The organism is Bacillus sp. NMTD17, assembly GCF_002998735.1.
GTDB lineage: Bacteria > Bacillota > Bacilli > Bacillales > Bacillaceae > Bacillus.
In genome coordinates, this window is the sequence record NZ_PVRH01000001.1 from 1 (window position 1) to 57,671 (window position 57,671).

Below are 57,671 nucleotides of genomic sequence, written 5' to 3' on the forward strand. Positions count from 1 at the left end.
AGGTTACCCACGTGTTACTCACCCGTCCGCCGCTAACATCCGGGAGCAAGCTCCCTTCTGTCCGCTCGACTTGCATGTATTAGGCACGCCGCCAGCGTTCGTCCTGAGCCAGGATCAAACTCTCCGAAAAAGTACAAAACCGAAGTTTTGTTTTTCGTCAGCGTTTGACTGACTACCTATGATGTATCATAGGATTTTTTTATAAAAACTCGAATTAACAGGTACGTTTTGTCTTGTTTAGTTTTCAAAGAACTTGTGTGCCACTCTCTTAAAGCGACCACTTAAATATATCATGTATCTCTATCAACAGTCAACATTTTTCTTAAAAAACATTTTGTTTTTTAAGAAGTTTTTACTAAGAATGAGATAAAAAATAGAGCCTCTTTTTGCTCCTTTGAAAGGTTAACACATATCTATGAAAAAAGCATTATAAATTTCAAAAAAAATGATGTTTTTTCAAAAAAAAATAAAGCCGGTGAAGAACCGGCTTCATTTTACTCAGGTTGCTCTTGATCTGACTCTATATTTTCTACGTTCTCTTCACTAATCTCTTCATCGTCTTCTTGTGATTGTTCAACTAATGCCACTGTAGCGACATGTTCCTCATCACCGAGGCGGATTAGGCGGACACCTTGAGTGACTCGACCTGTTGTCGAAATATCAGAAACGGCCATACGAATGATTACACCGCTTCCTGTAATAATCATCAAGTCTTCTTCTGCTTCAGCATTAGTTGCCTTCACTGTGACAAGCGGACCATTGTTATCAGTGATTTTGCACGTTTTAAGACCTTTACCTCCACGACTTTGAACACGGTATTCTTTTTCAGGGGTTAGTTTGCCATATCCTTTTTCAGTTACAATCAATACGTTTGCATCTGGCTCAAGGATTTCCATACCCACGACAATGTCATCTTCGGAAAGTGTGATACCTTTCACTCCAGCTGCCGTACGTCCCATTTCACGAACATCTGTCTCGTCAAAACGGATCAGCATCCCCTTTTTCGTTCCAATGATGATTTGTTTTTCTCCATTGGTTAAACGAACAGCCATCAGTTCATCTTCGTCACGAAGGCTGAGTGCAATAAGACCGTTGTTTCGAATGTTAGCAAACTGAGACAATGTCGTCCGTTTTGATACACCGTGTCTTGTTGTAAAGAAGAGATACGAATTTTCATCAAATTCGCTTACTGGAATAATGGCGTTAATCCATTCTCCCTTTTCTACTTCAAGAAGGTTAATGATCGGAATCCCTTTCGCTGTCCGTCCGAATTCAGGAATCTCATACCCTTTCGCACGATAAACCTTCCCTTTATTAGAGAAGAAAAGAATCGTATCGTGGGTCGATGTTGAAATCAACTGTTCAACGAAATCATCTTCGTTGGTTCCCATTCCTTGGACACCTTTACCGCCTCTTTTTTGACTGCGGTATGTTGATGCAGGGAGACGCTTGATATAACCATTATGCGTCAGCGTAATCACGATGTTCTCAACAGGAATCAAATCTTCGTCTTCAATTGTTTCAATACCCGCTGTCACAATTTCAGTCCGACGCGTATCATTGAAGCGTTCTTTAATTTCTGTTAATTCTTCTCTAATGATTTCAAGTACTTTCTCATTGTCTGCTAAAATGGCTTTTAATTCAGCAATCAAATCAACAAGTCCTTTATATTCATCTTCTATCTTTTCTCGTTCTAGGCCAGTCAAACGCTGAAGTCGCATATCAAGAATGGCCTGTGCCTGTTTTTCAGACAAGCTATAGTTTTCCATCAAACCATTTCTAGCAATTTCCGCAGTTTGAGAGCCTCTAATTAAAGCAATGACTTCATCTAAGTGATCAAGTGCAATTCTGAGGCCTTCTAAAATGTGTGCTCTTGCTTCTGCTTTACGCAGCTCATACGCCGTTCTTCTGCGAATGATCACTTTTTGATGCTCTAGATAATACTCAAGACATTGTTTGAGGGACAAGACTTTCGGCTGTCCATCAACAAGTGCTAATAAGTTGATACCAAATGACGTTTGAAGTGTCGTTTGTTTATAAAGATTGTTTAATAGAACATGGACGTTTGCGTCTCTTCGCAGTTCAATGACAATACGCATACCATTACGATCTGATTCATCACGCAAATCTGTAATGCCATCAATCTTTTTATCACGCACAAGATCAGCAATTTTTTCAATCAAACGGGCTTTGTTGACTTGGTACGGGATCTCATTGATAACAATGCGCTGTTTACCGCTAGATGTTTCCTCAATATTCGATTTTGCTCTTAATGTAATAGAGCCGCGCCCTGTTTCATACGCCTTTCGAATACCACTTCGGCCAATGATTTGACCTGCTGTTGGGAAATCTGGCCCTGGGATGATATCCATAAGCTCCTGTGTTGTCATTTCCGGGTTTTGACTGATGGCCAATACCCCGTCAATCACTTCACCTAATTGGTGCGGCGGAATATTGGTCGCCATTCCTACAGCAATTCCTGTCGCTCCGTTGACCAATAAGTTCGGGAATCTTGCAGGCATCACCATTGGCTCTCTTTCACTGCCGTCATAGTTATCTTGATAATCAATGGTGTCCTTTGTGATATCACGGAGGATTTCCATAGAAATCTTCGATAGACGCGCCTCGGTATAACGCATCGCCGCTGCTCCGTCTCCATCGACTGAACCAAAGTTTCCATGACCATCAACTAACATATAACGATAGTTGAAGTCTTGCGCCATACGAACCATTGCTTCGTATACAGCGCTGTCACCGTGAGGGTGATACTTACCGATAACTTCCCCAACGATACGTGCAGATTTCTTAAATGGTTTATCACTTGTCATACCTAGGTCATTCATCGCATACAAAATTCTTCGATGCACGGGCTTTAATCCGTCTCGCACATCTGGTAATGCACGCGACACAATCACACTCATTGCATAATCTAAAAAGGACGTACGCATTTCTTGACTAATATTCACTTCGCGTACATTTGGTGTATGTTGTTCACTCACTATAAGAACCTCCCTTTACGTATCACATGAAATAAATTATGTGGGAGTAAAATATGTATTTATCTTCACAAGACTATTCTCCATTATATCAATAATCTCGTCTTTATACACATTTATTTACTAGAAAATCAACGAAAACACGGAAAAACAGGACATTGGTTATACGCCCCTATTTCTTGAAAAACAACCTTATTCCAAACAAGAAATAAGGTTGTTCTCAGTAGGGATCTATCTAAATATCGAGGTTTTTCACGTATTGCGCGTTTTCTTCGATAAAGTTTCTTCTCGGCTCTACTTTATCTCCCATGAGCATTTCAAATGTCTCATCAGCATCGATCGCATCCTCAAGTGTGACTTGAAGAAGTGTTCTCGCATCAGGATCCATTGTTGTTTCCCAAAGCTGAGTAGCATTCATCTCTCCAAGACCTTTATAACGCTGAAGTCCAGGTTTTGGTGTTTGAGGAAGTGATTTTAACAGCTCATCTAGCTGTTTGTCGTTATACACGTACTCAACACGTTTTCCTTGCTGCACTTTATATAAAGGCGGCTGTGCAATATACACATAACCGTTTTCAATAATTTCACGCATGTAGCGATAGAAGAATGTTAAAAGCAGCGTTCGAATGTGCGCTCCATCCACATCGGCATCCGTCATGATCACAACTTTGTGATAGCGAGCTTTCTCTAAAGTGAAGTCTTCTCCGATTCCAGTTCCTAATGCTGTAATCATTGAACGAACCTCGTTGTTCGATAGAATTTTATCTAGTCGCGCTTTTTCAACGTTTAGGATCTTCCCTCTTAACGGTAAGATCGCTTGGAAGTGACGATCACGGCCTTGTTTAGCAGATCCGCCCGCAGAATCTCCCTCTACGATATAGAGTTCAGAGATGGAAGGGTCTTTAGAAGAACAGTCCGCCAGTTTCCCCGGTAAGCTGGAGACTTCCAGTGCACTTTTACGTCTTGTCAGCTCACGTGCCTTTTTGGCAGCCATTCTCGCACGAGCTGCCATCACACCTTTCTCCACAATTTTCTTTGCAGCATCAGGATTCTCTAAGAGGAATTTCTCAAGTGCTTCAGAGAAAAGGGAGTCGGTAATGGTTCTTGCTTCTGAGTTCCCAAGCTTTGTCTTCGTTTGTCCTTCGAATTGAGGATCTGGATGTTTGATGGAGATAATGGCTGTTAAGCCTTCTCGCACATCTTCACCGCTCAAATTCGAGTCTCCATCTTTGAATACGCCATTTTTACGAGCATAATCATTGATAACACGCGTCAAACCTGTTTTAAAGCCTGCTTCGTGCGTTCCGCCTTCATACGTGTTGATATTGTTGGCGAAGGAATAGATGTTGCTTGAATAGGAATCGTTATATTGTAATGCCACTTCAATCGTGATTCCGTCTTTTTCACCTTCGATGTAAACGGGTTCTTCATGAACGACTTCTTTTGAGCGATTTAAATGTTCTACATAGCTCTTAATACCGCCTTCATAGCAGTATTCATTTCGTCGTTCTTTACCTTCACGTAAATCTTCAATAATGATGTTTACACCTTTTGTTAAGAAAGCTAACTCACGTACACGGTTGGCAAGTGTGTCGTAATCAAATTCAATGGTTTCAGTAAAAATTTCTGGATCTGGCACAAAATGAGTGGTTGTCCCTGTAACATCTGTTTCACCAATGATCTCTAAATCTCCAGCTGGAACACCGCGTTTGAATTGTTGATAATGAATTTTCCCGTCACGATATACGGTCACGTCTAAGGTCGTAGATAACGCATTAACAACAGATGCCCCTACGCCATGCAGACCGCCAGATACTTTATAACCGCTGCCGTCAAATTTACCGCCAGCGTGAAGAACAGTCATAATGACCTCTACAGCAGGACGTCCCATTTTCTCATGAATCCCAACCGGAATCCCGCGGCCATTATCTTTCACTGTAATGCTATTATCCTTTTCAATTTGCACCGTAATATCTGTGCAATATCCAGCTAAAGCCTCATCAATACTGTTGTCGACAATTTCCCATACAAGATGGTGAAGTCCTTTTGCACTGGTTGACCCGATGTACATTCCTGGACGTTTTCTAACAGCTTCTAGTCCTTCGAGCACCTGTATCTGATTTTCATCATAACTATTATGTTGCTGTTCCATTGCCACGTACATTCACCTACACTTTTCTTAAACGATATATTTATATGAATTGAGCTTTTAGACTTCAATTTCAATCACAAATGAAGCACGTTTTTTGAGCGTGCTTGAGGAAAGAGGAGAGTAATAAACAGATTCAGTTGTGACGACGATGGATTTGGGTGTTCCTTGTGATAACGAAATGATTTGTTCTTCTTGTTTTTGGAGAAACTCTTCTACAACAGAAGACGACCTCATTTTGTAATCAACAATTGCGACAATCTCTCGTGTAGAAACAACACAATCATCACCTAAATGAATATACAAGACTCACACCTCATTTATCAGTCAATTACTTTTCCACTGGCTACTCTGAAAATTTCCGCTTCTTTCAAGGTGGCGTGATCGATGCCTTCAACACTTGTTGTGGTGACGAAGGTCTGTACACGTCCCTGAATGGTATGGAGCAAATGAGACTGTCTGTAATCATCAAGTTCAGATAAAACATCATCGAGTAGAAGAATGGGATATTCTCCGATTTCTTCATGTATCAGGTCGATTTCTGCCAGCTTTAGTGAAAGAGCTGTTGTTCTTTGCTGCCCTTGAGAGCCATATGTCTGAACATCCCGACCATTCACAAAGAAAAGAAGGTCATCTCTGTGAGGTCCCCACAGTGTCACTCCTCGGTCTATTTCTCTGTCTCTTAGTTTCTGAAACGATTCTTCATAGCTATTCTTTATTTTCGACAAGTCTGACGCTTCTGATACCTCTATCGAAGTCTGGTATTGGAGCGTGAGTGTTTCTAGCTCTCTAGAAATGCCAAAATGCAACGGCTGCGCCCATTTCTCGAGCTGTTTCGTAAAAGTCAGTCGTCTTTTGACAACTTTCGCTGCCGCATCAATCAACTGCTCTGTTAAAACCTCCAGCATCGCTTGATCCGTTTGCTTTCTTGTCTGCAATTGTTTCAAGTAATGATTCCGCTGAGAGAGGATTTTTTGATAGAGCGATAAATCATGCAAGTAGACAGCCGAAACTTGTCCAATCTCCATATCGAGGAATCTTCTGCGGATTTGCGGGCTGCCCTTCACAAGACTTAAGTCCTCTGGTGCAAACATGATGGTGTTTAACGCACCAACATAATGACTGAGCTTCTGTTGTTCAATGTGATTGACCTTGCCCTTTTTCCCTTTTTTTGAGATCACGAGCTGCATTGGGAGTGGACCATTTTTTTTGATGACTCTACCTTCTATTTTAGCATAGTCTTGGTCCCATCGGATAAGTTCTTTATCATTTGACGTACGATGCGACTTTGCCATCGACAATACATAGATCGCTTCCATCAAGTTCGTTTTACCTTGGGCATTCTCACCGATCATGACATTCACCTTGTTGTCGAATTGAAGCTCAGTGTGTTCATAGTTTCGGTATGAAGTTAACGCCAGACTTTGAATGTACATGTATTGTCACCCGTTTCTAATTCACAACTTGAAATGTGCCATAACCTTCTATCTCGACAACATCTCCTGGGTATAGTTTGCGTCCCCGTCTATTATCTGGCTCTTGATTAATGAACACCTCATGTTCACTTAAAAACCATTTCGCCATTCCGCCAGATTGGATGACTTCGGCTAATTTCAAAAACTGCCCTAATGTAATCATTTCTTTCTCAATGGTTATAAGATTAGGCATTATATCGACCTCTTTCAATATCACTAATATCTAATTGTACTAAAAAACAAGACAAGAAGGAAAGGGGGAAAGCGAACTAGGATGAAAGAAAGCATGGTAAACGAGAAGAAAAGCTGCTGTGTGAGTGCACAGCAGCTATTTTAGATTGGATTAATATGTTCTGACTGGGAGAATCAACTGCAAGATTGAATCATCATTTGGCGTGCGCAACAGGAACGGTCTCATGGCACCAGTGAAGCTTACATGAATTTCTGTTCCCTCTAATACTTTTAACGCATCCAGCATATATTTTGGACTGAAGGAGATTTTGAGGTCCTCCCCTTTAATGTCATCTGCTTGAACCGTTTCGACTACTTTACCGATTTCAGGTGAATTAGAAGAAATCTCAAGGCTTTGTTCAGGATCAGCCGACAGCTTTACGACATTATTGCGGCCTTCTCTTGCCAAAAGTGATGCACGGTCAATGGCTTGAAGGAATTCCTTCGTGTTGACCACGACATCCGTTTTACTTTCCTGCGGGATCAGGCGAGCTGTATCTGGATAATTACCATCCAGCAATCTTGAGAAGAATAACACGTTTTGTGCTTTAAAGAGAACTTGCGTTTCTGTAATCACGATGCTCACAAGATCTTGTCCGTCATCAAGGATTCTACTTAGCTCTGTTAAACTCTTCCCTGGAATTACAACATTGTATGAGCTTTCCTCGTCAATATCCAACTTCGCTTTTCTTAAAGCAAGACGGTGGCTATCCGTCGCCGTGCATATTAATTCACCTTTCTCTACCTTCCAGTTTACACCTGTCAAGATAGGTCGTGTTTCTGAGGTGGACACTGCAAAAACGGTTTGACGAATTAAGTTTTTAAGCAAATCTGTCGGGACTTGAAATGCATGATGCTCTTCAATTTGCGGCAGATGCGGATATTCCTCAGCATCTAAGCCGTTTAAGTTAAATTCCGCTGAACCAGAACGGATGATCGTGAGGTGATTTTGTTCTACTTCAATTTCGACAGTAGCCATTGGCAGTTTCTTCACAATTTCACTAAAGAAGCGGGCCTGAAGCACAATACTCCCTGGACGGTCAATCGTGATTACTTCTAAATCTCCATCTCTTTGAGGAATAAAGGATTCAATTGAGATATCAGAGTCGCTTCCTGTGAGAGAAACCCCCTCATCAGATGCAACAATTTTAATCCCTGTCAAAATAGGTATCGTTGTTCTAGAGGATACGGCCTTTAATACATCTTGGACACTTTCGACAAGACGATCTTTTTGAATCGTGAATTTCATAGTGGTCCTCCTAAATTTTCTTAATGACATGTATATATATTTTATTAATAAAAATCGTAGAAGTAATAGTAGGGCTTGTGAATATGTGGATAAGTCGGTAAAAAGAAAGGAAAGACAGCCTATCCACATGTGGACAGACTGTGTATGACTATGCTCTAGTTATTCACATTTTCCCGTACTTATTATATCAGCTTGGTTATTTTAATTGTTCTTTGATTTCTTTCACATGCTGCTGAAGCTGTTCATCCTCAACCATTAATTTCGAAATCTTCTCATGAGCATGAATGACAGTCGTATGATCACGACCTCCAAATTCTTCTCCTATTTTAGGCAGAGAGGAATCGGTCATTTCTCTAGAGAGATACATGGCAATTTGTCTTGGATAAGCAACTGACTTCGTACGTTTCTTCGCTTTGAAATCCTCTAAGCGAATATTAAATTGCTGCCCTACAATTCTTTGAATATCTTTAATTGTAATGACTCTTGGCTTCGATGAAGGAATGATGTCCTTTAGGGCCTCAGCTGCTAGATCCGCATTGATGTCTTTATTAATTAAAGAAGAGTAAGCAACGACACGAATCAAAGCACCCTCCAGTTCACGAATGTTGCTGTCGATTTGATTGGCAATATAAAGCATGACTTCATTCGGAATGTCTAAGCCTTCTGCTTTTGCCTTTTTTCGCAAAATGGCAATACGTGTTTCTAAATCTGGCGGGGTAATGTCTGTGATTAAGCCCCATTCGAATCGAGAGCGTAATCTGTCTTCAAGTGTCGGAATTTCTTTCGGCGGCCGGTCACTAGAAATGACGATTTGCTTACTTTCTTCGTGAAGTGTGTTGAATGTATGGAAAAACTCTTCTTGTGTTTGTTCTTTTCCTGCTAAAAATTGAATATCATCTATCAAAAGCACATCTACATTCCGATAGCGATTACGGAAATCGACAGCTTTGTTGTCTCGGATTGAGTTGATAAATTCATTTGTAAATTTTTCAGATGATAGATAGACCACTTTGGCTGATGGATTATGGTCGATGACATAATGACCAATCGCATGCATCAAGTGAGTCTTTCCTAAACCAACGCCCCCATAAATAAAGAGCGGGTTATATGCTTTTGCCGGTGCTTCCGCAACTGCAAGTGAAGCGGCATGCGCAAATCGGTTGCCTGAACCAATAACAAAAGTATCAAATGTATATTTTGGATTCAGCATATTTTGTGGAATATCAACGGCCTCTTCTTTAGACATTTTTTTAATTGGAGACTTTGGCATGGCTTCTACTTCATCCTGATTTTGAGGAATAATAAATTTAATGCTGAGCTCTTCACCTGTCAGTTCGTAGATGGTATCAGCAATTAAGTGGAGATATCTTGATTCCAGCCAGTCTCTAGCAAATTCATTAGGTGCCGTAATTGTAAGCGTATCGCCTTGAAGAGAATGGGCTTTTGTCGATTTCATCCATGTCTCAAAACTGGGTTTGCTCAACTTTGTCTCTATTTTTTGAAGTGCTTTATTCCACAGATCCAAAATATTTTCCATAAGGCTTCTCCCCCCTCCTTTTCTTTATAAAATGACCAATATCAAACTGTTATAGAACACGAAAAAGAGCAAATGGTCATCACCATTCGTGCACATACGTTGTTGAAAACAAATAATATAGTAGAAAAACGTCTTTTCGACAAATTACACAGTCTGTGGATAAATAATTCAACAGCCTGTGTAATATCTTTCCACAGCTTATCCACAATTTGTGGATAACGCAAATAGGTCAGATAAGTAATTAAGAGTTAAAACACAAATATAATATCAAAATAAACAAGATGGTGCAATGGGTGTCACAAACTTATCCACACACTTTACATCCTGTTGAAAAATAATTATCCACATCGGTTATTTGTGTGAAAAAAATGTCGATAATGGATGTGGATAGTCTAAATATGCCGGAAAAATATCCACACCCTTGTTTTGCAGGCCTTTTAGGAGGAAAAAAGAATAAAATGCTGGAAACTGAAAAAGAAGGTTTCTTCGTTTGATAAATTATGTTATGCTTATAAGGTTGATAATAAGAGTTTTATCATTGATATTGACAATCGATGGGTTACACAAATATAATGAGTTAGACTGTCTTAAACAGCTATTCCTCAGGGAGGTGTCATAAATGAAAAGAACGTTTCAACCAAATAACCGTAAGCGTAGTAAAGTTCATGGCTTCCGCAGCCGTATGAGTTCTAAAAACGGACGTCTAGTTTTAAAGCGACGCCGCAGCAAAGGTAGAAAAAAATTATCAGCTTAGGCCACTGAATAATGTCAGTGGTCTTTTTTACATAAAATCGTAAATGAACTGTCAGTTTTTATCGGAGTGGAAGAAAACATGAAGAAGCGAAACAGGCTAAAAAAAAATGAAGAGTTTCAAAAAGTGTTCAGAAAAGGTCAATCAATGGCGAATCGTCAATTCGTTATTTACCAGCTGGATCAACCAAATCAAGATGAACTGCGTTTGGGATTGTCTGTCAGTAAGAAGATTGGTAATGCAGTGATGAGAAATCGAATTAAACGACTGATCCGCCAGGTGTTTTTAGAGGAAGGTCATAAGTTAAAGCAAGAAAAAGACTACATTGTCATTGCAAGAAAACCAGCAAGTGAATTGACCTTTGAAGAAACAAAGAAGTCTCTCCAACATTTATTTAGAAAATCCGCTGTTTATCAACAACAACCTAAAAAGTCTTCGTAATAGAAACTTTCGTTGAATCAATTTTTAAAAGCGCTTCCTTCATCTAGTGAATTAAAATGAAACCACCACTTTGTAATGAAAAAATGTTACCATACTGATTAGGTGAGTCACTTTCGTAATCAATTCCAACTTAAATAAAGTTTGAAGTAATGGGAGGAATCTTGTTGAAAAGGCGATTATTACTAATATTTAGCTTGATTGGCGTGTTGGTTCTATTGGCAGGATGTACACAAATCAATGAACCAATCACATCAGATAGTAAGGGATTCTGGAATTCTTATATTGTTTACCCGCTATCTCAATTAATCACGTACATGGCAAATTTGACTGGTGAAAACTACGGGGTTGCGATCATTATTGTGACACTGTTAATCCGCTTGCTCATTTTACCATTAATGATTAAGCAGTTAAGAAGTACAAAAGCAATGCAAGCATTGCAGCCTGAATTGAAAAAGCTTCGTGAAAAATATAGCTCTAAAGACCAAAAAACTCAGCAGCAGCTTCAGCAGGAAACAATGGCCCTTTTCCAAAAAAATGGCGTCAATCCATTAGCTGGATGTTTCCCGATTTTAATTCAGATGCCAATCCTAATTGGTTTTTATCATGCGATTATGAGAACAGCAGAAATTAAAAAGCATACATTCTTATGGTTTGACTTAGGCAGTCCAGATCCATTGTTCCTATTACCGATCATTGCGGGGGTAGCTACTTTCATTCAGCAAAAACTGATGATGGCTGGAAATCCTTCGGACAACCCTCAAATGGCTATCATGCTATGGGTTATGCCGATTATGATCATTGTATTTGCCATTAGTTTCCCAGCAGCACTTTCATTGTACTGGGTTGTAGGTAACATTTTCATGATCATCCAAACATTAGTGATTAAAACTCCTCAAGTAAAATTGGATACAAAAGAAAAAGCTGGCGGGAATAAAAAATGAAGGAAATAACTGCTGTCGGTCGCACAATCGAAGAAGCAGTAGATTCCGGACTTAAACAAATTCAGCTTCTAAAAGAAGAAGTAGATATCACAATAGTTGATGAAGGAAATAAAGGTTTCTTAGGATTATTTGGCAAAAGACAAGCTGTAGTCAAGTTGATAGAAAAGAGAAATGCTCTTAAATTAGCTACACAGTATTTAGATAATATTGTTAAATCAATTGATCCTAAAGCGAAGATTGTTTCCAAAAAGGAACCGAAAAAGATTTCTTTCCACATTGATGGAGATAAAACGTCATTAATGATTGGAAAAAGAGGACAAACTTTGTACTCTTTAGAAACATTGGTACAGTTAGTGTTTAATCGCTATTCTGATCAGTATCATCATATTACCATTGATATTGGAGATTATAGGAAAAAGCGACAAGAAGCACTTGAACAATATGCCATCAAGACAGCAAACAGAGTTTTAAAAACGAAGAGAAAGGTTCATTTAGAACCAATGCCTTCTAATGAACGAAAAGTAATTCATGATACGATCGCCGCATTTTCTAAAGAACTTGCAACGGCATCGGAAGATACAGGCAGCAAGCGTCATGTTGTGGTGCTGTATAAAAAATAACAGAAAGGCTAGAATTCAGCAAAGCTGGATTTTAGTCTTTTTTTATTGAAAAATTGTCTTTCTATAGAAGATTCATCCTTTATTTCTAAAAAATTAGTGTGTGATATGAGTGGAAAACGCCATTTTTACAAGTAAGCAAAGGGATCAGGGCGTTTAAATTTATTGGATTTCGGTGTAAGATGTGAAGGTAAGTTTAGAACGTCGTTATTCACATGTGGATATGTTAAGTGTTAAAATAGATAGGATGCAAAGCTGTGGATAATTAGATATGGGATACTTTCACTTCGCTTTCATTTATGGTATCTTTAAATTTTGGATTAAGCGTTTTTAATATAGAGATGGACAACGTCCATTTAATAGATAAAAGACTGTCTATTAAGTAGAGAAAGAGGTGATTGAGTGATGGATACAATTGCAGCCATTTCTACACCGATGGGTGAAGGAGCAATTGCGATTATTCGTTTAAGTGGGCCTGATGCGGTACAGATCGCTGATCGGATGTATAAAGGGCCTAAGGAGAAAAAACTTGTATCAGTGGATTCCCATACAATTCATTATGGTCATATTGTGGATTCAAGTACTGATCAAGTAATAGAAGAGGTCATGGTGTCAGTACTTCGAGCGCCAAAAACATTTACGAGAGAAGACGTTATTGAGATTAACTGCCATGGCGGAATTGTAACGGTCAATAAAGTATTGCAGCTTGCTTTAAGAGAAGGAGCAAGATTAGCGGAGCCAGGTGAGTTCACAAAACGTGCTTTCTTAAATGGAAGAATAGATCTTTCGCAAGCAGAGGCTGTCATGGACTTGATTCGGGCAAAGACTGATCGTGCGATGAACGTAGCAATCACTCAAATGGAGGGACGTCTCTCCGGTTTGGTTCAGCGACTGCGCGGCGAGATCCTAGAAACACTGGCGCATATTGAAGTCAATATTGACTACCCTGAGTATGACGATGTTGAAGAAATGACACATCGCGTCTTAGTGGAAAAAGCGACATCGGTCAAAAAAGAAATTGAGTCGCTGCTCTCGACTTCTCAGCAAGGGAAAATCCTTCGAGAGGGCTTATCCACTGTGATTATAGGAAGGCCGAATGTTGGAAAGTCTTCCTTGCTGAATAGCCTTGTACAGGAAACAAAGGCGATTGTCACAGATATTCCTGGAACTACCAGAGATGTCATTGAGGAATATGTGAATGTAAGAGGTGTACCTCTTCGTCTAGTCGATACTGCGGGTATACGTGAGACTGAGGACATTGTTGAGCGTATAGGGGTTGAACGATCTAGACAGGTCTTAAAAGAAGCTGACCTGATTTTACTTGTGCTCAATTATAGCGAAGAATTATCAGAAGAAGATATGAAGCTTTTTGAGGCTGTCTCAGGTATGGATATCATCGTGATTGTGAATAAGACAGACCTTGAGCCTAAGCTTGATGTAGAAAAGGTCAAGCAGTTAGCGAAGGATCGTCCGGTCGTCACCACATCATTATTACAAGAAAAGGGCATTGATGAGCTTGAAATGGCGATTCAATCACTGTTCTTCACTGGATCAATTGAAAGTGGAGATTTAACGTATGTAAGTAATACAAGGCATATTGCCCTCCTTCAGGCAGCAAAACAATCAATTGAGGATGCTCTTGAAGGCATTGAAATGGACGTACCGATCGACATTGTTCAAATAGATTTAACACGCTGCTGGGAACAGCTCGGTGAAATTATAGGAGATGCTGTTCATGAAAGCTTGATTGATCAGCTATTCTCTCAATTCTGTTTAGGAAAGTAAAGGGAGGAACATAAGAAATGGGTTATGAAGCTGGCAATTATGACGTAATCGTCGTGGGTGCCGGTCATGCTGGGGTTGAGGCTGCTCTTGCTTCTGCAAGACAGGGCGCTAAAACACTTGTATTGACTATCAACCTCGATATGGTTGCTTTTATGCCATGTAATCCGTCCGTAGGCGGTCCTGCAAAAGGGATTGTCGTTAGAGAAATTGATGCACTGGGCGGAGAAATGGCACGAAATATAGATAAGACGCATATTCAAATGCGCATGCTGAATACGGGGAAAGGACCTGCTGTCCGTGCGTTAAGAGCGCAAGCAGATAAGTTCCAATATCAGCATGAAATGAAAAAAACAATGGAAAATGAACCGAACCTGACAATGCTTCAAGGTATGGTGGATCATTTAATTGTAGAAGATGATGAATGTAAAGGTGTCGTTACCCAAACAGGAGCAAACTATCGTGCGAAGTCTGTTGTATTAACGACTGGGACTTTCTTAAAAGGCCGCATTATTTTAGGGGATCTATCGTATTCAAGTGGTCCTAATAACCAGCAGCCATCAATCAAATTATCGGATCACCTAGCAGAGTTAGGATTCGATTTGGTTCGCTTTAAAACAGGAACACCTCCTCGAGTGAATAGTCACTCGATTGACTATAGTAAAACAGAAATTCAACCAGGTGATGATGTTCCGCGGGCGTTCTCCTATGAAACGGTTGAATATATTACAGACCAACTGCCATGCTGGTTAACATATACGAGTTTAGAAACACATCAAATTATTGATGAGAATCTTCACCGTTCTCCAATGTATTCAGGTATGATTAAAGGAACTGGTCCTAGATACTGCCCTTCCATTGAAGATAAAGTGGTTCGTTTCAATGACAAACCGAGACATCAAATTTTCTTAGAGCCAGAAGGTCGTAATACGCAGGAAGTGTATGTTCAAGGATTGTCTACAAGTCTTCCAGAGGATGTACAGCAGCGCATGCTTTCCACCATCCCAGGGCTCGAAAATGTACAAATGATGAGAGCGGGTTATGCCATTGAGTATGATGCAATTGTGCCTACTCAGTTGTGGCCTACACTTGAGACGAAGAAAATTTCTGGATTATATACAGCGGGCCAAATTAATGGTACATCTGGCTATGAGGAAGCAGCAGGTCAAGGAATTATGGCAGGTATTAATGCAGGAAGAAAAGCATTGGGTAAAGAAGAAGTCATTTTAAGCCGATCTGATGCATATATCGGTGTTCTCATTGATGACCTTGTCACAAAGGGAACAAATGAACCTTACCGTCTTTTGACATCCCGTGCAGAGTATCGTTTGCTTCTTCGTCATGACAATGCGGATTTAAGATTAACTGAACTTGGCTATCATATTGGATTAATTTCTCAAGAAAGATTCCAGACATTCCAGCAGAAAAAAGAAGCCATTGAAGCAGAGAAAAAACGTTTATATTCTGTCATCATCAAACCTACAGCAGAGACACAAGAATTTATTCGTTCACTTGGTGGAAGTGAGCTGAAGGACGGTATTCGTGCAAGTGATTTGATGAAGCGTCCAGAAATGAACTATGAATCTGTTGTGACGTTAGCTCCTGCTGAAACACCACTTCCTTCTGATGTGTGTGAGCAGGTAGAGATTCAAATTAAATACGAAGGATATATTGAAAAGTCACTCCAACAAGTTGAAAAGCTGAAAAAGATGGAGAACAAAAAGATTCCTGATCGTATTGATTATGATGCCATCAAAGGGATTGCAACTGAAGCGAAACAAAAGCTGAAAGAAGTCCGACCGCTTTCTGTTGCACAGGCTTCTCGTATTTCAGGCGTTAACCCTGCTGATATTTCTATCCTTTTAGTATATTTAGAGCAGGGACGTATTGCGAAGATAGCAGAATAGAAAGGATGTCGGCATGAACATTGAACAATTTACAGCAGCACTAGAGGAGAAAGGGATGACTCTTTCTCCTGTGCAGCTTGAACAATTTGAAACTTACTTCCGCATGCTTGTAGAATGGAACGAGAAAATGAATTTAACGTCCATTACTGAAAAGGAAGAAGTGTATTTAAAGCATTTTTATGATTCAATTTCAGCAGCATTTTTTATTGATTTTCACAAAGTGACGACGATTTGCGATATTGGAGCTGGTGCTGGTTTCCCAAGCATTCCTCTTAAAATTTGCTTCCCTCATCTACATGTAACCATTGTTGATTCTCTTCAGAAACGAATTACGTTTCTCAATGAGTTAGCAAAAGGGTTAAACTTACAAGATACTACTTTTTATCATGATCGTGCGGAGACGTTTGGACAACGTAAGGAAAAGCGTGAAAGCTATGATCTTGTCACTGCTAGAGCGGTTGCGCGTTTATCCGTCTTGAGCGAACTATGTCTGCCCCTTGTAAAAAAGGAAGGATTGTTTGTTGCATTAAAAGCATCTGCCGCTGATGAAGAAATGCAAGCAGGGAAAAAAGCTGTTACTGTCCTCGGAGGAGAGGTTGTTGAAAAGCATTCCTTTGTTCTTCCTTTAGAAGAAAGCGAACGGAACATCATTGTCATTGAAAAGAAAAAGCAAACACCAAAAAAATATCCTAGAAAACCAGGAACACCTAATAAATCACCAATAGAAGGTTGATCATGTAAAAGGTCGGTTTTTCTTCAATATTTAAGATTTTACAGAAGGAAAAAACATGAGAAAATAGAATTATAAAAAGGTAGTTTTTAAAGGTGGTGTAGGTTCATGAAGCATTCACTCTCACGCTTCTTCGGGCTTGGTGACAAAGAACATCCTGAGCGTGAAACCGAAATAGAGGCAGAGATTGCTGAGCATGATACATTAAAGGAAGAGATACAGGAGCTCCCGGTCGACACAATTATGCCAAACCGTTTTCAGCCACGCACCATTTTTTCAGAAGAAAAGATACATGAGCTGGCCACGACGATTCATACCCATGGCATTATCCAACCTATTGTTGTCAGACCAACAGAAGAAGAAGGTAAATATGAACTGATCGCCGGCGAAAGACGTTGGAGAGCGGTACAGACTCTTCAATGGGAGAAAATCCCCGCTATTATAAAAGACTTTACTGATACGGAAACGGCATCTGTGGCATTGATTGAAAATTTGCAAAGGGAAGAGCTGTCTGCTATTGAAGAGGCTCATGCTTATGCACGTCTTTTAGAGCTTCATGATTTAACACAGGAGGCGCTTGCTCAGCGTTTAGGCAAGGGACAATCAACTGTTGCAAACAAATTAAGACTTTTAAAGTTGCCTGAAGAGGTACAACAGGCCATTTTAGAGAAAAAAATCTCTGAAAGGCATGCACGTTCACTTGTACCCCTAAAGCTTCCAGAATTACAAATCGCGCTATTGCAGGAAATCATCGAAAAGCAGCTGAATGTAAAACAGACTGAAGAGCGTGTAGTGAAAATGCTTGAACAAAAAACAGATCGCAAACCGAAGCCAAAACGTAAGGCGTTTAGTCGTGATACACGAATTGCGATGAATACCATTCGTCAGTCTCTCCATATGGTAGAAGACAGCGGGCTTAAAATAAATACCGAGGAAGAAGAGTTTGAGGAATATATCCAATTAACGATTCGGATTCCTAAATAGAAAAAAGCTGATGAGAGCCACTCGTCAGCTTTTTTTATTGGTTCCACATTATATTTACTTATTATTCATAAATTGGTAAAATGTGATTTTCATAGAAGAAAGGAGGTGACATGACTCGATGAAAATGAAAAAGACGACATTTGTTATTATTTGTTATTTACTATTTTCTTTTTCTCTTTTTACAAATGAAACAACCATATTTGCTGTGAATTCGCCAACGGCTCCTGCAGAAGAAAGCCCGCTGGCCAAAAAAGAACTGAACGTTCTGAAGAAACAAGGTGTTGTTTCTAAGGAGGTCACTTTACAGCAATTAAATCATGAGCATGAGTCTAAGGACGACACAATTGACTTGATTTCAGCTGAGGATGATTTGAAGGATTATGGCTTACAACAAAACAAGCAGGATGAGTTGGTAACGGATGAAAAGCCGCACACCATCAAGCACCTTTTAGGAAAGCCGTATCCTGGTACCGATATTATGCCTAAAAAAGGAGATATATTGGTGACAAGTACTGATGCTTTGAAGGGTATCGTTGGACATGCAGGTATCGTCATTAATGAGAAAAGCTTTGCTTCTATTCCAGGGTTTCGACAGCATCCTCAGCTTGATTCCATTCTTAACTGGTTTCGCTATAATGCCAATACAAAGGTAATTCGGATTAATCAAGAGGAAACAGCAGACCTGGCAGGGGAATGGGCGCACGATTATGTGAAAACTCATCCAAAGGCTCGATACTCCATCACCCTGTCAATTCAATCACTGGACCCGACTTATTGTTCAAAGATTGTGTGGCAGGCCTATGCCAAAACAGGTGACGCTTTGGGACATGCGACATATACCATTAAAACCCCCTACGGATTCTTAAAAAAGAGAAGCTATCATACAGTGACTCCTAAAGTCATTGTGAACGAAGGCCGTAAAATTGGTGGATTACATTTTTGACATGTGCCCCTCACTTTTGATGAAAGTGAGGGTTTTTTATGCTTGTCTTTTCCACCAAAAAGATATATCGATATATTTTTTAATCCGTTTTGGTTCGTCCTTTCATGTACGAAAATAGACATTTGCTGACGAATATATAATGGAGAAACAAAAAAAGCAAACGTTTCATACTTTTTTTGATAGAATAGGAAGTATGAATAAAATGAGAAACTTGTTAAGTTGAAAGTGGGTGACATCGTGGGGAAAATCATAGCGATTACCAACCAGAAGGGCGGCGTCGGGAAGACGACAACTTCTGTTAATTTGAGTGCGTGTTTAGCATACATAGGTAAACGAGTGTTGTTAGTTGATATTGATCCGCAGGGCAATGCCACGAGTGGTATTGGGATTGAGAAGGCCGACGTAGAGAAATGTGTGTATGATATCTTAGTTGATGATGCAGATGTCCTTGATGTGATTAAGACGACAGAGGTCGAAAATCTTGATGTCATTCCTGCGACGATACAGCTTGCAGGGGCTGAAATAGAGCTTGTGCCTACGATTTCACGTGAAGTGAGATTGAAGAGAGCACTTGAATCTGTTAAGCAAAATTATGATTATATGATTATTGACTGCCCGCCATCACTCGGATTACTGACGATTAATGCGTTAACAGCATCCGATTCCGTTTTAATCCCGGTACAGTGTGAATATTATGCGCTTGAAGGATTGAGCCAATTGTTAAACACAGTTCGTCTCGTGCAGAAACATTTAAATACTGATCTTGCCATTGAAGGTGTCTTGCTGACAATGCTTGATGCACGAACAAATCTTGGGATTCAGGTCATCGAAGAAGTGAAGAAATACTTTAGAGATAAAGTCTATCAGACCGTGATTCCGCGAAATGTGAGACTGAGTGAAGCGCCTAGTCATGGGAAGCCGATTATCTTGTATGATCCACGTTCAAGAGGTGCAGATGTCTATTTAGACTTAGCAAAGGAAGTGGATGCGAATGGCTAAAGGTCTTGGAAAGGGTATTAATGCACTATTTAACCATGTAGACTCAAATGAAGAAACGGTCGAAGAAATCAAATTAAAGGATTTGCGTCCGAACCCTTATCAGCCAAGGAAAACGTTTGATGATGATGCATTGTCTGATCTCAAAGAATCAATTCAGCAGCACGGTGTTTTACAGCCGATCATTGTCCGTAAATCGATTAAAGGATATGACATTGTAGCAGGAGAGCGCCGTTTTCGTGCAGCGCAACAAGCTGGTCTGACAACAATTCCTGCGATCGTTAGAGAATTCTCAGAAACGCTGATGAGAGAGATTGCCCTTTTAGAAAACCTGCAGCGCGAGGATTTATCTCCATTAGAAGAAGCGGAAGCCTATGCTTCCTTGCTAGATCATCTAAGTGTGACGCAAGAGGAATTAGCGAAGCGATTAGGGAAGAGCAGACCGCATATTGCGAACCATCTCCGTCTTTTGACTTTACCGGATGAAGTACAAAAGCTGATTGCAGATGGAACATTATCGATGGGACATGGAAGAACATTGCTTAGCTTGAAAAACAAAAATAAGCTAGCGCCATTGGTAAAGAAAATCGTGGATGAGGGGTTAAACGTACGCCAGGTTGAGAAACTTGTTCAGCAGTTAAACGAAAATGTTCCACGTGAAACAAAGAAAAAAGAAGCACCAAAGGATCGAGTGTTGAAAGAAAGAGAGTCTTTCTTACAAAACTACTTTGGCACTTCAGTGACGATCAAGAAACAGAAGAAAAAAGGAAAAATTGAGATTGAATTTCTCTCCAACGAAGATTTAGAAAGAATCCTCGAATTGCTTTCTACGAGAGAATCATCAGAGTGACCATCTTGATACGAGATGGTCTTTTTTATATTCTCCCAGTGATATTTTGAATAGGAGCGAAAAGAGACCGGTTTTTTTCTCTTGTCCAATCCATTTGATCAATGTGAGATAGACTTTCAGAAAGTGTATTGGCCATAGACATGACAAGATGAAGACGTGTGTTTTGGAGAACGAAGTATTCCATAAAACCGCTCACATTGACGATTCCATTAATATGAATATCTCCTACCTCTGGCAGCTCCTTTTGTACACCCGCCCCAGGCTTTAACGGGCCATCTCCAATTTGGAAGGAGCCTACACTTTTCACTCTTCCTAAACAGGCATCAATCGCTACAATAAACGGATGTTTATGAGCTTGTTCAATTTCAGCGAGCTTTTCTTTTAAATTGACCGCATGAACTGGGTCAGAGAGCGTTCCATATACATGAAGCTTTTTCAAATCAAGACCTGAAAGTTTTGTACCAACAAGTGGACCTAGAGAGTCGCCTGTTGAGCGGTCTGTTCCAATACAAACGATGGCAACGGGTCTTTTTCCTGCTTTCTGAAGATGCGAGAATAAAATACTTTTAAGCTGTTGAATGGCGTTTGTATCCGTATGGGACACGTATTCTTTCACCCTATTTCTAAAAAAAAGACCGTTCTTGCTATTCATAGGTCTCACTTCCTTGTCATAGTAGTTAGTAACAGTATACGGAAACAAGCTTAATTCTATACCTATGAGGTGATGATTGTGTGGAAGGCTGGTTCAAGGTGGACGCTTTTAATTTTAGGAAGCTTAATAGGAGCGGGGTATGCTTCCGGCCAAGAAATTTGGCAGTTTTTTGGCATTGATAGCGGACTAGCCATTCTATTGTTTACATTGATGTTCATGCTGTCTACCTATGTGGTGTTGAAAATCAGTTATGAGGTACGTGCCGATCACTTTGTGCCAGTGCTAGAGCGGCTTGTCGGTCCATGGCTGGCTAAAGTGTATGACGTTTTAATTGTCCTTTATTTATTCACGACAACGACAGTCATGATTGCCGGTGGCGGGGTGACACTCGAGATGTATCATGTGCCATTTTGGATTGGCATCGGTGCATTTTGTCTGTTTTCATTTATGATTTTTTTCTGGGATGTGAAAGGGCTCTTATCTGTGAATGCTTTCATTATACCAATTTTGGTGGCGGGGCTCATCTATGCGTTTGTTTTTTATTATATGAACCATGATCATATGTGGCGGATTGATTTTGGGCAGCAGTACAATTGGCCTGCCAGCATTGTCTTTGCTTCTTTGAATATATTATCTGTTGTCGCAGTATTGTCTTCGGTTGGGAAAGAAATGAAGGGGCTTGGAGAGGCCAAAGTGGCGAGTATATTAAGCGGCCTGATTTTTGGGGTCATCTCGTACGTGTATAACGAAATACTGGTTGATATTTCTGGGAGCCTATCAGCAGAAGGCATTCCTTTGTTTACAGTATTAGAAGGAGCGCCGACATCATTGTTTGTGTTTATGACCGTTGTCCTTTGTCTAGCTATTTATACGACGACAGCGGCAGGTTTATTTGGTTTATCCAGCCGGATGCTCTCTTTTGTACCATTGCCTCGCTGGCTGGTTGTGCTGGTGATGCTTCTTTTGATGGCGCCTTTAACATCTCTTGGGTTTGCCGATTTGATTGCTTTCTTGTATCCGATATATAGTTTGCTGAATCTTTATTTGCTTGTCTGTTTAATGCTATATCCGATTTTAAGTAAAAAGATATTTTCCCGCTCTAAAAATTATATTGATAAAATAAAATAAGCACCTCTCTTTGTCAGAGCGGTGTTTATTTTATCCGAATAGAATCAATGGCGTCTTTGATATCATCATAGACTGGCATTTGCTTGAGACGCTGAAGTCGTTCCTCTAATTCTGAAATGGCTTGTCCCTTTAAATGCTGGGAGATGTGTTGTTTGACAATGGTCGTTTGGTTGATCATATCTTCGGTTTTAGACAATTGATACTCCAAGTGCACGCGAGTGTTTGCTAATTCGTCATGAAGCCGCATTTTGAGCAGCCGTTTTAGATCCTTTCGCTGTCCTTCTCTGCGTATGGCCTGAATTGCGGCCATTTCTTCGGGGGACTGCGTCTGTGTTTGCGGTGCCGATTGATTTTCAAATACAGACATGGAGCGGCGGGCACTCACATTTTGCAAGAAACGCTGGGCGTCACTAGGAGGTTTATTTTGATTGATCATGCGATGACTCCTTTCTTAATGAATACCCATTTGCATCGCAAGGCGTCTATCTGCCTTGGCGTAGTCATCACCCATTGTGTACATATGTCTTGAAAGGGTAGAAAGTTCTTGTTCGTAATCTCTCAGGGTGTACAAGGCATTCAGCTGTTTTTCGTGTGAATAAAAGGAGGAATGATGTTGTTCCATCCTCACTTCCTCTACTAGTGCTTCCACATCACTAGGACTTAGTAAATCATAGTGACCAAAGCCGACGAGTCCTTTGAGCTCCTGTTTTACATGCTGGACGGCGTCTTTTACACTTTCATCGATCCCATCGATTTTCTCAAATATAGTGTGTACTTCATGTTCAATCACGCTTTGGAGATCGTAGGATGAATTTTTCAGTAAATGGGATTTTATGATAATTTCAAGGCCGCTTTGTGCATATGCACGTCCAGAATGGATTTCTTGCAACAGCATGGCTGTAAAACTTGTATTATGATCAAGCTGTTCATCTAAAATACGGGCAGACCCATCTGTGTGGAATGAATACCCATTTACTTTGTAACTCCCAGAAATAAGAGCTAAAAAAGCATTTGTATCAAAGGATTCGTTCCATTCTATATTCATAGACGCAAAAGCTGATTTTAAAAAGGTATCAATTTCTCTTTTCTTGTATTTAACGGGTTCTTGGACGGCGTCTTGCTGCCGTGGCGGTACAGTATACTTGACTTGACCAACCCCATGATCATGACGATTGAGTAAACCTACATAATGACTAGGTTGAATATATTCAGTCAATATCCGTGTGTATTGACCTTGCTGCGCTTTCTGCTGAATCGCAGGCGACAGACTGCTCCATATATTTGGGCTATCAAAGGTGACGGCTTTTTTGACAGCTGGCTGTTCTGTTGCAACATAAGCACAAACAGCACCGGCAAGGGCTTGTCCAGTGAGATAGATACCTGCATTTGGATGCTGCTGACAGACTTGCTCTATGTATTCCTTTCCTTTAAAAAAGACATGATCTTGATTGCCATCAAGGGACTTCCTTTCAATGGGATAGGCATAATCCGTTTTAAGCAATGACTGTGCCGCGGTGTGTACATCTTGTGGCGAGGTCACCGGCATTTGATTTGGCTGCGGACAGTGAAAAGCGACGATGAACTCGTCTGATTGTTCCGGCTGCATCGTTAAACCATATAATTGATGATCGACCTTGAGAAAATCATGGACAGTGAGCGTTTGCTGACCTATTTCTATCGTATGGTGCTGCTGGTAATTGTCTATGTTTCCAGCATGATCGGATATGATTTTATATTCTTTATCAGTTAATCTATCCTTTCGATTGACCATCGTACCTGCTCCCTCACATAACATTTATGCAGATATCATAAATCAAAAAATATGGAAAAACCACAGCGTTCTACCAATAAAAACCTTTTGACCTACAGTGTTTGTGACAATATTGAAAAAAAGCGGAGTTTAAGTAACTATTGGTCACAAATAAAATGATCTAAAAGAAGGGTTTTTTCTATAAAAAAGAATAGGATGAATGATTGAAAGAGGTTCTTTGTTTTGTACATTGCTCTTCATCGCCGTTTTTTTGTACAATAGATTCAATGAAGTGAGCAAGAGAGGTGAAGGCTGATGGCAGACAAAGCGTTTGGGTTACATGATGTCGTTGAAATGAAGAAACCCCATCCATGTGGTGTCAATCGGTGGAAAGTTATTCGATTGGGCATGGATATTCGCATTAAATGTGAAGGCTGCGGGCACAGCGTGATGATCCCAAGAAGAGACTTTGAACGAAAAATGAAGAAAATTCTCGTCAAGCATGAGGAGCCAACTGCTTAAGTAGGCCTCATGCTTTTTTGATGAAATTCGTCTTTTGTATAGAAGAAGCAGGTGTGAATTCGCGTTTTAAAGCACTGATTTATCCTTTTTGGCAATGTTTCTTCTATTGATAATGCATAACGGTTAGCTTGTCTTTTCATGTAAACCTACTTATAATTGCTCTAGGTTCATATTACGCAGTATAACGAGCACGTTTGATATAGAGGAGATGAAAGAATGGCTTTAACAGCTGGTATTGTTGGCTTACCTAACGTCGGGAAGTCAACGCTATTTAATGCAATTACACAGGCTGGAGCGGAGTCTGCTAACTATCCGTTTTGTACCATTGATCCAAACGTCGGAATTGTAGAAGTTCCAGACGAGCGTTTGCAAAAACTAACAGAATTGGTGCAGCCGAAAAAGACAGTTCCGACTGCTTTTGAATTCACTGATATTGCCGGTATTGTCAAAGGGGCTTCTAAAGGTGAAGGTTTAGGAAATAAATTCCTTTCTCACATTCGTCAAGTAGATGCGATCTGTCACGTGGTGAGAGCTTTTGCAGATGATAACATCACACACGTATCAGGTAAGGTTGACCCTGTGTCAGATATCGAAACCATTAATTTAGAATTAATTTTGGCTGATTTAGAAACAGTTGAAAAGCGTTTGGCTCGTGTGAGTAAGCTTGCAAAACAAAAGGATAAGGAAGCGGTAGCTGAATTTGATATTTTGTCGAAGCTAATGGACGCATTTGAAGCTGGGAAATCGGCAAGATCTGTAGAATTTACAGATGAGCAGCAGAAGCTTGTGAAACAGCTTCATTTACTCACATCTAAACCAGTTCTTTATGTAGCAAATGTGAGTGAGGATGAAGTAGCGGATCATGACGGTAACGAATATGTGCAGCAAATCCGTGAGTTTGCTTCTGGTGAAAATGCTGAAGTCATCGTCGTTTGTGCGAAGATCGAGTCTGAAATTGCAGAGCTTGAAGGAGAAGAGAAGCAGATGTTCCTTGAAGAGCTTGGCATCAAAGAGTCAGGTCTAGATCAGCTGATTCAAGCATCTTATTCACTTCTTGGTTTAGCTACTTATTTCACAGCAGGTGAGCAGGAAGTACGCGCTTGGACGTTTAAAAAAGGAATGAAGGCACCGGAATGTGCTGGAATCATTCATACGGACTTTGAACGTGGGTTTATTCGTGCTGAAACGGTTGCATATGAAGATTTACTTGCTGGTGGAAGCATGTCTGCTGCAAAAGAGGCTGGAAAAGTCCGTCTAGAAGGTAAAGAATATGTAGTGAAAGATGGAGACGTCATTCATTTCCGTTTTAATGTATAGGTTCTTGTCATAGGCCAAGAGATTTGTTATAATATACAATTGTGAGTAATATAATTTATTGCTCCTTGCCCGTTTAGGGCCGCTTAGACCAAAAGGAGGTGCAATCAGATGAGAAAGTACGAAGTTATGTACATCATCCGCCCAACAGTTGACGATGAGGCTAAAAAAGCAGTTATCGAGCGTTTCAATAACGTGTTAACTTCTAACGGTGCGGAGATCACTGGAACAAAGGATTGGGGTAAACGTCGTCTTGCATACGAAATCAACGATTTCCGTGAAGGCTTCTACCAAATCGTAAACGTTCAATCTGACGCTGCAGCAGTTCAAGAATTTGACCGCTTAGCTAAGATCAGTGACGATATCATTCGCCACATTGTTGTTAAAGAAGAAGTATAAATCATTGAAATATATATTTAAAGGTGGTCTTTCAATATGCTAAACCGTGTTGTATTGGTCGGAAGACTAACAAAAGACCCTGAGCTTCGCTACACGCCTAATGGTGCGGCTGTAGCCACGTTTACTCTAGCTGTGAATCGTACGTTTACGAATCAATCTGGAGAGCGTGAAGCCGATTTCATTAACTGTGTTACTTGGAGAAGACAAGCCGAGAACGTGGCTAATTTCTTGAAAAAAGGAAGTCTTGCCGGTGTAGACGGTCGTTTGCAGACAAGAAACTATGAAAATCAGCAAGGACAGCGTGTCTTCGTGACAGAGGTTCAAGCTGAAAGTGTTCAATTTCTTGAGCCTAAGAGCGGCGGTGCTGGTTCAGGTGGATACAGCGGCGGTGGCAATAGCGGAGGCCAGTATTATGGCGGTAGCCAAAACGATCAGAATCCATTCGGAAATGAACCAAATCAAAATCCATATGGCAATCAGAGCAACCAACAAAATCGTAATCAGGGAAATAGCTTCAATGATGACCCATTTGCGAATGATGGTAAACCGATTGACATCTCCGATGATGATTTGCCATTCTAATTGATCTGAAAAATTGACTAAAGGAAAGGTGTGAAAACAAATGGCAGGTGGACGCAGAGGCGGTCGTGCGAAACGTCGTAAGGTATGTTTCTTTACTTCTAACGGTATCACGCACATCGATTACAAAGATGTTGATCTTCTTAGAAAGTTTGTTTCTGAGCGTGGTAAAATTTTACCTCGTCGTGTAACAGGAACTAGCGCTAAGTATCAACGTAAATTGACATTAGCGATTAAAAAATCACGTCAAATGGCATTACTTCCATACGTTACTGGTGAGTAAGTCGTTGACTTAAAAGCGGAGAGCCTCGAGCTCTTCGCTTTTTTTATTTGTTTCACTAAGAATCTCATCCGAATTGGCTAGAGCTGTTTTTGGCGGGCATCCTAGGGGAAGCATGTAAAAGAGAGAGAAAGTGACAGTTTGTTCTATACAAATACGGGGTCAATCTGTCATATTGATAGTCTAGAAAATAATTGCAGTCAGGGCGTGGGAAGATGATTGAATTTAAGAAGGTATCGATGCAATTTTCTGATGAGCGCTATGCCGTTCAATCGGTTGATTTAGAGATTCAGAAAGGTGAATTTTTTGTATTTATTGGACCTAGTGGAAGCGGGAAAACGACGACATTGAAAATGATCAATCGTCTCATTTCTTCTACAGAAGGTGAGATTTACATAAAGGGTCAAAAAATAAATGATTATGATATGTATGAGCTGCGCTGGGAAATTGGGTATGTTCTGCAGCAAATTGCTCTTTTTCCTCATATGACCATTGAAGAAAATATCGCCGTGGTGCCAGAGCTCAAACAGTGGAGCCGAAATGAGACCAATAAGCGGGTGGATGAATTGATGCAGATGGTTGGGCTTGATCCTGCTATGTATCGACTTCGAAAGCCATCAGAGCTATCTGGTGGACAGCAGCAGCGTGTCGGTGTGGCACGTGCACTTGCAGCTGATCCTGAGATTGTCCTGATGGACGAACCCTTTAGTGCGTTAGATCCACTAACGAGGGAGAAATTGCAGGATGATCTGCTTGATTTGCAGCGCCGTATTCAAAAGACCATTGTCTTCGTGACGCATGATATGCAGGAAGCGATGAGGCTTGGTGATCGAATTTGTATCATGAAGGAAGGGGAAGTGGTGCAGATTGGTCGTCCAGAGGAATTGGTTCAACACCCAGTCAATGCTTTTGTTCGGGAGTTTGTTTCAGGGGCTGCTCGCCATGTGGGACATCAAGCGTTTGAGCTAGAGGCCATGGCTAGACCAATGGCTCATGAGTCTCTTTTAGGCTATGAAGTGATCACAGCACATGCCACGCTGGATGAGGTCTTATCCCAATTGGCAAAGCATGAGGAATTGGCTGTAGAAAAGGACGGGGAGCGAATTGGACTAGTGAATCGTCAAGCGGTGATTCAGTTTTTAGCTGATTCTCCTAGAGAGAGGGGCGAGTCACATGAATGATTGGATCAGTGTGTTATTGGACCGAAAAGAACAATTGGGACACGCCTTACTTGAGCATATTCAAATTTCGTTTATTGCTTTATTTTTAGCCATTTTGATTGCCATTCCATTAGGTATCTATTTAACGAGGGTGCCAAAGCTTGCAGAGTGGGTGATTGGGGTGACGGCGGTTTTGCAAACAATTCCGTCGCTCGCGCTGCTTGGCTTGTTGATTCCTCTCGTTGGGATTGGACAAGTGCCTGCCATTATTGCGCTTGTCGTCTATGCCTTACTCCCTATTTTAAGAAATACATATACAGGCATTCAGGAGGTCGACCCTTCCCTGAGAGAAGCGGCGCTTGCCATGGGAATGAATCACCGCAAACGGTTATTAAAGGTGGAGCTGCCTTTGGCCATGCCAGTAATCATGGCAGGTATCAGAACCGGGATGGTTCTCATTGTGGGAACTGCCACTCTTGCCGCACTGATCGGAGCTGGGGGGTTAGGAAGTCTGATTTTGCTGGGAATTGATCGAAATGATATGTCGCTCATTGTCATTGGGGCTATACCAGCTGCCTTACTCGCACTCTTATTTGATGTGGTGCTGCGCACTTTTGAGAAAATCTCTTTTAAAAAGACTGTGATCTCTGTGACGGTTTTTGCTGTGATTGCAGGAGCAGTTGTCGCGGGCCCATTACTGTTTCAACAAGAAAAGAAAGAAATCACCATCGGTGGAAAGTTAGGATCAGAGCCTGAAATCCTGATCTCGATGTATAAGCTTTTAATTGAACAGGATACGGATATTCAAGTCAATCTTAAGCCTGGTCTTGGCAAGACGTCCTTTGTTTTTCAAGCTTTACGGTCTGGTGATATTGATATTTATCCTGAGTTTACCGGTACTGCGATTTCTGAGTTCCTCAAACAAACAGCGAAAAGCACAGATAAAGAAAAAGTGTATGAGCAAGCGCGGCGTGGTTTGGAATCATCCTTTCAGCTCCGCCTTCTTGAGCCGATGGCTTACAACAATACGTATGCTTTAGCCGTGCCTCAGTCGCTGGCTGATCAATATGATGTATCCAATATTTCAGATCTAGGCAAGATCAAGAATCGCATAAAGGCTGGATTCACCTTAGAATTTTCTGATCGACAGGATGGGTATCTAGGTATTCAAAAGACCTATCAATTTTCCTTTGACGATGTGGTGACGATGGAACCGAAGCTTCGGTATCGAGCGATTCAAAAAGGAGATATCAATTTAGTCGATGCGTATTCGACAGACAGTGAATTGAGGGAATACAAATTAAAGGTGCTTGATGATGATCAGCATGTTTTCCCGCCATATCAAGGAGCACCGCTGCTAAGACAGGAGACATTAACTGAGTTCCCTGAGATCAAGACCTCTCTCAATAAGCTTGGTGGTCAAATCACAGATGATGAGATGAGAGAAATGAATTATGAAGTAAATGTGAGAGGTAAGGATGCATTTCAGGTTGCGAAAGCCTATTTAAAAAAGAAAAAATTACTGCAATAATCAAGGAAGAGCAGGTCTGTTATGTAAAAAGCAGACCTGCTTTTTTAAAAGGGAAAACAAAAACCGTTGACATTTATTTAAAAACATCATATCCTTAATTCGAGATAAATATATTTTTTTGGTTTAATATCTCGAATTCGAGATAATATAAAGACGTCAGTAAAGACATAATGAATAGAGGCTTGTACTTCATGATTAGGAGGTCATTAGAATTGAAGAAAACAGAAGGAATTCACCATATCACAGCAATTGTAGGGCATCCTCAGGAGAACGTTGATTTTTATGCAGGTATTTTAGGACTTCGTCTCGTGAAGAAGACCGTTAATTTTGATGATCCAGGTACGTACCATTTATATTTTGGAAATGAAGGAGGATCTCCGGGGACGATTATCACGTTTTTCCCTTGGCCAGGTGCTCAAAAGGGACAAATTGGCGCTGGCCAAGTGGGCGTGACGACATATGTTGTACCGCCAGGCGCTTTCTCTTTCTGGAAGGAACGTCTTGAGCAGTTTGATATTTCTTATGAAATGGTTGAACGCTTTGATGAAGCCTTTCTCTCATTTGAAGATCCACACGGCTTGTTGATTGAGCTAGTAGAACGTGCGGAGGGAAAACAAAATGATTGGACATTTAATGGCGTAACGCCAGATGTTGCAATAAAAGGGTTTGGGGGAGCTGTTTTATTAACATCACAGCCAGAGCAAACGATGCAGCTGCTAGAACAAACAATGGGTTTTGAACGAGTTGGAGCAGAAGAGGATTATGTAAGATTCCGTTCATTTGGTGAGATAGGCAATGTCATTGATGTGAACAAGACACCTGTTGCACGCGGACGTATGGGTGTTGGGGTTGTGCATCATATTGCATGGAGAGCGACAGATGATCAGGATCAATTAGATTGGCAAAGACATATTGTGCAAAGCGGGTATCAAGTGACACCTGTGCAAGATCGAAATTACTTCAATGCCATTTATTTTAGAGAGCTTGGCGGCATATTATTTGAAATTGCGACTGATCCTCCAGGGTTTGCACACGATGAATCAGTGGAAACTATGGGTGAAGCATTGAAACTGCCACCGCAATATGAGGCGCAGCGCAGTCAGATTGAACAAATTGTGCTGCCAATAGAAGTGAGAGAGTGGAAAGGGAAAGGAGATTCATGATGAAGCATCTTTTTCGAAAAGGAAAGAATGAACAAAGACCTGTTTTGTTATTACTGCATGGTACTGGCGGGACGGAAGAAGATTTATTGCCGCTTGCCGATTTGGTTGATGCTGACGCTTCTGTTCTTAGTGTGAGAGGAAATGTGTTGGAAAACGGTATGCCGCGCTTTTTCAGACGTTTAGCAGAGGGTGTTTTCGATGAGCAGGATTTAATTGAGCGGACAGAGGAACTGTATACATTTATCGGAGAAGCAGCAGATGAATATGGGTTCGATCGGCACAATGTGGTGGCTATCGGATATTCTAATGGGGCAAACATTGCTGGAAGTCTTTTATTCCATTACGAGGATGCGTTAAAAGGAGCTATCCTGCATCATCCAATGGTTCCAAGACGCGGGGTTTCATTGCCTTCATTAGCGGGGAAACAAGTCTTTATCGCAGCTGGTGAAAATGACCCAATGTGCCGTCCAGAGGAATCACAGGAGCTCGAGCAATTGCTGCAAGGCGCAGGCGCTTCAGTTACGCTTCATTGGGAAAATCGCGGACATCAGCTAACAAGAGAAGAAGTCGATGCTGCGGCATTATGGTATCGTCGTCAATTTTAATGAAGGTGGGGAATACAGGTGGGATTTTTACAGAAGCTTTTTGGGCAAACCAAACAAAAGGAGATGGAACAAATGGAAAACGTAAAATTAGCGATTATTTATTATAGTTCAACAGGTACAAACTATCAGATGGCAAAATGGGCTGAAGCTGGAGCGAAAGAAGCTGGCGCAGAAGTGAAGGTATTAAAGGTTGCTGAATTGGCACCAGAAGCAGTTGTAGCATCAAATCCAGCATGGAAAGCACATTTAGACGAAACAAAGGATGTTCCAGAGGTTCAATTAAGTGATTTAGAGTGGGCAGATGCTATCATCTTTAGCATGCCAACACGTTTTGGTAACCTACCGGCTCAAATGAAGCAATTCTTAGACACAACTGGCGGCTTATGGTTCCAAGGGAAATTAGCAAACAAAGCAGTGAGTGCGATGACCTCTGCACAAAACCCAAATGGCGGGCAGGAACAGACCATTCTTAGCCTTTACACAACGATGTTCCACTGGGGAGCGATTATTGCCGCTCCTGGATACACAGATGACTCGTTATACGGTGCAGGGGGCAACCCTTATGGCGTGAGTGTCACTGTTGACCAAAACGGAAAGATCCAAGAGGATGCAGAAGCTGCTGCAAAACATCAAGCAAAACGTACAGTCAATGTAGCAGAATGGATCAAAAAGGGTCAAAACGCTTAATCGATGAATACAAAAAGAATGCAGCCTAGGCGCTGCATTCTTTTTTATTTAATAAGGATCTGATGGTGTGCTGTTGTTAATCGCTTCGTCCACAGCTTGTGCGGCGCCTGTAGAGCCTATAGGTCCGCTTGGCTGTTCTTGTTTGAAGGCTTTTAAGCCATCAGCGACACGCTTTCCGTAATCAGGGTCAGCCTTTGTAAAGTTTTCGATCATTTGCTCTTGAATGTCTTTTTGACAGGTCGCAAGGGTGTTGACTAAGTTCTTAATCAGTTCCTCACGTTCCCAATCATTGAAACGGCGATACGTTTCTCCGGCTTGGCCAAAGTTGTTCGGGCGGTCAATGGCTTCTCGTTTGACGTCACCCTCTACAAAAGGCGTATGATCTTTTCCATCCTGCTTGGCTTCTTTTAATCCGCCGAGGATCGATGGTTCATAATTCACATGAGGGTTTTGCTCTTTGCCTTGATCGACATGGTATTCCATTTGCCCATCTCTTTGATTCGTGGCCACATGCTTTTTCGGTGCATTGATCGGCAGCTGTAAATAGTTTGGCCCCACACGATATCGCTGCGTGTCAGAATAGGAGAAGGTGCGCCCTTGAAGCAACTTATCATCTGAGAAATCCAAACCGTCTACGAGAACGCCAGTCCCAAAGGCGACCTGCTCGACTTCTGCGAAATAATTTTCTGGATTTTTGTTTAACACCATTCGTCCAATCGGTTTCCATGGATAGTCATTCTTGTACCAAAGCTTTGTCGGATCAAGCGGGTCAAAGTCAAGGTGAGGATGGGCATCATCTTCCATGATCTGCGCATATACCTCCCATTCAGGATGATCTCCTTGCTCAATGGCTTCATACAAATCCTGTGTGGCATGATTAAAGTTTTCTCCTTGAATCGCTTGAGCTTGTTCTTGCGTCAGGTTGCGAATGCCTTGCTTCGGTTCAAAGTGATATTTGACCAGCACTGCTTTTCCTTCATGGTTCACCCATTTGTAGGCATGGACACCTGAGCCTTGCATGTGCCGATAGGTTGCTGGGATGCCCCATGGTGAAAAGAGAAATGTCACCATATGCGTCGCTTCAGGTGATTGCGAGACGAAGTCAAAAATACGCTCGCCGTCTTGACGGTTGGTGACAGGATCAGGCTTAAAGGCATGAACCAAATCAGGGAATTTCAAAGCATCTCGGATAAAGAAAATTTTGAGGTTGTTCCCCACGAGATCCCAGTTGCCTTCTTCTGTATAAAATTTAATCGCAAATCCTCTAGGGTCACGCAATGTTTCTGGTGAATGACCGCCGTGAATCACAGAAGAAAAACGAACGAAAACAGGTGTCTTTTTTCCTTTTTCCTGAAATAATTTTGCCCTTGTATAAGTGGAAATGGGTTCGTCACCGAATGTGCCATAGGCTTCAAAATAACCGTGAGCTCCGGCCCCGCGCGCATGGACGACACGTTCAGGAATGCGTTCACGATCAAAATGACTAATTTTCTCTAGGAAATCGTAGTTTTCAAGCGTAGTTGGTCCTCTATTCCCAACGGTTCTCATATTTTGATTGTCTGTTACGGGATGACCTTGCCGATTGGTTAAAGTGTCTTCTGACTCTGAAGATGGTTTAGGGTGTTGTTCTTCTTTCAATTAAATCCCTCCTTCAATATCTCCCTAACAATATGGTCATCATGCTCCCTATTTCATACAAGGATTGATATAATGATTGAAAACTTTCACGAGGAGCGAACCTGATGATTCGATTACACTGCCTTCACGCCCATCCGTCCAATCAGTCATATATAGAAGATGTTTTTGGCGATACCGATATTGCGCTTTATCACACGGTCGATTCATCATTTATAGAACGCGCTACACAAGATCCCACTTTTGATCAACACAAGCAGCAAGCCTATGTCATCAACAAACTGATGCAAGAAGATGAAGCCGATCTCATTCTGCTCACGTGTACACAATACATTGCCGCTTTGGGTAATCAGCAGCATCTTTTTAAACAACCGATTGTTCCGATCGATGAACCGTTGTTTGAGCTGATTTGTCAGGGAAAAGGGCCTCTTCAACTTGTGTTTTCAAACCCGGATACAGTGGAAGGGACGATGAAGCGGCTTAAATCATATGCAAAAGAGCACGGCAAACAGATTGATGCAGAAGTTATGGTGATGGAGGATGTCTTTCACCTTTGCCTAAATGGTGATATGCAGGCTTATGAGGAGCAAATCAAAAAGCACCTCAGAAGATGTATGAAAAAAAGCGGAGATATTTGCGTGATGCAGCTATCGATGGTTCATGCGGCACAGCAGATGGAAGAGGAGACAGGCGTTCCGATCATTCATCCGCTTTCTCCACTTAAACAGTTTGTCCATCAAACAATATCTGCTTTGAAAGAGTGAACCTGTCTGGTTCGCTCTTTTTGTATAGAAACGGAAATGGGATGACATGTTAAAAAAATAACCGAGCGCAAACTATTTTCCAAAGGCGCGCGTCTATCCATTGTAAGAAATAACCGATGCGCATTTAAGATAAAGGAGCTCTTTGTAAAATGAAGAAACGAAAGATTGAGGATCAATTTGCTGATTACGTAATGGAGCATAAACACAGTTTTTATCGATTGTCCTATAGTTATGTCAAAAACCCAGAGGATGCGATGGATGTCGTTCAAGAGGCGATTCATAAAGCACTCAAATCTGTTCACCGATTAGAGGATGCGACCAAGATGCATAGCTGGTTTTATAAAATCGTGGTGAACGCTGCCCTAGACTTTTTACGAAAGAAGAAGCGGGTGCAAGTGACAGATGATGACACACTCGAATTCTTGTCAAAGGGTGAGTCAGATGTCTATGAGGATCAAGATGTCAGACGAGCCATAGAGGATTTGCCTGAGATGTACCGGGTTATCATCATTTTGAGATTCTTTGAAGATTTAAAATTAGAGGACATCGCCCATATTCTCGAAGAAAACGAAAACACCATCAAAACAAGATTATATAAGGCGTTGCGGCTTTTAAAAGTAGAATTATCGCAGGAGGAAATATAAATGGATAAGCATTTGGAACAGTTAAAAGAGGAATATTTAGAAATCCCTATTCCACCGGAATATGATGCTATGGTTGAACGAACATTGAAACGAAAAAACAAAAAACCTCATTTTCAGCAATGGACCATCGGACTTGTTGCTGCGGCTGCTCTATTTGTCACGACAGTTAATGTCAGTCCACAGGCGGCAAGAGCCATTTCAGAGGTGCCTGTCATTGGCGAGCTGGTGAAAGTCGTGACATTCACAGAATTTAAAAAGAGTGATCAAGGAACGAATATTGACCTTAAAACACCACACGTTTCAGGGCTTGGGGACGGAAAATTACAAGACAGCCTGAATCAAAAATATTTAGCTGAAAACAAAAAACTGTATCAAGATTTTGAAAAGGAAACAAAGGGGTATAAAAATGGTCATTTAAGTGTAGAGAGCGGATATGAAGTGAGAACAAACAATGACCAAATTCTCTCGTTAGGTCGATACAAGGTGACGACTCAAGCTTCTGCGGCAGAGGAAATGACATATGATACGGTGGATAAGAAAAACCATGTACTCATTACATTACCAAGCTTGTTTAAAGATGACCGGTATATAGATGTCATTAGTGAAAATATTAAAGATCAAATGAAGAAACAGATGAAAGAGGATTCAAATAAGATTTACTGGATTGGCAAGGATGATATGGACCCATTTAAGAAGATTCAGCCGGATCAAAGCTTCTATATCAATTCAAAAGGCAAACTGGTGATTTCCTTTAATGAATATGATGTGGCACCTGGTTACATGGGTGTAGTTGAATTCACGATTCCAACAAGTGTGCTAAAGGATATTCTTGTCAGCGATATGTACATTCATTAAAAGAAGAAAAAAGACTGCTGAACATGTCAGCAGTCTTGTTGTGTTGATTAAGAAAGTGCCTCTGTCAGTGCAGGTACCACTTGTTTCTTTCTTGATACAACACCTTTTAGTAAAGCGGTGTTGTTTTCAAGTGTGACGTTAAATGCTTTTTCTACTTTTGCAGCTTCTGCACCGAGTGCAAGAGCAAGGGAGTCATTTTCTAAGATGTCTGTGATCACTAGAACGAATAGATCAAGACCTTTCGCTGCGATGACTTCATTGATTTTCGCTTCAATGTCAGCCTGTCTTGCTGTTACTTCCGCGATATCTACTGTATTAACTTGCGCAATTTCCACTTTGCTATTGCCTAGTGCGAATTCTTTTGCATCAATTGTAATTAATTCTTGAACCGTTTTTTGGCTTAGGTCAGCGCCAGCTTTCAGCATGTCTAGGCCGTAAACTTCTGGATCTACCCCTGCAATTTTAGCTAGCTCATGCGCAGCATCAATGTCTTGCTGTGTGCATGTTGGGGATTTGAATAGCAAGGAATCAGAAATGATTGCAGATAAAAGCAAACCAGCGATTTCTTTTTCAATCTTCACTTGGTTCTCTTTGTACATTTTGTTTAAGATTGTTGCTGTACAGCCAACAGGCTCAGCGCGATAGTATAGAGGTTCACTTGTTTCAAAGTTGGCAATACGGTGATGATCAATGACCTCAGTCACTTGTACTTGATCAATATCGCTTACACTTTGTTGGAATTCGTTATGATCGACAAGAATGACTTGCTTTGTTTCGTTTGCAGCTGTTTCAATGAAACGAGGTGCTTCTTGTTTAAAGAAATCTAATGCGTATTGTGTTTCTCCATTGATTTCTCCAAGTCTGACCGCTTCTGCCTGAACGCCGATTTTGCTTTTCAGATCAGCGTAAGCGATAGCAGAGCAAATCGTGTCTGTGTCAGGGTTTTTGTGTCCGAATACGAGTGTTTTTCCCATGTGAATTCTCCTTCTTACATTTATTGATGATGTTTCTATTCTAACAGCTTTTGACCTTGAATTCAGGGTTTATAGCTAAGAATAATCTAAAAAATTGTAACATGCTGATTGAAAAGTTGCATGTACGAATCTATATTGGTGTTCCACGTGAAACGCTCCTAAGATAGCCTGCATTTTACTTGCGATTTGCCGCTATGGTAAAATAAAGGTTGGGGTAAGACATGGTGTAGCTTACATCGTACGTATACATAGAAGGACACATTGAGCAAGATATAGAAAAAGGATTGGATAGAGGTGAAGGTGTGAAACAAACAAAAGCGTTAGTAGAGGGCGCTATCATGATCAGTATTTTTTCTGTCATGATGCTGTTTTATTTGTATGTGCCGCTATTATCCATTATTTTCTTTCTAGCTGCTCCGATACCGATTATCCTCTATACAATCAGGCACGGCTTGAAAAAAGGAATTGCTGCTGGCGCTATTGGGATAGTGATCAGCTTTTTAATTGGGTCTCTTGCTGGACTCATGAGTGCGCCAATTCTGATTGCTGCCGGATTAGGCATGGGTGTTTTCTACAGCAGAAGGCAGCCTGGGAATGCCATCATTACAGGTGCGCTGATCTATTTATTCAGTTTTCTTATCTCCTTTATTGTCAGTGTTCAGCTTTTTCAAGTCGATATCATGGGTATCGCGAAAGAGTCGATTGAACAAATGATTCCGATGTTAGAGAGTGTCTTAAAGCAATCCGGCGCTTCTGAGCAGAACATTGCGAAGCAGCTGAAGCAGTTCAGAGAGATGCAGGATGCTGCTTTGAGTTCTTTGCCTGTAGCGCTGTTAATTGGTGTCACATTGCTGGCGTTCGTGAATCACTGGTTCGTGCAGCCTCTGATCAAACGGTTTGTCAAAGACATGCCGGTCTTGAAGAAATTTAAGGATATGCGGCTGCCAAAAAGCATGGTATGGTATTATTTACTCACACTGCTTTTGATGCTGATTCAGACGGAAAAAGGCAGCTTTTTATGGCTTGTTCAAACGAGTGCTTTTCAAATTTTATTTATACTGGTGCTTATTCAGGGATTTTCTTTTATCTTCTATTATTGCCACGAAAAAAGCATCTCAAAAGCGGTGCCCATTTTCGCTATCGTGTTAGGGGTTCTCTATCCGCCAGTCGGTGTGATTGTGCGTATTATAGGGATTGCTGACATAGGCTTTGATTTAAGAGAGAAAGTAAAAAACAAATAATTCACTCTGAATGTTGAGGAGTTGATATCAGTGCCAAGCTTCTATAGAAAACCTGTCATCAAGTATCCGATCATCGCTTTGATTGTCCTTGCGGTGGTCACAGTCCTCCTCAACCTTTATTATAATTGGATCATAGGAGCGGTTGGTCTTTTCGTTCTTGCAGGTGTGCTCTACTTCTTAAAGTGGGCAGATACGCAAGTGCAAAAAGAGATTGATTCATATATTTCAACATTATCCTATCGAGTCAAAAAGGTTGGAGAAGAAGCATTAATGGAAATGCCAATTGGTATTATGCTGTTTAATGACCAGTATTATATCGAATGGACAAATCCATTTCTCGCTTCGTGCTTTCATGAAAGCACGCTTGTCGGCAGATCTTTGTATGATACATTCGAGTCCGTTGTGCCTCTTATTAAACAAGAGGTCGAGACAGAAAATGTGACGCTGAATGATCGGAAATTCAAAGTCATTATTAAACGGTCAGAGCGCCTTTTATATTTCTTTGATGTCACGGAACAGGTGCAGATTGAAAGACAGTACGAAAATGAACGAACGGTGTTATCTTATATCTTTTTAGACAATTACGATGATGTCACGCAGGGTCTTGATGATCAGGTGCGCAGCACCATTAATAGTGAAGTGACGTCGCTGTTAAACAATTGGGCACAAGAATATGGCATTTTCCTGAAGCGAATTTCGTCTGAACGATTTATGGCGGTTCTAAATGAGAGCATTTTAGCAGAGCTTGAAGCGTCGAAGTTCTCCATTTTAGACGAGGTCCGTGAGAAAACAGGGGCGCATAGTGCGACGCTTACTCTGAGTATCGGGATTGGAGCGTCCGTTCCTTCTTTAAAAGAGCTTGGGGCACTTGCGCAGTCGAGTCTTGATCTTGCCCTCGGACGAGGCGGGGATCAGGTAGCCATTAAGCAGCCAAATGGAAAAGTGAAATTCTACGGCGGGAAAACGAATCCAATGGAGAAACGGACACGTGTACGCGCACGAGTCATTTCTCATGCTTTAAAAGAAATTGTATCTGAAAGCGGAAATGTCATGATCATGGGGCATAAGTTCCCAGACATGGACTCGATCGGTGCATCAATTGGAATTTTAAAGGTCGCCCAGGCCAATGGGAAAGAAGGCTATATTGTCATTGATGCCAACCAGATTGGTGACAGTGTTCAACGCTTGATTAGTGAGATTAAGAATTATGAAGATCTTTGGTCACGTTTTATCACCCCAGAGGAAGCCATGGAGCTTGCAGAGGATGATACATTGCTTGTGGTCGTGGATACACATAAACCGTCTCTCGTCATGGAAGAACGACTGCTCAATAAGATTGAAAATGTCGTGGTCATTGACCATCATAGACGAGGCGAAGAGTTTATCCGTGATCCATTACTTGTCTATATGGAGCCGTATGCTTCATCCACAGCAGAGCTTGTGACAGAGCTTTTAGAGTATCAGCCGAAGAAATTGCGTATTAACATGATTGAAGCTACTGCGCTTCTCGCAGGGATCATCGTGGATACGAAGAGTTTCTCGCTGAGAACGGGATCAAGAACGTTTGATGCAGCATCCTATCTTCGTGCGAAGGGGGCAGATCCTGTCCTTGTGCAAAAATTCCTAAAAGAGACAGTTGATCATTACATCAAACGGGCAAAACTCATTCAACATACAGATTTGTATCAAAATCAGGTGGCGATTGCTTCATTGCCGTCAGACAGCTCGGAGTATTATGATCAAATTACGATTGCCCAGACGGCTGATTCTCTGTTGTCAATGAGTGAGGTAGAAGCGTCATTTGCTGTCGCTAGACGAGATGACAACACGGTGTGCATTAGTGCGAGATCATTAGGAGATATCAACGTCCAAATTATCATGGAAGCGTTAGATGGCGGCGGTCATTTGACTAACGCTGCCACCCAAATGTATGGTATAACCATTGAAGAAGCGGTAGAGCAGTTAAAAGCTGCCATTGATGAATATTTCGAAGGAGGGGTTCAAAGATGAAAGTCATCTTTCTAAAAGACGTAAAAGGCAAAGGGAAAAAAGGCGAAGTCAAGAATGTAGCTGACGGATACGCTCACAACTTTCTCATCAAACAAGGGTTAGCGGTTGAAGCAAATCCAACGAACCTAAGCGCATTGGAAGGGCAGAAAAACAAAGAGAAAAAGAATGCCATCCAAGAGCTTGAACAAGCGAAGCAACTAAAAGAGACACTTGAGGCGTTAACAGTGGAGCTCACTGCAAAATCAGGTGAAGGCGGTCGTCTGTTTGGATCGATTACAAGCAAACAAATCGCTGATAAATTACAAAAAGATCATCAAATCAAACTCGATAAGCGCAAAATCGAGCTGAATGACGCCATCCGTGCATTAGGTTACACAAATGTACCGGTGAAGCTTCATCCAGAGGTACAAGCAACGTTAAAGGTTCATGTGACAGAACAAGCATAAAGCAGAAAAGAACCCGTCTCACGAGGAGGCGGGTTCTTTTTTTATGATGGATCTGAAATATAGACGCTTCGTCCGGCTCGCATACCGGATAAAAACATGAAAAATAGGATGATGATAAAGATGATAATGGATGGCGTCCATGTATGTGTGAGATCAAAAAGGATACCGATCATGAACGGACCAACGGCGGCTAATAAATAACCGAGAGACTGCGCCATTCCGGAAAGGGCAGCGGCTTGCTCCATATTGGTCGTTCGTAACCCGATAAATGTGAGCGCCAGACTGATGCTGGCACCTTGTCCAATACCGATCAATAAAACAGAGATCACGAGAATAGGCGTCGATCCTCCGAGAAGAAGTCCGATCATGCCGAGTAAATACACAAGGACAAGTCCGAAGACAAGCGGTCTTTGTGTTTTTAATTTTTCTGCAAAAACAGGCGTTAAAAAGGTGGATGGCAGCCCAGCAAACTGCATAATGGACAGCATCCAGCCGGCTGTCGACAGGTTCATTCCATGTGATGTTAAAATATCGGGAAACCAGGCGATGCTGCTATAGAAAAGGAATGACTGCAACCCCATAAAAAAGGTCACCTGCCATGCGACACGTGAACGCCATATTGGCTGCTCTGTGAGCGAAATGCTTTTGACGGCCGCTGTGTTCTGATGAAGAAGCTGTGGCGCCCAGACCATCATCGCGAGAAGAGCAAGGCCAGCCCATACGAGGAATGATGTATTCCAGCCGCCAGGCATCGTATGACTGAGTGGAACACTGACACCTGATGCAAGTGCCGCAAAGACGGACATCGAGGTCGTATAAACGCTCGTCATCAATCCAGCATGTGCAGGAAATTTATGCTTCACGAGCCCCGGTAAGAGCACATTACATATTGCAATCCCGACACCGACAAGCGCGGTTCCCATCATTAAGAAGATGATCGTGCCAAACGAGCGAATCACAATCCCAAATAAAAGGACAGCAAGCCCAAGCCAAAGGGTTCGTTCATTGCCAAGACGTTTTCCGATTTTAGGTGCAATTGGAGAAAGCAATGCGAATGAGAGCAGTGGTAATGTTGTGAGAAAACCCGCAAGTCCATTTGAAAGCTGTAAATCGGAACGAATGGCGCCGATGAGAGGCCCCACGGACGTAATGGCAGGCCGCAGATTAAATGCAATGAGTAAAATCCCAGCAATCAGCAGGATGGTTTGTCCTTTACTGCGAGGATGTAATGTTGATTGTTCTAGATGTTGTTCCATGAATGTAAACTCCTTTATTTCTTTAAGAAGAACGATCTTTCTTCTGTTCAAGTTCTGCTAGTTTAGCGATTAAGATATGCTGCGGCATGTGCATGATTTGTTCAATGGGTACATTGAGTGATGCCGCAAGTTTTTGTGCTGTATCGGCTGAGATTTGTAAAGGTCTCATGAGCAAATCCCTCCTCTTTCAATCTATACGTTCCAATATAACATATCGGCTTTGTGCCATGCTGATAAAAAATTAGAGTTCTCTTTTATAAAACCACTTTATGGCCGATAAGAAATTTTTTTGAAATTGTTTCAGATGATGGCCCTCCCCTTGTTCGATGTGATATTGCAGCTGCCAATCCTGCATCCCTTTCTGTAATAAAAGGTCATGTAGTTGTTTGTTGAATAAAGGCATGTGCTGTTGAGCAGATGTTTTGCCTTTACCTTCTTCACTGCCTACAGATAAATAGACAAGGTGCTCCACACACTGAATGCTTTGTTGTTTAGCAAACGGTAGAAAATCTTGATACCAAAATGACCCAGAGATAGATGCGATGTTTTTAAAAAGGGCAGGGTGCATCAATAGGGTATAAATAGCAAATAGTCCACCTAATGAAGCACCTACGTGACTATGTTGATGACAGGTCTGCTTGACTGGATATTCTCTTTTGATATATGGGAGCAAGTCATTTGCTAAAAATGACATATACGTCTGTGCCTCGCCATTAAAGTCAGGAAACTCAGAACGCAGTGATGACGCCTTCCATGGTGTATATTCATCAAGTCGATTGAAGGGGTGTATGCCGACAATGATGATTGGCGAGATGGTATTGGCTTCGATCATTCTTTCGATCTCTAGCAGGTGTGTTCTAAACAAAGAAGAGCCATCTTGTACAAAGACAGCTGGAACATCAATAGAGGTGTCCTGTGGAAGGTAAATATCAAGCTGACGCCCATTAAACTCGTCATATAGAAACGTTCCGTTCATGTGTATTCTCTCCTCAAGGTTTTCAACTACGCTGAAAAGAAGACAAAGAGCTAAAAATAAAGATCATTTTAGCCCTTTGTCAACAATCTGATCGCGCAAATTGGCGCTTCTTTTTTTAGTTGTTTTTCTCTAACCATTTGACAGCTTTATCAAGGAAGGTTGTTTTGCTTAGTGCTGTTCCTCCTTGAAGCATAGGATCAACGACATTTGCATTGATGTGCCCATTTTTCACAGCTTTTAGGCTTGTCCAAATTTTATTTTGCTCTAAGTCCTTCAATGCGTTTGGATTCGATGAGTTTTCCGCTTTAGAGAACTGAACAAAAATATAGTCAGGATTTAGTTCGCCCAGGCGCTCCATCGAAATCATCGCTTGTGCTTTGGCTTTTTTGATATCACTTGGTGCTGAAAATCCTAAGTCCCCATATAAGGTTGAGTTGAAGTATACGTCTTCAGGATACACGTACAGGTCGCCCTGTCTAATGCGTAAAATGACAGCTGTTTTGTTGTTGCTTTTGTCTTTCAGGGTTTCTTTCGCTTGTTTGAGATCTTTCTGATAATCAGAAATGATGTTTTTGGCTTCTTCACTCTTTCCAGTCAGCGTACCGAGCAATAAAAGATTGCTTTCCCAGTCAGAAGAGACATGGGATACTGGGATCGTCGTTTGGACTTTATCCAGTTTTTTAATTGTTGCAGGCGGGAACTTTGTTGATCCGAGTATCACGTCTGGTTTTAGTTTTAAGATTTTCTCTAGGTTTGGTTCTGTTTTTTCACCGATGCCTTCTGTTTTCGCTGTGATGTCTTTAAATAATTCAGGGAATGTGCCGCCTACGGTAGAAGCACCAATAGGTTGGATACCAAGTAATTTTGCATCTTCCATTGATTCTAGGCTTCCAGCAATGACGATTCGTTTCACTGGTGTTTTGAGCTTGTACGTTTGATCTAAGTAATTGATTTTTGTTTCTGTTGCTTCAGCTGACTTGCTTTTGGCTGTGTTTGAAGCAGGTTTATTTTCTGTAGCACCACAGGCTGCTGTGGTGATCGTCATGATACAAAGGGTAAGCAATGCTAACCATTTTTTCATTTGTTTTCTCCTTTAACTGATAATTGTTCTCAATTAAAGATTGTATTAGGCTTTCGTCCTTTTAGCCATAGACAATTCTCTATCAAATGATGGACTTTTTACGGAAAAAAAGATAAAAGGTCCTGAATGACTCGTTGATGACTGGCTGCTGTGTATTCACGCCAAGGGTCAGAAGCGAGTGGATAGACTGCTTGTTGACTCACAGCCTTGAGATTTTGCCAAGCCTCCTGTTGCTTTAACTTTTGATAAAATGCAATGGTTTTTGGCTCCTTATGCAAGAAGAGGAAGATGGCGTCTGGGTCTAGCTGTTGTATGGAACGAATGCTGATTTTTTTTTCTATTAGCTGACCATCATTCTGAAAAGCTGGCAGAAGACCAATGTCATGAAAAATCACTTCTGACATGGTGCGATTTACAGACAAGTAGAGCTGATCTTGAAAGATACGAAGAGGCAGGACGGTTTTTGGTGGATGATCAACAAGGCATGCCTTTTTCGCTTGAATGACGATTTCCTCGTAATGAAGCAACCATTCTTCTGCTTCCTTCGCTTCGTTCAGGAACATAGCTGTTTGTCTGAATTGAGCGCGCCAATTCAATTGTGTGAATGGAACAAAGTGAACAGGACAGATGGTTTTCAACACTTGTTTTTCTTCCTCTGTCACATGATCATTGGCAATGATCAGCTCAGGTTTTGTTTCCTTTAATTGCTGTAAATTGGCTTCAGCGTGCTCGTTGATACGATGTGCACTCAGGTGAATCGGAATTTCTTCTGCATGATGCTCAAAATCATGTGCTGTCCATTTAGGATGAAGAGGGGCAGCATATGGGATGATATGAATTGGTGTGAGCTGACCGAGTATGGAATGACCATAGGCTGCAATTTTCCGCTGACGGCTTTTCATATAAGCAGAAGGGGTCATGCCAGTTTTTTTCTTAAAGATGCGGCTAAAGTAATAGGGATCTTGATAGCCGATTTCCAGTGCAATGTCTTTGAGCTTTGCATTGCTTTTTGCCATTAACTGTTTGGCTCTAGCCATCCTTTTCTTGGTGATATAATCAGTGACACTCACATCAAAATGCTTTTTAAATAGCTCACTGTAATGATTGGCGCTGATGCCAGCCATATGAGATAGACTTGTAAGGCTGAGGGGTTCTTCGGAATGTTGATCAATATATTGTTTTGTTTTGAAAAGGGCATGTGCCGTGTCACAAATATCTTCTTTATGCAGTGTGAAAAGCTGTATAATGAGCTGTTGAAAAAGAGTTTGGCTTCTAAAAAAGCTAATGGATTCAGGTCTTTTCCATTCCTCTGTCATTTCAGGCAGTAAAGAATGAATTTGTTCAATCGAGCTAATATCGATAAATTGCCATACATTCAGTAAAGAACGGGCATGTTCAGTTGATACTTCTCCTATGTTTTGATCTTGCAGTGTGTAGAGCTGAAAGCGAAACAGATAGAGCTCGTGTTTTCGATAAGGCTCTGTTTTCAACATAAATGTTTCCCCAGGCATGATCGTATAGAGTGTCAGATTTTTCAATCGCCATTTTTGATCGTTCAATGTGAGTAAACCGCTGCCGCTTATGCTGAAGAGGAGGCAGAATGTATCTGATAGCTGTTGCTCCGTATGCGGAAGCTCTGCATTATTTATTTTTTCAGTATATGTTAATCGATAGATGAATTGTTCGGCATTTGCCATTGTACGTAATTGATTGTTATTTCCCATAAAACCACCTGATCTCTTAATGATTGATAAACATTCTCAATTAAATTGTAGCAGAAAGGGCTGGAAAGATGGTGATGTTTATTCTGTCAAAAAAGCACCCTGAGTGAGATCAGGGTGCGATGATTTATTCCGTTTTTCCATGTGCTAGGGCAGGTTCTTTTGTTAAGCTTAAAGGCCGTAAGTCCTGCCAGTGTGTCTGGATATAATCGATGCAGGCATTTCTAGTGTCTTCACCAAAGACCTTTTCCCATCCATCTGGCACTGGTGCAAATGATGGCCAAAGTGAATGCTGTCCTTGTTCATTGACAAGCACAAGAAAGACACCGTCTTCACGATCAAAGGGATTTGTCATTTGTCATCTCTCCTTTATTCTTAGTGCTTTTGTTTGACCCGATGCAGTGTGTTGTCTAAGATGACACCGATTTCTGCTAGGGGTTTAGGCTGGCACATGTCTTTGTGCCGGCAATGAATGTCGTGCTGTTCAATTTTTCCGTTGATATAAGGTGCCCATGCTTCGGGATCAATTGGTGTAAACCAATCTGGGATAATGGTAGATCTAAAGAATAATATATCTCCATGATAAGTTTTTGGCTGATATTCTCCGAGCAATCGAACTGAATTGACATAGGTTTCTTTTAGATTTCTAATGGCATCTTCACTTAAGCTTGCTAGTGCACTGCCATCTTTTTTCAAGATGTCGACGGCACTTTTCATTGTGAGCGGTTCATCTGTTAAGGTATCTGGATCATAACCGCCGAGCGCAAGAAGAGCGATTAGTGCTTCTTCTTCATCAGGTGCTTCTTTAATCGGTAAGAAATGGTTCGGATAGGCATCCAGCATCGCAACGAGTGAGATTTCTTCACCTTGCTGCTGGAGCTGTGTAGCCATTGCCTGTACAACGTTTCCGCCTAGTGACCAGCCAAGAAGATGATAAGGGCCTTTTGGCTGAATCGTTTGGATGTGCTTGATATAATCCGCAGCCATATCATCTAGTGTGCGCGGGTAGTCATCTTTTCTTGCGATTCCTCGTGCCTGTAATCCATAAATAGGGATGTCTTTCTCTAATGTATTCAAGAGACCTGCATAGCACCAGCTAAGACCACCTGCTGGGTGAACACAGAAGAGAGGATATCTTTCTCCATTTGTTCGTAGTGGCAGCAAGATTTCTAGTGCGTTTTCATCGCTTCCTGTTTCTAGTTTCTCTGCCAAACTTGCAACATTTGGTGCTTCAAACAACGTTCCGATGCTTAGTTTGACACCAAGTGCATCACGAATGCGGCTGATTAAACGAACCGCAAGTAAGGAATGCCCGCCAATGTCAAAAAAGCGATCGTCAATGCTGATTTTTGGCAAATCAAGCACCTCTTCAAAGAGATGACATAGGATTTCCTCCTTCGGATTTCTTGGGCCGCGGCCATCCGTTTGCTTTATATGCAATTGAGGTGCCGGCAGTGATTTTTGATCAAGCTTCCCGTTTGCTGTAAGTGGCATGGTATCAATCTGTACATATGCCGCAGGCACCATGTAATCAGGAAGACTGGCTGCGGCAAAATGACGAAGGGTCTCTGCATCGAAACAGTCTTCTTCAGTTTTTACGATATATGCGACTAAGCGTTTGTCACCAGGCTGATCCTCTCGCATAATGACGGCAACTTGTGCAACTGCATCGTGGCGTGCCAGAACGGCTTCGATTTCTCCAAGTTCAATCCTAAACCCGCGTATTTTAATTTGGTGATCAGCTCTGCCAATGTAATCAAGTGCCCCTTCTTCTGTCCAGCGTGCGAGGTCACCTGTACGATACATCCTTGTGCCAGGTGCTCCATAAGGGTCGGCAGGGAATCGATCTGAGGTCAGGTCAGGCCTGCTTAGATAACCTCTTGCCAAGCCAGCTCCAGCTACATACATTTCACCTGTCGTCCCAGGGGGAACAGGTTGTAGGTATTCATCTAGTACGTAAACGTGTAGATCAGGAATCGGTTCGCCTATTAAGCTACTGGATTTCTTTGCGATCATGTCTCGATTGAGTATATTGTACGTAACGTGTACGGTGGTTTCTGTAATGCCGTACATGTTAATTAGCTTTGGCTTACAGTCTGGGTGACGGCTGTACCAATCTTCTAATCTGCTAAGCTCTAATGCTTCACCGCCAAAGATGACATAGCGGAGTGATAATGCTTGACCAAGTGTCTGTTGTTCCTTGTCTATCTGCATGAGCTGATAGAAGGCAGAAGGTGTTTGATTAAGCACAGTCACACCTTCCTCGACTAGAAGCTGCAGCATCTCTTCTGGAGAGCGAGAGATGGTATGAGGTACAATGACAAGTCGACCTCCATATAAAAGTGGTCCCCATATTTCCCATACTGAAAAATCAAAGGCATACGAATGAAACATTGTCCAAACATCTTCTTCATCAAAATGGAACCAATGTGCAGTAGATGTCAGAAGACGGATGACATTTTGGTGTGGGATGACCACTCCTTTTGGTTTCCCGGTAGAACCGGATGTATAAATAATATAGGCCGGATGCAGAGAAGATAGTGGCTCAATTCTGTCTATATCAGCCGGATTGTGATTTGGCGTAGTCAGCAATTGATCGCTCGTTTCTTTTTCGTCTAACAAAATCAAATCGCAATCAGCAGGGAGATGCACTGCATCTGCTTTTGTTGTGATGCTGCAAACGGGTTTGGCATCTTGTATCATGTATGCCAGCCTGTCTGCTGGATAGTCAGGATCAAGCGGAACATAGGCTGCGCCTGCTTTATGAACGGCTAATAAGCTTACGAGCATATCGATTGATCTAGGCAGGGCAAGTGCAACGAACTGTTCTGGTCCAACGCCTCTTTCTATTAATAAATGAGCAAGTCGATTGGCTTTGTTGTTTAACTCTTCATAGGTAAGCTGTTGATTGCCATCCGTTACAGCCACTCGATCAGGGTATTGCTGCGCCGTTTTTTCAAATAAGGCTGGGAGACTAGGTGCTTGGTCTAACTGAGCGAATGTCTTTTTGTCAGGGAGAAATGTTTGTCGTTCTTTATCCGACAAAATGTTCACTTGACCAATCGGCAGGTGTGGGCGCTCAGCTACTTCTGTTAAAAAGCGCTTCATTCTGTCAGCGATTGCTCGAATGGTGCTTTGTTTAAATACATCTGTACTGAATTCAAACAAACCTGTTAATCCTGCTGCTGATCCAGTTTCAGTTCTTTGTTCTGTCAATTCGATGGTCAGATCAAATTTAGCTGACCCTACTGGTTTCACGTAGAGATCTGAGTCAAGTTGTGTCAGCTTCATTTCCGCCTTCGGTGTATTTTGGAAGGCAAGCATGACCTGGAACAATGGATTGCGTGATCTGGATCGGGTTGGATTTAGGATTTCGACTAGCCGTTCAAATGGCAGATCCTGATGCTCATAGGCTGCTAAGTCAACGTCTCGAACTCGCTTCAATAGCTCACTAAAGGTTGGATTACCAGCTGTATTTGTACGTAATACTAGTGTGTTCACAAACAATCCCACAATGTCGTCAAGTGCATCGTCATTCCGTCCAGCAATTGGACTGCCAATTGGGATATCTGTCCCCGCCCCAAGGCGTGTCAGTAATGCTGCAAGTGATGCTTGAAGCACCATGAACAAACTCACTTGATGCTGCTTTGCAAGCTCAAGGAGCAGCTGGTGTAAAGCGGGCTCAATCGTAAAGTCTATCGTAGCACCGTTGAAGCTTCCTTCCTGTGGACGCGGGAAGTCATAGGGAAGCTCCAGTTCTTCTGGCAGGTCATGTAAGGCACCTGTCCAATAGCTTAGTTGCTTGGCAAATAGACTATCCGTCTCTTCTTCACTGCCCAACAGCTTCTGCTGCCAAATAGCATAGTCAGCATATTGAACAGGTTCGGCTGGCAAGGAGAGTGATTTCCCTTGTATACGTGCTTCGTAAGCAGCAGCTAAGTCTCGTGTCAATGGTGCAAGTGACCAGCCGTCACCAGCGATGTGATGCAGCAATAGAAGCAGTACGGATCGATTTGCATCAAGCATGAATAAATCTGCTCGCAGTGCGGGTTCTTCTTCAATCTTAAAGCTATAGCGAATGGCTTCGTTTAACTGATTCTCAATTTGTTGATCGCTTGAAGCTGTGACATGGAGTTCAGGCTGAACACTTTTTGGATGTAAAATGACCTGTCTTGGCATGCCGTTCTTATTTGGAAAAATGGTTCTAAGGGTTTCATGTTTTTCAGTGATATCTGCCAATGCACCAATTAAAGCTTTTTGATCTAGTGTACCTGTCAGCTGAATGACAAGTGGGATATTGTAAGTTGGACTTGGCCCTTCAAGGCAATGAAGGAACCAGAGCCGTTTTTGGGCAAAGGATAACGGAATCTCATCTGGCTTGTTTTCTACCTGAAGCGGCGGCCGAATGTCCTTCGCTTTGTCAATGTGCTGCGCAAGCTCAGCAACTCGAGGTGATTCAAAAATGGTACTCATGCTTAGGTCTGCACCAAGTGTATCGCGTATACGTCTAAGCAGACGAGCGGCGAGTAAGGAATGTCCGCCTAAGTCAAAGAAACTATCATCTATGCCAATTTGAGATAGGCCAAGGGTTTCTGCAAATAAACTACATAACATGTCTTCTTGGGGCGTTCTAGGTGTACGGTCAGAACTAACTAAAGACATATTTGGTGCTGGTAATGCTTTGCGATCGATTTTGCCGTTTGGTGTAAGTGGAAGGTCTGGCAAAACGACAACAGCAGAAGGTACCATGTAATCAGGAAGTGATGCAGCCACAAACTGCCTGAGCTCTGAAGGGTGCAGAGAAGTGCCATCTGTCAGCACAACATACGCACAAAGCAGCTGTTGTCCAGGTTGATCCTCACGAACGATAACAGATGTATGCTTTATGGATTGGTGTTGCATAATCACGGTTTCGATTTCACCTAGTTCAATACGGAAGCCGCGGATTTTAATTTGATGATCGGCACGGCTGATATAATCAATTGAACCATCCTCACGCCATCTGGCTAAATCACCAGTACGATACATTCTCGTGCCTTTTGTACCGAATGGATCAGCCACAAAACGTTCAGCCGTTAAATCATATCGTCCAAGATATCCTCTGGATACTCCTTCACCTGCAATATAAAGTTCACCGATTGATCCTGCTGGGACAGGGTTTAGCCCTTCATCTAAAATGTAAATACTCGTATTCCAAATGGGTTTGCCAATTGGCGGCCCGCTATTCTCTTGATGTGCTGTGACATTTTCCATCGTAGACCAGATCGTCGTTTCTGTAGGTCCGTACAAATTGGTAATGTCGCATTGAAGAGATTGCAATGTGTGCAAAAGGGAGGCAGGGAGTGCTTCTCCTCCAACAAGAACACGCATACCTGTTATCACGTCAGGGTATTCATCTGCCAATACATGCCACAACGTTGGTGTTGCCTGCATGATTGTGACATGATGAGAACGAATCATGTCTGAAAGCTTTGCTGGCTCTTGTATGATTTCTTTTTTTGCCAATAAAAGAGCAGCCCCATGTAAGAGTGGGAGGAACATTTCTAGCCCGGAAATATCAAAGGCAATGGTCGTTACCGCTAAAAGCTGGTCTCCTTGATCTAATAAAAATGAATCTTGCATGGACAATATAAAGTTGATCACATTTCGTTTTGTTACAACAACACCCTTTGGTTTGCCTGTCGATCCTGACGTGTAGAGGATGTAAGCCGGGTGATGTGGAGAGCCTTCGTTCCAGGTCGGATTGAGATGCGGACTCCCTACGATCTCCTGATAAACAGTTGAATCATCGAGTTGAACGATGTGTGGATGGTCCAAACGGTCTGCGGTCTCTTTGACTGTGAGCAAGCACGCTGGTTTGGCATCATTTAGCATATAGGCGACACGATCGCTAGGGTAATCAGGGTCTAATGGCAGATATGCGGCTCCTGTTTTGACGACGGCCAACAGACTTACGACCATATCGATGGATCGAGGCAGAGCAATTGCGACAAATTGTTCTGGTCCGATGCCATGCCTTTTCAAATAATGAGCTAATTGATTTACCCGTTGATTTAACTCTTCGTAGGTCAAAGTGGTTCCTTCAAACTGTATTGCTTTTGCTTGTGGTGTTTTGCTGACTTGTTTTTCAAATAGTTCCCGTAAAGATTCTTTTGGTAATTCTCGTTTTGTATCATTCCAGTGCTTGAGGATGTTCTCTTTTTCTTTAGACAAAAGAAGGTTGAATTGACTGATTGTCTGATCTTGTTCTAGTCCAGTTATTTCCTCCAGCAATTGAAGAAAACGATGCTGATGAGCGTCAACTGCTTGCTCTTTGTAAACGGCAGGGTTTGCATCAAAGTCGATTTGAAATCCGTTCCCGTCCGCGCGGTCGTATATGTTGATCGATAAATCATCTACGGGTCCTGCTGAAAGATTATGTGCTTGACCAATGCTCTGATCGAACATGAGATCATAATCAAATGGCATGATATTGATCTGTGGGCCGAATAATCGTTGATTTCTTCCGATGAGTTTAAAGTCTCTCCGCATGTCTTCGTGACGATATCTTTGATGAGGCCGAATGGCTTTCAGTTCATCAGATACTTGGCGAACAAGTGCTGAGAGCGTCATTTCTGGTTTGCATGTTAAACGAAGCGGTACTAGGTTCATGACCATTCCGGGTGTTTGCAAGGCGCAAGATCCAAGGCGCATCATAACAGGCAATCCTAAAACAATATCGTGTGCACCAGTCATACGATGCATATATAGAGCGGATGCGGCAAGAATCATTTCATGCCAGGTACAACCGAAAGCTTGAGCAATTTTTTTCATTTTGCTTACCTTTTCAGCATCATAGCTAGCGGTTTTTCGGATAAAATCATCTGAAGTTCTTGGGGCAAGCTCAGCAAGGCTCACAATTTCAGGTTGATCAGCAAAGCGATTTTTCCAAAACGCTCGATCCTCTTCATACCGATTGGACTGTTGATAGGTGATCTCCTCTTGGACTACGTCATGTAAGGCTCCAAATGTTTGAGGAGGCACAGGTGTCCCTTTCGATAGGGCTGAATAGACCTCAGCAACACGGCGTGCAATGAGCGAAAAGGCGAATCCATCAATGGCAATGTGATGAATGCGCTGATACCAGATAAATCGGTCGTCAGCAAGTTGAAAAAGTACTTCACGGAATAATACATCTTTCTCTAAAGAGACTGATGTTGAAAGATCTGCATTCATCCATGCTTTAGCCGCATCAAGCGGCTGTTTTTCATATTGTAAATTGATATATTGAAATGGAATCTCTTTCTTAGATGTAAACCATTGCTTTGGACCGTCAGTATCCTCAACGAAGCGCATATACAAGGAATCTGCTTCTAAGACAGTCTTTCTAATGGCTGCTTCAAAGTGTATGGGGTCAATATAACCTTTAATATCTATATACTCAGCTGTATTGAAAATGGGATTAGATGGATCAAGCTGCTGCGCATACCATATGCCTGATTGGGCACCGGTTAGTGGGAATGAATCGACTGACTGGATCGACAAGGGTCTATACCTCCTTTACATGTAATCAATATTTGGGATAGATGGCTGTTTTTCTGAGAAAAGAAGAGTTCGCCAATGAGTGAGCGTTGGATTTGCTGCAAGCTCAACGAAATTGACTGTCATTCCTTGCTGTCTCCACTTTTCCGCTAGGCTCATCATTCTAATAGAATCAAGCCCAAGGTAGACGAGATTCTCGTCAAGCGGTATTTCATTCGGCTTGATTTCGAGATACTCAGCTACTTGGTGAAGGATGGCCTCAAAAGATAGGTCATCGTCTGCTTCCTGTCCTGTTAAACGACTAATGATTTGGTTTGTCGTTGTGGTGACCGCACAGCGTTCAGCTGCATAGGTCATTGCCATTTTGTGATGCTTAAGTGAAAAGTCAGCAACGGCATCGGCGACAAAAAAGGTTTCAATATCGAGCATGAATGCTTCTGCGGCTGTCAGCATACAGCCAATATGTGCATATACGCCAGTAATGATCAGTTGATCACGCCCGCCTTCTTGAAGAATATCTAAAAAATTGGATTTTTTGAATGCGCTATAACGCCATTTTGTCAGCATTGTATCTGCTTCAGATGGAGCAAGCTGATCAATGATTTTTGTCAATGCTTCATCATCACCAAGTCCAGGTCCCCAAAAATCTGTTAATAAGGCACGATCCTTCGGGTCTTGGTCACCAGGTTGAGCTGTATAGACGACTGGAATTCCAAGTTCATTGCATGTATTACGTAATTGTTCAATATGTTGAACTAACTCTGTGATCGGTGATGTATCTTGTTGAAATGCATTTAAAAAATATTGTTGCATGTCATGTATCAGCAGAACAGCACGTTTCGGATCCGGTATCCAGTTCACTTTATTTTCGGGTAAATCTTGTGTGCTCGGCATTGGATACGCAGGAATAGTAGGGATTGCCATGGTTTTCACTCCTCTTTTTTTATACGTTGGCAGTATGGATTGCAGCTAATTCTCTTAATGCTTTTTTACTGACTTTGCCTACACCTGTTTGTGGGAACGCATCGATCCATTCAATGCGGTCGGGAATTTTATAGGCAGCGAGCCCGCGTTCTCTTAGAAATGACTTTAATGCGTGTGGTGCTGGCTTGTTGTTTCCTTTTGCAATAACAAAGGCACATGAGCGTTCGCCAAGAAATGGATCTGGCATGGACACCATGGCGGCATCATGAATGTCAGGGTGCGCAAGTAAATGGTTCTCAACTTCTTCAGCGGCAACCTTTTCGCCACCACGATTGATTTGATCCTTGTCTCTGCCTTCTACAACAACATTTCCTTCTTTGGTTAATCGCACGATGTCACCTGTTCTGTAAAAGCCATCGGGTGTAAATGCTTTTTTGTTTTGTTCATCAGCTTTATAGTAGCCACGAATCGTATAAGGTCCTCTTGTTAAAAGATGTCCAGCCACTTCATTCGGGACGGGCTTGTCCTCATCATCTACCACTAGTACCTCATCATATTCAGACATCGGGCGTCCTTGTGTATGAATAATGACATGTTCAGGATCATTTAATCTGGTATAGTTGACCAGACCTTCTGCCATGCCAAAAACTTGCTGTAATTTACACCCAAGGGCAGGCATCACTCGTTTTGCTGCCTCAGCACTGAATTTAGCACCACCTACTTGCAAGACCTCAAGGCTGGATAAGTCATCTGATCGATGAGGAGCAGCCTCTAGCCAAATCAATGCGATAGGTGGAACGACAGCGGTAATGGTTGCTCGTTCTTTTTCAATGAGTGGAAAGACTACATCAGGGCTTGATCCAGGTGCAAGAACGACTCTTCCACCTGCGTATAACGTCCCAAGGACTCCAGGCGAGCTTAATGGATAGTTGTGTGCAACTGGAAGTGTAGCTAGATACACACTATCTTGTGTAAGCTCGCACACCTCATTGCTTTTCCAAAGACTATACATATAGTCATCATGTGTGCGAGGAATGAGCTTTGAAAGGCCTGTGCTGCCTCCAGATAACTGAAGAAACGCAATATCGCTTGCCTCTACATGAATTTGAGGATCGAGTGATGGGTCTTTGCGCAGATCATCCAAGGAAAGGAATTCCTCAGCTTCCCCTGCGACAATGACATGAGGTAATGAGGAAAGCTTTTCTTTCACTTGACGTGCGAGTGATCGATAATCAAAGCCGCCATCGATATCTGGTATGACATATGCGTCTGCTTCGGCAAACTCAATGAAATAAGTGATTTCACTGCTTCTATGAGATGGTAGCGAGAAGACGGGTAAAGCACCGATTCGAAATAAAGCGAAAATGACTTCAAAAAAAGCAGGAATGTTAGGAAGCTGAACGACAACTCGACTTCCCTTTTGAATTCCAAGCTGATGAAAACCGGCGGCAAGACTGCTGACGCGCTCATCAAGTTCTTGGTAGCTCATGTGCGTATCAGCATATGTAATTGCTGTTTTATTCCCTAACGATGCGGCGCGTTCACGAAGCATGCCGCTAAAGGTTTCCCCACGCCAACAGCCGTTTTCACGGTAGCGTTTTGCAAATTCTTCTGGCCATGTAGGTGGTTGAACAAACATGTTTTGTCATCTCCTATGTATTTTTATAACTGATGGATGCCCATCGCATGAAGCATCGTGTTGAATTTTGCAGATGTTTCGGCTAGCTCTTCTTCTGCCTTTGATCCTTTGACCACTCCTGCACCAGCAAAGAGGCGAAGGGAGTGCCCCTCAGCTTCTGCACAACGAATGGTGACAATCCAATCACCATCACCATTTGCATCTGACCAACCGATCATTCCTGTGAAAAATCCTCGATCGAAGGGTTCAATCGCTTGGATTGCTTCACGAGCATCTGCTGTAGGTGTTCCGCATACTGCGGGTGTTGGATGAAGGCTAAGCGCTAAATCAATTGAGGATACACCTGCATCTGCTAATTCACCTTTAACGACAGTAGATAAATGCCACATCGTTTCTGTTTGTATGACGGATGGTGATGCAGGCACATCTAGTGTATGACAGTAAGGAGCAAGCGCTTTAGTGACAGCATCGACAACCACTGCATGCTCGTGTAAATCCTTCGCTGAAGTAAGGAGTTCATCGTGACGACGCTGGTCTTCTACTGGATCTGAACTGCGTGGCCGAGAACCAGCAAGTGGATTGGAAATAACAGTTGAACCAGTTTTTGAAAGAAGCAGCTCAGGGCTTGCCCCAAGCAGTGTGCGCTTTTGGGAAGATTCCGGGTCAGCTACATTTGTAGCAAACGTATAGCCAGTCGTATTATGACGAGCAAGTCGTTCAAGTATTGCTTTCGTATTAATTTCTCGATTTGATTTGAGATGGAGAGATCTAGAGAGTACGATTTTGCTAAGCTCTCCTTTCTCAATTTTAGCTAACCCTTCGTTCACACCATTCATGTAGACATCTGGAGAGGGGACAGGTGTCACCTCATAGGATGGAGCTGCCATTTCCGACTCCTCATCACCTTGATGAAATTCGAGTGGATCACTAAACTGTACATGGATTGGAACACTTAAACGAACGGGTTGCGCCGGATCAAACGGAACAGCACCAGCAACAATCGGTGTTCGAATACCAGCTTGTTTGGCAGCGTCAAATACGTGAGCTACCCTTGTGGATAGTTCATTTAGCTGATTGGTTTCAATATGCTGGAAAATCCCTTCTGCCAGTATCGTACGTTTAGGGGAAGCAAGGAAAAAAGCGCCTGGCTGATAGTCTTGAATCAACTGTACTTTTTCTTCTGACGACAATATTGAATGTTTCATGAAAAGGCCTCCTTTTTGATGAAATGCTAGATTCCGAGTGTTGCGCCACCATCAATCGTGAGATTCTGCATCGTAATATGACTGGATTGCTCAGATGCAAAGAAGATGACTGCATCAGCGATGTTTTGAGAATCAGCGATTTTTTGTAAAGGAATACCGGTTTTATACGTCTCTAATGAACCTTTAATCACCTGATCTGCTCCTTGTTCATCAGACCATAAAGCCCATTGCATAGGTGTTGCGGTAGAGCCAGGAGAGACGACATTGCATCTGATTCCATAGGCTGCTAGCTCTAATCCAAGCGTTTTTGTAAAGGAAGTAGCTGCGGCTTTTGATGCGGCATAGGCAGCCATATTCATTCTAGGGATGGCACCTGCGTTAGAGCTGACGGTCACAATGACCCCTTCTGATCTTTTCATCATGTATTTGG

Annotated in this window: 51 protein-coding genes and 1 rRNA gene (1 of these 52 running past the window's edge); 28 read left to right on the forward strand and 24 right to left on the reverse strand. The window is 41.9% G+C overall.

All coding sequences use genetic code 11. From position 1 onward, the window contains the following. The 8 genes from C6347_RS00005 to dnaA all read right to left on the reverse strand — a co-directional run. Positions 1–130 (reverse strand): 16S ribosomal RNA (locus C6347_RS00005); the annotation flags it as partial. Between the two features lie 364 nt (positions 131–494). Further along, entirely contained in the window at positions 495–2,999 is a 2,505-nt protein-coding gene (gene gyrA / locus C6347_RS00010; RefSeq protein ID WP_060597709.1) for a DNA gyrase subunit A, read from the reverse strand. Between the two features lie 232 nt (positions 3,000–3,231). Beyond that, positions 3,232–5,148: a DNA topoisomerase (ATP-hydrolyzing) subunit B gene (gene gyrB, locus C6347_RS00015; protein ID WP_060597746.1), complete on the reverse strand. Its 1,917-nt coding sequence runs from the start codon at positions 5,146–5,148 to the stop codon at positions 3,232–3,234. Between the two features lie 57 nt (positions 5,149–5,205). Continuing rightward, complete coding sequence (gene remB, locus C6347_RS00020; RefSeq protein ID WP_008360920.1) at positions 5,206–5,451, reverse strand: extracellular matrix regulator RemB; 246 nt, start codon at positions 5,449–5,451, stop codon at positions 5,206–5,208. Positions 5,452–5,468: 17 nt separating this feature from the next. Then, positions 5,469–6,581, reverse strand: coding sequence for a DNA replication/repair protein RecF (gene recF, locus C6347_RS00025; protein WP_066031459.1), 1,113 nt, complete (start codon positions 6,579–6,581; stop codon positions 5,469–5,471). A 16-nt stretch (positions 6,582–6,597) separates the two neighbouring features. Beyond that, positions 6,598–6,813, reverse strand: coding sequence for a S4 domain-containing protein YaaA (yaaA, locus tag C6347_RS00030; RefSeq protein ID WP_003215257.1), 216 nt, complete (start codon positions 6,811–6,813; stop codon positions 6,598–6,600). Positions 6,814–6,963: 150 nt separating this feature from the next. Beyond that, entirely contained in the window at positions 6,964–8,100 is a 1,137-nt protein-coding gene (gene dnaN, locus C6347_RS00035) for a DNA polymerase III subunit beta (protein ID WP_034660670.1), read from the reverse strand. A 196-nt stretch (positions 8,101–8,296) separates the two neighbouring features. Further along, complete coding sequence (gene dnaA / locus C6347_RS00040) at positions 8,297–9,637, reverse strand: chromosomal replication initiator protein DnaA (RefSeq protein ID WP_034660669.1); 1,341 nt, start codon at positions 9,635–9,637, stop codon at positions 8,297–8,299. 619 nt (positions 9,638–10,256) lie between these two features. On the opposite strand from dnaA, the gene rpmH reads away from it, so the two are divergent. The 11 genes from rpmH to C6347_RS00095 all read left to right on the forward strand — a co-directional run bounded on the left by rpmH (position 10,257) and on the right by C6347_RS00095 (position 20,579). After that, on the forward strand, positions 10,257–10,391 hold the full coding sequence (gene rpmH, locus C6347_RS00045; protein ID WP_008360908.1) for a 50S ribosomal protein L34: 135 nt from the start codon (positions 10,257–10,259) through the stop codon (positions 10,389–10,391). A gap of 78 nt (positions 10,392–10,469) precedes the next feature. Beyond that, complete coding sequence (gene rnpA / locus C6347_RS00050) at positions 10,470–10,829, forward strand: ribonuclease P protein component (protein ID WP_034660668.1); 360 nt, start codon at positions 10,470–10,472, stop codon at positions 10,827–10,829. A 158-nt stretch (positions 10,830–10,987) separates the two neighbouring features. Next, positions 10,988–11,770 carry a YidC family membrane integrase SpoIIIJ gene (spoIIIJ, locus tag C6347_RS00055; RefSeq protein WP_095286180.1) on the forward strand — a complete coding sequence of 261 codons (783 nt, stop codon included), beginning with the start codon at positions 10,988–10,990 and terminating at the stop codon, positions 11,768–11,770. Then, on the forward strand, positions 11,767–12,390 hold the full coding sequence (jag, locus tag C6347_RS00060; protein ID WP_066031460.1) for an RNA-binding cell elongation regulator Jag/EloR: 624 nt from the start codon (positions 11,767–11,769) through the stop codon (positions 12,388–12,390). Before spoIIIJ ends, jag begins: the two co-directional genes overlap by 4 nt. Positions 12,391–12,792: 402 nt before the next feature. After that, positions 12,793–14,172 carry a tRNA uridine-5-carboxymethylaminomethyl(34) synthesis GTPase MnmE gene (mnmE, locus tag C6347_RS00065; protein WP_060597707.1) on the forward strand — a complete coding sequence of 460 codons (1,380 nt, stop codon included), beginning with the start codon at positions 12,793–12,795 and terminating at the stop codon, positions 14,170–14,172. A gap of 17 nt (positions 14,173–14,189) precedes the next feature. After that, positions 14,190–16,076: a tRNA uridine-5-carboxymethylaminomethyl(34) synthesis enzyme MnmG gene (gene mnmG, locus C6347_RS00070; RefSeq protein WP_066031461.1), complete on the forward strand. Its 1,887-nt coding sequence runs from the start codon at positions 14,190–14,192 to the stop codon at positions 16,074–16,076. 13 nt (positions 16,077–16,089) lie between these two features. Beyond that, positions 16,090–16,809 carry a 16S rRNA (guanine(527)-N(7))-methyltransferase RsmG gene (rsmG, locus tag C6347_RS00075; protein WP_034660662.1) on the forward strand — a complete coding sequence of 240 codons (720 nt, stop codon included), beginning with the start codon at positions 16,090–16,092 and terminating at the stop codon, positions 16,807–16,809. Positions 16,810–16,914: 105 nt separating this feature from the next. Continuing rightward, positions 16,915–17,790: a nucleoid occlusion protein gene (gene noc, locus C6347_RS00080; protein WP_034660661.1), complete on the forward strand. Its 876-nt coding sequence runs from the start codon at positions 16,915–16,917 to the stop codon at positions 17,788–17,790. A gap of 118 nt (positions 17,791–17,908) precedes the next feature. Beyond that, positions 17,909–18,733, forward strand: coding sequence for an orthopoxovirus pf05708 family protein (locus C6347_RS00085; protein WP_066031462.1), 825 nt, complete (start codon positions 17,909–17,911; stop codon positions 18,731–18,733). Between the two features lie 237 nt (positions 18,734–18,970). Then, positions 18,971–19,732 (forward strand): sporulation initiation inhibitor protein Soj, encoded by a 762-nt coding sequence (soj, locus tag C6347_RS00090; protein ID WP_034620351.1) that lies wholly within the window; start codon positions 18,971–18,973, stop codon positions 19,730–19,732. Further along, a complete protein-coding gene (locus tag C6347_RS00095) occupies positions 19,725–20,579 on the forward strand; it encodes a ParB/RepB/Spo0J family partition protein (protein WP_060597705.1) in 855 nt (284 codons plus the stop codon). The genes soj and C6347_RS00095 overlap by 8 nt, the downstream gene beginning before the upstream one ends. 25 nt (positions 20,580–20,604) lie before the next feature. Here the strand turns inward: C6347_RS00095 and yyaC are convergent, their stop codons facing one another. Further along, on the reverse strand, positions 20,605–21,231 hold the full coding sequence (yyaC, locus tag C6347_RS00100) for a spore protease YyaC (RefSeq protein ID WP_034660655.1): 627 nt from the start codon (positions 21,229–21,231) through the stop codon (positions 20,605–20,607). Between the two features lie 72 nt (positions 21,232–21,303). On the opposite strand from yyaC, the gene C6347_RS00105 reads away from it, so the two are divergent. Then, entirely contained in the window at positions 21,304–22,359 is a 1,056-nt protein-coding gene (locus C6347_RS00105) for a YkvI family membrane protein (RefSeq protein WP_080869565.1), read from the forward strand. Between the two features lie 25 nt (positions 22,360–22,384). Here C6347_RS00105 and C6347_RS00110 read toward each other — a convergent pair whose 3' ends face one another. Together C6347_RS00110 and C6347_RS00115 are read right to left on the reverse strand one after the other, a co-directional pair. Then, positions 22,385–22,795, reverse strand: coding sequence for a hypothetical protein (locus C6347_RS00110; RefSeq protein WP_060597704.1), 411 nt, complete (start codon positions 22,793–22,795; stop codon positions 22,385–22,387). A gap of 15 nt (positions 22,796–22,810) precedes the next feature. Continuing rightward, the gene (locus C6347_RS00115; RefSeq protein WP_106038845.1) at positions 22,811–24,130 is read right to left on the reverse strand and encodes a hydrolase; all 1,320 of its coding nucleotides are present in this window, start codon (positions 24,128–24,130) and stop codon (positions 22,811–22,813) included. A 294-nt stretch (positions 24,131–24,424) separates the two neighbouring features. On the opposite strand from C6347_RS00115, the gene C6347_RS00120 reads away from it, so the two are divergent. The 10 genes from C6347_RS00120 (at position 24,425) to wrbA (ending at position 32,349) form a co-directional block, all read left to right on the forward strand. After that, the gene (locus C6347_RS00120) at positions 24,425–24,631 is read left to right on the forward strand and encodes a DUF951 domain-containing protein (protein ID WP_012011910.1); all 207 of its coding nucleotides are present in this window, start codon (positions 24,425–24,427) and stop codon (positions 24,629–24,631) included. 216 nt (positions 24,632–24,847) lie between these two features. After that, positions 24,848–25,948: a redox-regulated ATPase YchF gene (gene ychF / locus C6347_RS00125; protein ID WP_034660650.1), complete on the forward strand. Its 1,101-nt coding sequence runs from the start codon at positions 24,848–24,850 to the stop codon at positions 25,946–25,948. Between the two features lie 108 nt (positions 25,949–26,056). After that, positions 26,057–26,344: a 30S ribosomal protein S6 gene (gene rpsF, locus C6347_RS00130; RefSeq protein ID WP_003215073.1), complete on the forward strand. Its 288-nt coding sequence runs from the start codon at positions 26,057–26,059 to the stop codon at positions 26,342–26,344. 36 nt (positions 26,345–26,380) lie between these two features. Next, positions 26,381–26,926: a single-stranded DNA-binding protein SsbA gene (gene ssbA, locus C6347_RS00135; protein ID WP_034660649.1), complete on the forward strand. Its 546-nt coding sequence runs from the start codon at positions 26,381–26,383 to the stop codon at positions 26,924–26,926. A gap of 40 nt (positions 26,927–26,966) precedes the next feature. Next, positions 26,967–27,206, forward strand: coding sequence for a 30S ribosomal protein S18 (gene rpsR / locus C6347_RS00140; RefSeq protein ID WP_008347556.1), 240 nt, complete (start codon positions 26,967–26,969; stop codon positions 27,204–27,206). A gap of 212 nt (positions 27,207–27,418) precedes the next feature. Beyond that, positions 27,419–28,384, forward strand: a complete 966-nt coding sequence (locus C6347_RS00145; RefSeq protein WP_106038846.1) for an ABC transporter ATP-binding protein — start codon at positions 27,419–27,421, stop codon at positions 28,382–28,384. After that, positions 28,377–29,894 carry an ABC transporter permease/substrate-binding protein gene (locus C6347_RS00150; protein WP_106036338.1) on the forward strand — a complete coding sequence of 506 codons (1,518 nt, stop codon included), beginning with the start codon at positions 28,377–28,379 and terminating at the stop codon, positions 29,892–29,894. The genes C6347_RS00145 and C6347_RS00150 overlap by 8 nt, the downstream gene beginning before the upstream one ends. Positions 29,895–30,085: 191 nt before the next feature. Beyond that, positions 30,086–31,057 carry a ring-cleaving dioxygenase gene (locus tag C6347_RS00155; protein ID WP_181185419.1) on the forward strand — a complete coding sequence of 324 codons (972 nt, stop codon included), beginning with the start codon at positions 30,086–30,088 and terminating at the stop codon, positions 31,055–31,057. Next, positions 31,054–31,662 (forward strand): alpha/beta hydrolase, encoded by a 609-nt coding sequence (locus C6347_RS00160; protein ID WP_060597699.1) that lies wholly within the window; start codon positions 31,054–31,056, stop codon positions 31,660–31,662. Before C6347_RS00155 ends, C6347_RS00160 begins: the two co-directional genes overlap by 4 nt. 72 nt (positions 31,663–31,734) lie before the next feature. Then, a complete protein-coding gene (gene wrbA, locus C6347_RS00165; protein WP_003215063.1) occupies positions 31,735–32,349 on the forward strand; it encodes an NAD(P)H:quinone oxidoreductase in 615 nt (204 codons plus the stop codon). Between the two features lie 48 nt (positions 32,350–32,397). Here wrbA and katX read toward each other — a convergent pair whose 3' ends face one another. Continuing rightward, positions 32,398–33,897 (reverse strand): catalase KatX, encoded by a 1,500-nt coding sequence (gene katX / locus C6347_RS00170; protein WP_231135476.1) that lies wholly within the window; start codon positions 33,895–33,897, stop codon positions 32,398–32,400. A gap of 194 nt (positions 33,898–34,091) precedes the next feature. Between katX and C6347_RS00175 the strand changes: the two genes are divergently transcribed. The 3 genes from C6347_RS00175 (at position 34,092) to rsiV (ending at position 36,247) form a co-directional block, all read left to right on the forward strand. Beyond that, complete coding sequence (locus C6347_RS00175) at positions 34,092–34,748, forward strand: hypothetical protein (RefSeq protein ID WP_106071249.1); 657 nt, start codon at positions 34,092–34,094, stop codon at positions 34,746–34,748. Between the two features lie 149 nt (positions 34,749–34,897). After that, positions 34,898–35,392, forward strand: a complete 495-nt coding sequence (locus tag C6347_RS00180; protein ID WP_060597696.1) for an RNA polymerase sigma factor SigV — start codon at positions 34,898–34,900, stop codon at positions 35,390–35,392. Continuing rightward, on the forward strand, positions 35,393–36,247 hold the full coding sequence (rsiV, locus tag C6347_RS00185) for an anti-sigma-V factor RsiV (RefSeq protein WP_066031470.1): 855 nt from the start codon (positions 35,393–35,395) through the stop codon (positions 36,245–36,247). A gap of 47 nt (positions 36,248–36,294) precedes the next feature. Here the strand turns inward: rsiV and C6347_RS00190 are convergent, their stop codons facing one another. Further along, positions 36,295–37,221 (reverse strand): manganese-dependent inorganic pyrophosphatase, encoded by a 927-nt coding sequence (locus C6347_RS00190; protein WP_066031471.1) that lies wholly within the window; start codon positions 37,219–37,221, stop codon positions 36,295–36,297. 302 nt (positions 37,222–37,523) lie between these two features. On the opposite strand from C6347_RS00190, the gene C6347_RS00195 reads away from it, so the two are divergent. Genes C6347_RS00195 through rplI form a run of 3 tightly spaced genes read left to right on the forward strand, consistent with a single transcriptional unit; the run spans position 37,524 to position 40,918 of the window. Continuing rightward, positions 37,524–38,462, forward strand: coding sequence for a YybS family protein (locus C6347_RS00195; RefSeq protein WP_066031796.1), 939 nt, complete (start codon positions 37,524–37,526; stop codon positions 38,460–38,462). A gap of 30 nt (positions 38,463–38,492) precedes the next feature. Further along, the gene (locus tag C6347_RS00200) at positions 38,493–40,472 is read left to right on the forward strand and encodes a DHH family phosphoesterase (RefSeq protein WP_060597693.1); all 1,980 of its coding nucleotides are present in this window, start codon (positions 38,493–38,495) and stop codon (positions 40,470–40,472) included. After that, positions 40,469–40,918, forward strand: coding sequence for a 50S ribosomal protein L9 (gene rplI, locus C6347_RS00205; RefSeq protein WP_034323903.1), 450 nt, complete (start codon positions 40,469–40,471; stop codon positions 40,916–40,918). Before C6347_RS00200 ends, rplI begins: the two co-directional genes overlap by 4 nt. A 41-nt stretch (positions 40,919–40,959) precedes the next feature. On the opposite strand, the gene C6347_RS00210 is transcribed toward rplI, so the two are convergent. From C6347_RS00210 to C6347_RS00260, 11 genes are all read right to left on the reverse strand, one after another. Next, positions 40,960–42,174 carry a CynX/NimT family MFS transporter gene (locus C6347_RS00210; protein ID WP_066031472.1) on the reverse strand — a complete coding sequence of 405 codons (1,215 nt, stop codon included), beginning with the start codon at positions 42,172–42,174 and terminating at the stop codon, positions 40,960–40,962. A 22-nt stretch (positions 42,175–42,196) separates the two neighbouring features. Beyond that, entirely contained in the window at positions 42,197–42,343 is a 147-nt protein-coding gene (locus tag C6347_RS00215) for a YycC family protein (RefSeq protein WP_003214589.1), read from the reverse strand. Positions 42,344–42,415: 72 nt separating this feature from the next. Beyond that, positions 42,416–43,150 (reverse strand): alpha/beta hydrolase, encoded by a 735-nt coding sequence (locus C6347_RS00220; protein ID WP_060597691.1) that lies wholly within the window; start codon positions 43,148–43,150, stop codon positions 42,416–42,418. Between the two features lie 115 nt (positions 43,151–43,265). Continuing rightward, entirely contained in the window at positions 43,266–44,231 is a 966-nt protein-coding gene (locus C6347_RS00225; RefSeq protein ID WP_034660636.1) for an ABC transporter substrate-binding protein, read from the reverse strand. 98 nt (positions 44,232–44,329) lie between these two features. Next, positions 44,330–45,955: an AraC family transcriptional regulator gene (locus tag C6347_RS00230; RefSeq protein WP_106071251.1), complete on the reverse strand. Its 1,626-nt coding sequence runs from the start codon at positions 45,953–45,955 to the stop codon at positions 44,330–44,332. A gap of 124 nt (positions 45,956–46,079) precedes the next feature. Then, a complete protein-coding gene (locus C6347_RS00235; protein ID WP_025093680.1) occupies positions 46,080–46,307 on the reverse strand; it encodes an MbtH family protein in 228 nt (75 codons plus the stop codon). A 20-nt stretch (positions 46,308–46,327) separates the two neighbouring features. Then, positions 46,328–53,476 carry an amino acid adenylation domain-containing protein gene (locus C6347_RS00240; RefSeq protein ID WP_106071252.1) on the reverse strand — a complete coding sequence of 2,383 codons (7,149 nt, stop codon included), beginning with the start codon at positions 53,474–53,476 and terminating at the stop codon, positions 46,328–46,330. A gap of 15 nt (positions 53,477–53,491) precedes the next feature. Continuing rightward, a complete protein-coding gene (locus C6347_RS00245; RefSeq protein ID WP_106071253.1) occupies positions 53,492–54,397 on the reverse strand; it encodes an isochorismatase family protein in 906 nt (301 codons plus the stop codon). Positions 54,398–54,416: 19 nt separating this feature from the next. Then, entirely contained in the window at positions 54,417–56,036 is a 1,620-nt protein-coding gene (locus tag C6347_RS00250; protein ID WP_106031724.1) for a (2,3-dihydroxybenzoyl)adenylate synthase, read from the reverse strand. A gap of 23 nt (positions 56,037–56,059) precedes the next feature. Beyond that, a complete protein-coding gene (dhbC, locus tag C6347_RS00255; protein WP_106047968.1) occupies positions 56,060–57,241 on the reverse strand; it encodes an isochorismate synthase DhbC in 1,182 nt (393 codons plus the stop codon). A 26-nt stretch (positions 57,242–57,267) separates the two neighbouring features. Beyond that, positions 57,268–57,671, reverse strand: partial view of a 2,3-dihydro-2,3-dihydroxybenzoate dehydrogenase gene (locus tag C6347_RS00260; RefSeq protein ID WP_106071254.1) — the 3' portion only. 382 nt of this gene lie beyond the right edge of the window; the window shows 404 of its 786 coding nt (coding positions 383–786); its start codon lies off the right edge, out of view — the gene reads right to left on this strand; the stop codon is at positions 57,268–57,270.

Coding starts and splice junctions, on each gene's coding strand:
- C6347_RS00235 (WP_025093680.1), bottom strand. CDS start 46,307: ATGACAAATCCCTTTGATCGTGAAGACGGTGTCTTTCTTGTGCTTGTC.
- C6347_RS00095 (WP_060597705.1), top strand. CDS start 19,725: ATGGCTAAAGGTCTTGGAAAGGGTATTAATGCACTATTTAACCATGTA.
- mnmG (WP_066031461.1), top strand. CDS start 14,190: ATGGGTTATGAAGCTGGCAATTATGACGTAATCGTCGTGGGTGCCGGT.
- rpmH (WP_008360908.1), top strand. CDS start 10,257: ATGAAAAGAACGTTTCAACCAAATAACCGTAAGCGTAGTAAAGTTCAT.
- noc (WP_034660661.1), top strand. CDS start 16,915: ATGAAGCATTCACTCTCACGCTTCTTCGGGCTTGGTGACAAAGAACAT.
- yyaC (WP_034660655.1), bottom strand. CDS start 21,231: ATGAATAGCAAGAACGGTCTTTTTTTTAGAAATAGGGTGAAAGAATAC.
- rsiV (WP_066031470.1), top strand. CDS start 35,393: ATGGATAAGCATTTGGAACAGTTAAAAGAGGAATATTTAGAAATCCCT.
- C6347_RS00160 (WP_060597699.1), top strand. CDS start 31,054: ATGATGAAGCATCTTTTTCGAAAAGGAAAGAATGAACAAAGACCTGTT.
- C6347_RS00175 (WP_106071249.1), top strand. CDS start 34,092: ATGATTCGATTACACTGCCTTCACGCCCATCCGTCCAATCAGTCATAT.
- dhbC (WP_106047968.1), bottom strand. CDS start 57,241: ATGAAACATTCAATATTGTCGTCAGAAGAAAAAGTACAGTTGATTCAA.
- C6347_RS00180 (WP_060597696.1), top strand. CDS start 34,898: ATGAAGAAACGAAAGATTGAGGATCAATTTGCTGATTACGTAATGGAG.
- rsmG (WP_034660662.1), top strand. CDS start 16,090: ATGAACATTGAACAATTTACAGCAGCACTAGAGGAGAAAGGGATGACT.
- C6347_RS00085 (WP_066031462.1), top strand. CDS start 17,909: ATGAAAATGAAAAAGACGACATTTGTTATTATTTGTTATTTACTATTT.
- C6347_RS00120 (WP_012011910.1), top strand. CDS start 24,425: ATGGCAGACAAAGCGTTTGGGTTACATGATGTCGTTGAAATGAAGAAA.
- gyrB (WP_060597746.1), bottom strand. CDS start 5,148: ATGGAACAGCAACATAATAGTTATGATGAAAATCAGATACAGGTGCTC.
- C6347_RS00155 (WP_181185419.1), top strand. CDS start 30,086: ATGATTAGGAGGTCATTAGAATTGAAGAAAACAGAAGGAATTCACCAT.
- C6347_RS00220 (WP_060597691.1), bottom strand. CDS start 43,150: ATGAACGGAACGTTTCTATATGACGAGTTTAATGGGCGTCAGCTTGAT.
- rpsF (WP_003215073.1), top strand. CDS start 26,057: ATGAGAAAGTACGAAGTTATGTACATCATCCGCCCAACAGTTGACGAT.
- C6347_RS00215 (WP_003214589.1), bottom strand. CDS start 42,343: ATGAGACCTTTACAAATCTCAGCCGATACAGCACAAAAACTTGCGGCA.
- C6347_RS00250 (WP_106031724.1), bottom strand. CDS start 56,036: ATGTTTGTTCAACCACCTACATGGCCAGAAGAATTTGCAAAACGCTAC.
- C6347_RS00150 (WP_106036338.1), top strand. CDS start 28,377: ATGAATGATTGGATCAGTGTGTTATTGGACCGAAAAGAACAATTGGGA.
- C6347_RS00105 (WP_080869565.1), top strand. CDS start 21,304: ATGATTGTGTGGAAGGCTGGTTCAAGGTGGACGCTTTTAATTTTAGGA.
- wrbA (WP_003215063.1), top strand. CDS start 31,735: ATGGAAAACGTAAAATTAGCGATTATTTATTATAGTTCAACAGGTACA.
- rnpA (WP_034660668.1), top strand. CDS start 10,470: ATGAAGAAGCGAAACAGGCTAAAAAAAAATGAAGAGTTTCAAAAAGTG.
- dnaA (WP_034660669.1), bottom strand. CDS start 9,637: ATGGAAAATATTTTGGATCTGTGGAATAAAGCACTTCAAAAAATAGAG.
- C6347_RS00110 (WP_060597704.1), bottom strand. CDS start 22,795: ATGATCAATCAAAATAAACCTCCTAGTGACGCCCAGCGTTTCTTGCAA.
- C6347_RS00230 (WP_106071251.1), bottom strand. CDS start 45,955: ATGGGAAATAACAATCAATTACGTACAATGGCAAATGCCGAACAATTC.
- katX (WP_231135476.1), bottom strand. CDS start 33,897: ATGAGAACCGTTGGGAATAGAGGACCAACTACGCTTGAAAACTACGAT.
- rplI (WP_034323903.1), top strand. CDS start 40,469: ATGAAAGTCATCTTTCTAAAAGACGTAAAAGGCAAAGGGAAAAAAGGC.
- ychF (WP_034660650.1), top strand. CDS start 24,848: ATGGCTTTAACAGCTGGTATTGTTGGCTTACCTAACGTCGGGAAGTCA.
- C6347_RS00190 (WP_066031471.1), bottom strand. CDS start 37,221: ATGGGAAAAACACTCGTATTCGGACACAAAAACCCTGACACAGACACG.
- C6347_RS00145 (WP_106038846.1), top strand. CDS start 27,419: ATGATTGAATTTAAGAAGGTATCGATGCAATTTTCTGATGAGCGCTAT.
- C6347_RS00210 (WP_066031472.1), bottom strand. CDS start 42,174: ATGGAACAACATCTAGAACAATCAACATTACATCCTCGCAGTAAAGGA.
- ssbA (WP_034660649.1), top strand. CDS start 26,381: ATGCTAAACCGTGTTGTATTGGTCGGAAGACTAACAAAAGACCCTGAG.
- yaaA (WP_003215257.1), bottom strand. CDS start 6,813: ATGCCTAATCTTATAACCATTGAGAAAGAAATGATTACATTAGGGCAG.
- C6347_RS00225 (WP_034660636.1), bottom strand. CDS start 44,231: ATGAAAAAATGGTTAGCATTGCTTACCCTTTGTATCATGACGATCACC.
- dnaN (WP_034660670.1), bottom strand. CDS start 8,100: ATGAAATTCACGATTCAAAAAGATCGTCTTGTCGAAAGTGTCCAAGAT.
- mnmE (WP_060597707.1), top strand. CDS start 12,793: ATGGATACAATTGCAGCCATTTCTACACCGATGGGTGAAGGAGCAATT.
- C6347_RS00115 (WP_106038845.1), bottom strand. CDS start 24,130: ATGGTCAATCGAAAGGATAGATTAACTGATAAAGAATATAAAATCATA.
- recF (WP_066031459.1), bottom strand. CDS start 6,581: ATGTACATTCAAAGTCTGGCGTTAACTTCATACCGAAACTATGAACAC.
- jag (WP_066031460.1), top strand. CDS start 11,767: ATGAAGGAAATAACTGCTGTCGGTCGCACAATCGAAGAAGCAGTAGAT.
- rpsR (WP_008347556.1), top strand. CDS start 26,967: ATGGCAGGTGGACGCAGAGGCGGTCGTGCGAAACGTCGTAAGGTATGT.
- C6347_RS00245 (WP_106071253.1), bottom strand. CDS start 54,397: ATGGCAATCCCTACTATTCCTGCGTATCCAATGCCGAGCACACAAGAT.